This is a genomic window from Nocardioides sp. WG-D5 (assembly GCF_054031175.1).
The window spans coordinates 839,638-895,696 of record NZ_CM132928.1 but is presented as its reverse complement, the minus strand read 5'-3'; the positions used below and the strand labels follow the sequence as shown (position 1 = coordinate 895,696).

Below are 56,059 nucleotides of genomic sequence, written 5' to 3'. Positions count from 1 at the left end.
AGCGCCACCCCGATGAGCGAGGCGACGGTGATCGGGTTGGTCAGCGGGCGGCGCAGGACCGCCCAGAAGGAGAGCCTCGTGGCGCTCGCGTCGGCGTCGAGGATCACCAGCGCCAGCGGCTGGAGCACGAGCATCTGCAGCAGGAGCGTCGGCGCGACCAGGACCGGGTCGCCCAGGACGTACGACGCGATCGGGAGGCCGAGGTTGCCGGCGTTGGCGTAGCAGCCGCACAGCGTCGCGACCACCGTGGTGCCGAGGTCGCGGCGGCGCAGGCGCGCGACGGTGACGACGAGAGTCGCCGAGACCAGTACGGCGCCGGCGACCGCGACCAGGTTGCCGGAGAAGACGAAGCCGAGGTCGCTGTCGTCCATCACCGTGATCAGCAGGGCCGGGCTGGCGACGTAGAACGCGAGCGTCGAGAGCGTGCGCTGGCCCTGCTGGTCGAGGATCTTGAGCTGGGCGAGCAGCGCGCCGAGCGCGATGAGGACGGTGATCGTGGCGAAGCCGGTGAAGACTCCCGCCATCTACTGCTCGCGCCGCAGGTCGAGGAGCCCGCGGGCGGCGTGCTCGGTGACGATGCGCTCGGCCTCGACCGCGTCGCGGGCACGGAGGGCGAGCACGAGGGCGCGGTGCTCGGCGTAGCGGTCCGCGCCGAACTCGTCGCCGGCGAGCAGGTGCGCCCGGGAGATCTCCCGCTGGCGCGACCGGCTCAGCGAGCGGGACTGCTCCAGGAGGCGTACGAGAACCGGGTTGTGGGCCGCGGCGTTGACCTGCTCGTTGAACCGGCCGAGCACGTCGAGGAAGCGGTCGGCGTGCTTCTCGACCGGCTTGCCGTCGCGGTGGCGCGCCCGGATGAGGATCACCAGGTCGTCGGCCTCGTCGAGCAGCCGGTCGAGCTCGTCGAGCTCGTCGTCGGTGGCGTGCCTGGCGGCGAACCGGGCGGCCAGACCGCGCAGCGCGACCTCCACCTCGGCCAGGTCGTGGCTGGCGTCCTCCTCGATCCGGGCCACCAGGGTCGTACGCGGCCCCACCCGCTCCACGAGACCGTCGAGCTCGAGCCGCCGGATCGCCTCCCGGACCGGGGTCGGGCTGACACCCAGTCTCTCGGCCATGCCGCGCTCGGTCACCTTGGCCCCGGGTTCGAGCTCGCCGGAGCCGATCTGGCTGCGTAGGGCCTGGTAGACGCGCTCGGCCACGGTGGTGGCCTCCGGCGTGGTCTCGGGGGAGGAGATCGACATGGCCACGATACTAGGCCACTTTTCCAACAGTGCCACCTCTTGACTATTTTGCTGTAGCAAAACTACTGTGAGCGCCGCCACATGTCACAGAAGCCATGGGAGAGTCATGCAGAGATCACGGAGGTCCGTCTCGTGAGCACCACCATCCCCACCGCACCACCCCGGCAGCTCGGGCCTCGCCGGATCACCCTCCTCGTCGCGCTGGCGGTCTTCGCCCAGGAGTCGATGTGGAACTTCTACGACAGCCAGGTGCCGCCGCTGCTGCGCGAGCACCTGGCCAGCGCCGCCCTGGTCGGCTTCATCATGGGCATGGACAACCTGCTCGGCATCTTCATCCAGCCGTGGATGGCCAACCGGTCCGACCGGACGCGCACACGCTGGGGCCGGCGGATGCCCTACCTCGCCGTCGGGATGCCGCTCGCGGCGCTGCTGTTCGTGATCCTGCCGCACACCGCGGACGCGCTGCCGCTGCTGATCGTGGTCATCGTCGCGTTCGCGCTGGTCTCGAACTCGTTCAAGCCCATCGGAGAGGCCCTGGTGCCTGACTTCATCGCACCGGAACGACGCAGCCGCGCCAACGCCGCGGTCAAGATCGCCTCCAGCCTCACCGTGATCGTCGCCGCCGTGGTCAGCATCCTCCTGGTCGACGACCACCCCGCGCTCGCCTTCGCCGTCATCGCCCTGATCACCCTCGTCTCGGTCACCGTGCTGTGCCTCTCGATCCGCGACAGCTCCTCCCCCGGCTACCGCGCGGCGGTGGCGGAGGACGCCGCCGAGGATGCCGCGGAGGAGTCGACGGCGGTCGGGCAGGCGCGCATCCGCGACACCATCCGGGAGATCGTGCGCGACCCCGACCGCAGCCGGCTGCTGCTGATCGTCGCGATCCTGATCTTCGGCAGCGCCTGGGCAGGATCGCGGGCGCTGGTCACGCCCTACGGCATGGAGACCCTCGGGCTCTCCCGCGGCGAGGCCGGCGGGATCACGCTGCCGAGCGGGATCGCGTTCCTGCTCGCGGCCTACCCGACCGCGCTGCTCGCCGAGCGCTTCGGACGGCTGCGCACCATGATCGCCGGCATGGCGGTCTTCGCCGCCGGCATGCTCCTCGGCACCCTCGTGCAGACCCCGACCGGCACGGTCGTGGCCTTCTGCATCGGCGCCGCCGGTGCCTCGGCGTTCCTGGTCAACGCCGTCGTCGTGCTGTGGAACCTGGCACCCTCGGCACGGGTCTTCGGGACGTACGCGGCGCTCTATGCGGTGGGCTGGCAGGCCGGTGCCTTCCTCGGGCCGGCGCTGATCGGCGGGGCCGTGGACGTCCTGGGCTGGCCGACGATGCTGCTCGACATCGCCGTCGTCGCCGCGGTCGCGGTCGTGATCGTGGTGCGGATCGACCGCCTCCAGCGGCGCAGCGACGCCGGGAAGGTGGTGTGAGCCCGTGGCCCGGATCCTGATCACGACCGACTACCTGCGGCCCGGCGACGAGGTCGACGAGCTCCTCCGCTCCCACGGCCACGAGACCCGCTACCCGTCCGGCGACCTCGTCGCGGAGCTGGCCGAGGTCGACGGCGCCCTGGTCGGCCACGACCCCCTCACCGCCGAGGTGCTCGCCTCCGCCGACCGTCTGAGAGCGGTCGTACGCACCGGGGTCGGCTACGACGCGATCGATGTCGAGGCGGCCGCGCGTGCCGGGATCACGGTCAGCAACCTGCCCGGGATCAATGCCAACGCGGTCGCGGAGTACACGATGGGCCTGCTTCTCGCCTCCGCCCGCAGGCTGGTCGAGAGCGCGGCCGGCGTTGCCGCCGGCGGCTGGCCGCGCGGGGACGGCCGCGAGCTGCGCGGCTCGACGCTGGGGCTGATCGGCTACGGCGCGGCCGCCCGTGCGGTGGTCCCGCTGGCCAGGGCGTTCGGGATGCGCGTGCTGTGCACGACCGGGGTGCCCGACGCCGAGCGCTCCGACGGGGATGTCGCGTTCGTGGAGCTGCCCGCGCTGCTGGCCGAGGCCGACTTCGTGTCGGTCCACACCGCACTCACCCCACGGACCCGCGGGCTGCTCGACGCCGCCGCGTTCGCACTGATGAAGCCCGGCGCGGTGCTCGTGAACACCGCCCGCGGCGCGATCGTCGACGAGGACGCGCTCGCTGCCGCCGTACGGGAGGGCCGGATCGCCGGCGCCGCGCTCGACGTGGTCGCCGAGGAGCCGCTCCCGGCCGGTAGCCCGCTGCGCGGAGTGCCCGGGATCGTCGTCCACTCCCACCTGGCCGGGCAGACCGCCGAGGCCCGCCGGGCCGCCGGCATCGAGGGAGCCCGCGAGCTCCTCGACGCGCTGGCCGGCCGCCCGCAACACGCTGTCAACGCCCACCTGATCGAGAAGAGAGACAACAGATGACCAGCGACAACGCTGACTCCGTCAGCATCCTGGTGCCCAGCGGGATGCTCGGTGCCGGGTTCCCGGAGGAGACGATCGCGCGCGGGATCGACCTGGGCGCCGACGTGATCGCCGTCGACGGCGGCTCCACCGACTCCGGTCCCTACTACCTGGGCGCCTCGAAGCCGAAGACCACCGCCGCGGCGGTCGCCCGCGACCTGCGGATCCTGCTCCGTGCCGCCGCCGGGGCCGGCATCCCGCTCGTCGTCGGCTCCTGCGGCACCAGCGGCACCGACGACGGCGTCGACTGGGTCGCAGGGATCGTCGCCGACCTGCTCGCCGAGGAGGGCCTGTCGATGAAGGTCGCCCGGATCTACAGCGAGCAGCGCGCGGCCGACCTGAAGGAGCCGCTCGAGGCCGGCCGGATCCACCCGCTCCCACCGCTGGGCGACCTCGACGTCGCGACCCTCGAGGACTGCACCCACATCGTCGCGATGATGGGCCACGAGCCGATCGCCGAAGCCCTCGCCGCCGGTGCTCAGGTGGTCCTGGCCGGGCGGGCGACCGACACGGCCAACGCGGCTGCGTACGCGCTGCTGAAGGGGATGCCCGCCGGACCGAGCTGGCACGCGGCCAAGATCGTCGAGTGCGGCGGTCAGTGCACGACCAACCCGCGCGCGGGCGGGGTCTTCGCGACCGTCGACCGCACCGGGTTCACCATCGAGCCGCTCGACGAGAGCGCCGCCTGCACGCCGATCTCGGTGGCCGCCCACATGCTGTACGAGACGGCGAACCCGTATCTGATGAGAGAGCCGGACGGCACGCTGGACGTGCGTGACGCCGTCTACGCCGCGCTCGACGACCGCCGGGTGCGGGTCGAGGGCTCGCGGTTCCACCACGCCGAGCAGCACACGAACAAGCTCGAGGGCGCCCGGATCACCGGCTACGAGACGATGTCCTTCACGGCGATCCGCGACCCGCTGATCCTGAAGGACATCGAGGGCTGGGCCTCGTTGATGCATCTTGTCTTCACCGAGCGCGTCGAGCAGACCCTCGGCCTGACCAGGGACGACTACGACTACGACCTGCGTCTCTACGGCTACGACGCCGTCCTCGGTGATCTCGACCCGTCCACCGAGCCGCCGCGCGAGGTCGGCGTGATGCTGCTCGTCCGCGCCGCCGACCAGGCGCTGGCCACCGCGGTCGCCAAGGTCGCCAACCCGTTGATGCTGCACCTGCCGGCCCAGGACATGGACTACCTGCCCAGCCTGGCGTTCCCGGGATCGCCCGCCGAGGTCGAGCGGGGTGCTGCGTACGAGTTCGTGCTCAACCACGCCGTCGACAGCATCACCCCGACCGCGATGTTCCGCACCGAGTTCAGCACCCAGATCGGAGAGAAGAACGATGCCTGAGACCACCCTGGGGGACCTCGCGATCGAGGTCCGTTCCAAGAACGCCGGGCCGTTCTGGATCACGATGGAGCTGTTCATGCGTGACGCCGACGGCTACCGGATCGCGGCCGACGAGACCTTCCTCCACGAGGGTGTCGTCGCCGATCTCTACCGGGTCGACCCGGGATCGGTCCAGATCTTCCGGATCCCGTCGCTCAACGTCGTCAAGATCTCCTACCCGCGTCCGGTCTCGCAGGGATCGCTGCGCGACCGAGACGTCCACGCGGGGCAGCACCATGTGCCGCTGGCCCAGCTCGTGGTCCCGTGATCTAGAGATCGACGTGGTCCCAGATCGCCTGCGCCCACCGCTCATAGCCCGCCGGTGAGGCGTGGAACCCGTCGGCCGCGAAGAAGGACGGCTCGGCGGGACCCAGGTCGGCCGAGCTGACCCACTGCACCGACGTACGCCCGGCGCAGACCAGCCGCGCCGCCACGTCGAGCGCCTTCCCGCGCTCGGCGAGGTAGCGCCGCAGGGTGCGGGGGAGCGATGGGAACGCGCCGAACTCCGGGATCCCGGGGAGCACGGTGTGGGCGGCGTGCTCCTGGAGGGTCTCGACGATCGCCGTCAGGTCTCGCGTCCAGGCCTCGACCGAGCGGCGCGCGAGGATGTCGTTGACGCCCACCAGGAGCACCGCGAGGTCCCACTCGCCGGTCACCTTCGTCAGGATGCCGTGCCGGATCCGCTCGCTCGTCGCGCCGTACTTTCCCAGCGCCCGCCACTCGACCGGACGCTCGGTCCGCTTCGCGATCGCACGCGCCATCGACCCGGCGAAGGCGAGGTCGTGCGTGGGCGCGCCGCGGCCCGACGCGGACGAGTCGCCGATCACCAGCAGACGCAGCCGGCCGGCTCCGTCCTCGGCCTCCGGGCCGGGCACGAAACCCTTCGTCGGGCCCTCCGGACGGGGCTCCTTGCCGATGGTCCGGTGGACGTATGCGGCCTGTGCGGCGACCAGTGGGAGCAGCAGTGGATTCATCGTCTCTCCCTCGGCGATTTGTCGTGACGTACGTGCTCTTCCGTCGTTCTACAGCGCGTGCTCCGGCGGGTCTCCGACGTTGGCTGAACGGTGGGCGAATCTCCCCGGAAGGTTTGACACAGAGGGTCCTCATCCCGGTCACCGTTGGGGTACAAGACAGGGGAATCGAAGACACGTGACCCGACTCACCGCGTGCCAGCCCTAGCATCACGCCCAGCTGTGAGCGCTCGACCACAACCCTCCCTCCACTCGAAGGAATGCGACGCCATGTCCGACTTCATCAGCGGCATCTTCAACCGTCACAAGAACGAGCAGCCAAAGGCCGGGGAGGGGGAGTCGACCGCCGTCTCCGCTCCCGCCTACGGCGAGAACCTGGCCGCCCCCGAGGCCAGCGCGTACGTCACCGAGCCCCCTGCGCCGCCGGTTGCCGAGCCGTCCCTCGAGCCGGCCGTCGAGCCGGTTGCCGAGCCGATTGCCGAGACCGTCATCGAGCCCCTCGTCGAGGCCCCCTCGGTCGACCCGCTCTCCGACCCCGAGCACGTTGTCACCGACACCGAGGAGACCCCGGCCGCCGAGGTGGCCGAGCTCGTGGTGGAGGAGGTCGAGGTCGGCAGCGACATCGTGGGTGAGGTCGCCGAGACCGAGCCCGTCGAGGCTCCTGTTGACGAGGTTTCGGCCGAGGTGGTCGAGACCGAGGGCACGTACGAGGCGCCGCTCGAGGGCGTCGACGCCGAAGCCCGTGTCGCCGAGACCGTCGAGGAGGTCGAGGAGGCCGAGGAGACCGCTGTGGAGGACGCCGCTGTCGACGAGGCGCCGGTCGAGACCGATCCCGTTGCGGACGTTGCCGACGCCGACGTTGCCGACACCGACGTTGCCGACGCCGAGGTGACGGAGACCGCGGACGAGGTCGACGCCGAGGACGCTGTCGTCGAGGGTGCGACCGAGGACGTCGTCGAGGCGGCCGAGGTCGAGGTCGACGCCGAGGACACGTTCGAGCCCGCTGACGCGATCGAGGCCGACGATGCCGAGGAGACCGTCGCCGAGCCGGAGGGTGAGGCGCTCGCCGAGGAGGTCGCTGTCGAGGAGCCGACCGAGGTCGAGGACGTCGTGGTGACCGCGGACGAGGGTGAGGCGTCCGAGGTCGAGGTCGTGGAGTCCGTCGAGTCGGCCGACGAGACCGGATCGGTCGAGCCGGATGCCGAGGCGACCGAGGAGACCGTCGGTGAGGCGGAGGACGAGCTGACCGATGCCGAGGCAGAGGAGGCGTTCGAGTCGGCCGATCCGGCCGAGTCGGTGGACGTCGACGCCGAGCCGGCCGACGAGGTGGTGGACGAGGCTGAGGAGGTCACCGACGTGACCGAGTCGGTCGAGGGCGACGAGGAGATCGCTGTCGACGAGGTCGCCGTCGACGAGGTCGCCGTCGACGAGGTCGCTGCCGAGGAGGCGCCGGTGGAGACCGAGGACGTCGTCCCGGCTCCCGAGGCCGACGAGACCGCCGAGGTCGAGGATGCCGACGTGACTGCCGAGGCCGCGGAGGAGGCTGTTGACGAGCCTGCCGCTGTGGTCGAGGAGGCCGAGGTGACCGAGGAGGCCGTCCAGCCGACCGACATCGACGAGGAGGCATCCGAGGAGACCGAGGCCGAGGCCGCTGAGGTGGTCGTCGACGAGGCGCCCGCCGATGAGGTCACCGACGCCGTGGCCGAGGATACCGAGCCTGTCGAGGAGCCTGCCGCGTCCGAGGAGGTCGTGACCGAGGCCCCGGCCCCCGGGTTCGCGCCTGAGCCGGTCGTCGAGCCGGAGCCGACCGCCGACTCGACCCTGACCGGTGTGCTGCGCGCCGCCCGTGCCGCCCGCGAGGAGCGCGGCAGGTCGACGGTGAGCGAGGGCCTCGTCGAGCGCCTGGTCCACCACATCGTCGCCAAGGTCGAGGGTGTGCACGCGATCGACGACGAGGGCACCGTGGTCGACATCGTCGACGACGTCGCGACCATCACCGTCTCCTACGTGATCGCGTACGGCACGCCGGTGAAGGCCAACGCCGTCACCATCCGCACCCGGGTCATCGAGGCGGTCGAGGACTACTTCGACATCGACGTCGAGGCCGTGGACGTCAACGTGAGCGACTTCCACATCGCCTGACCCCGCCGACGGCGTCTCGGTCCGGGTGAGCGATCACCCGGACCGGGGCGCCGTCCGCTGTCGCTGCTGAGCGCGCCTGCGGGCGTCGGCCCCGTCGAGGGCTGCACCGATCGCGCGCATCTGCTCGTCCTCGCGCCCGCCCGTCGTGGCGAGCGGGATCTCGGCGATGAACCGCCGCTCGATCGCCGGGATCCGGGCGGCCACGACGTCAGGGTCCGTCGCCGCCGTCCCGTACAGCCGCGGCCCGTCGAGGGCGAAGACGTCCAGCATCACGAGCCCGCCGTCGCCCCTGCGCATCACGTTGGTCGGGTTGAAGTCGAGGGGTCCTGGCCACGGCTGCTCCCGCCTCATCCGCTCGTGGATCCGGAGCGCCACCGCGAGGAGCTCGCCGCCGGGCTCCTGGATCGTGCGTACGAACGTCGTCGCCTCGTCCTCCGCAACGGGTTCGAGGAGCTCGAGGATCTGCAGGTCCCCACCACCGGTGAGCTTGCGATGGCCGAATAGCGCCGGCACCTGACCGGTCGGAGCCGCCTCGCGGTAGAAGGCCGTGTTGTACGCGCCTGCCGGATCGAACGGGCTGATCCGGGCCGCTGCGCGTCCATCCGGCGAGCTCAGTGCGATGGCCCAGTCACCTGCTCCGCACCGTCTCCATCCGGCCGCGAGGAGCGTGGCTTCCGCGTCCTTGTGGTCGGCGTCCGGGTGGATCAGCGCCAGGATCTCCTCACCTGAACCGGTCTCTGTGGTCATCGCCGACGACTCTAGTGACCTGCGTCATTCGGCCGCCGTCGATTTTCCCGGGACCCCTCGCCGCGAGCCATGAGAGAATGTCCCCAGGCCTCGAAGCGCACCGCGCTTCGAGGCTTTCGCGTATGACCACTCTCCACACCGACCTCGACGACATCCCGAACCCTGTCACCGCTCGCCTCGCTCGGCCCGAGGATCATCTCGCCCTCCGCCATCTCTGGCTGCTGTTCCGCCACGACATGTCGGGGTTCAGCTCGACCCTCCCGTTCGCCGACGGCACCTTCCGCACCGAGCGCCTCGACGCCGCCCTCCGCTCCGAACCCGGCTGGCGCGCCTGGATCCTCACCGCCGGAGTCCACCCGATCGGGTTCGCGCTCGTTCGTGATGCCGACCAGCCCGTACGCGTCCTGAACAGCTTCTTCGTCGTCGCCGGTGCTCGCCGTGGTGGGCTCGGGCTCCAGTTCGCTCGGGCTGTCGTCTCTGATGCGCCGGGGGAGTGGAAGGTCGCCTATCAGGAGCGGAATCGTGCTGCTGCGCGGTTCTGGGAGCGGGTCACCGCGGGGTGTGATCGGTCGTGGTCTGAGACCGTGGCGGTTGGGGGTGTGGTCGATACGTGGATCTCGTTCTCTGTGGGGTCTACTTGCACCGGTGGTCGAGCTTGTCGAGACCACGCTTGAGGAAACCTCGCTTGACGACTGTTCTTCGTTTCAGGGTTCGCCGCCGACCCGGTCTCTAGTGTTTCTCGATCGCGCGCCGCGTCAAGGACGCCCTTCGGGCGCCGCTTCGCGGTGGCCTTCGGCCATCCTTGACTCGACACCCGATCGAGAAAGATTTCGCCTGTATCGGGGCGGCGGCGAGAGTGTGGCGCAGCACTCGCGCGACTTGTTCGCGGACTCCGTAACTGGCCTTTGACCAGCAGAAATGAGTGGCTATATGGTGATCGATCGCATATAATAAAGCACATGTACGAGACGATCGACCGCCTCCTCGACGGGCCACCTCCCGGTGCGTCCGAGCGAGAGCTGGTCGACTGGATCGCACGCCTCGAAGAGGTCAAGTGCACCGCGGAGGCGGTCCAAGCAGAAGCGTCGGTACGTCTCGAGGAAGCCGCTCGGGCACGCCAGCTCCAAGCGGGAGTTCCTGCCCGCAAGCTGGGCGAAGGAGTGGCCTCCCAGATCGCGCTCGCGCGACGAGTCTCACCCGATCGGGGTGCGAAGCTGCTCGGGCTGGCGAAGATCCTCCTCACCGAGATGCCCCACACCTTCGCCCTGATGAAGAACGGGTCGTTCTCGCAGTGGCAGGCCACCATCCTGGCCCGCGAGACCGCCTGCCTCTCACGCGAGGACCGCCGGGTCATCGATCACGAGCTCTGCGCCACCAGACCCGACGGTGAACTGGCGAAGGCAGCGGCGATGGGTCTACGGCAGCTCGAGAACGCTGCCAAGAAGCTTGCGATCACCCTCGACCAAGCATCCATAGTCGCCCGAGCCGCCAACGCGACCACGGACCGCCGCGTCAGCCTGCGGCCGGCACCCGACACTATGACCTGGCTCGGTGCACTGCTCGCGGTCAAGGACGGAGTCGCTGTGTTCGCGGCCTTGGACCAGGCCGCGAACGCCGCCCGTGCCGCCGGAGACGAACGCACCCGGGGTCAGGTCATGGCCGACACGCTGGTCGACCGCATTACCGGCCGCAGCACTGCTGAGGCGAAGCCGCGGATCGAGGTCAAGATCGTGATGACCGCCGACTCGCTCGCGAGCACCAGCGATCAGCCGGCCATGGTGGAGGGCTACGGCCCCGTCCCCGCAGCCTGGGCCCGCGAGGCACTGGCCGACGCCGAGGTGTTCGTCCGGCGCCTGTTCACCGACCCCGCCGGCCAACTGGTCGCGATGGAATCCCGCTCGAGGAAGGCACCCGAGGGACTCGCGGAGTTCATCACCACCCGCGACGGAGGGGCCTGCCGGACCGTCGGCTGCGATGCCCCCATCCGCAACATCGACCACGTCCAACGCCACGCGGACGGCGGCAGCACCAGCGCCCAGAACCTCCAAGGGCTCTGCGAACGCTGCAATCAAGCGAAGGAAGCGATCGGCTGGCAGGCCAGACCAGGGCCCGACGGCAGCATCACCACCATCACACCCACCGGCCACACCTACACCAGCCCACCACCCGACACCTGGGCACAAGACCCACCACCCCTGTCCCGGGTCGAGCTCAGCCTGCGCGACGTACTGCTCGACCACGCCCTCGCCGCATGACGCACGGTCGAGCTAGGTGTTCTGGCCGGGGAGGTTGGGTACGCGGTCGATTGGTGACTTGCCTTTGAGGCTGGTGTGGCCGCGGTGGTGATTGTAGTGATGCAGCCATGCGGGGTATGTGGCTGCTCGGTCGGCTTCTGAGGTGTAGGTCGTGGCGTAGGCCCACTCTTCGAGCAGTGTCCGGTTGAACCGTTCGACCTTGCCGTTGGTCTGTGGTCGATACGGCCGCGTGCGTCGGTGCTTGACCCGCCGGCCGAGCGTTTTGGCCCAGAGCCGGCTGCGGTAGCAGGAACCGTTGTCGGTGAGCACGGCCTTGACGGTGATGCCGTGGGCGGCGAAGAACCTCTTGGCGCGCTTCCAGAACGCTGCTGCGGTCTCCTTACGCTCGTCACTGAGGATCTCGGAGTAGGCCAGCCGGGAATGGTCGTCGACGGCGTGGTGCAGATAGACGTAGCCGCGCGAGGACGCGGCACCGGCTCGGCCTGCCCGGTCGCGGGCCGCGTGAGTTGCTCGCGCCTGTGCCGAGTCCCGACCGAAGACCCTCCACCCACCGCCGTCGGGGATCTTGCCGAGCTTCTTGACGTCGACGTGGATCAGGTCGCCGGGTGCTGGGTGTTCGTAGCGGTGCTTGTCTCGTGAGGAGGTCTTGATCCGGGCGCCGGTGGCCGGGTCGGTCCACTTCAGTCGCGGGCAGCCGTTGCGTCGAAGGACCTGGTGAACGGTGGAGGGGTTCTGGCCGAGGTGGTAGGCGATCCGGGCTGGTCCCCAGCGCCGCGTCACCCGCAGCTTCACGATCCGTCGCTCGGTCCGCTGCGGCAGCCGGTTCGGGCAGCGGTGCGGACGCGAGGATCGGTCGACCATCCCGGCCTTGCCGAGCTCGCGATAGCGCTGGGCCCAGCGCCGCGCGGTCGTGACACCGACGGAGAACCGCTCAGCGGCCCTGGCGTAGGACCAGCCCTTGTCGACGACGAGTTTGGCTAGGCGCAGACGTCCCGCTGGTGTGAGGGTGGCGTTAGCGTGGGACACGAAGACCTCCGTGGTGGATGTGGGTGCGTGGTAGCTCCACACCTCACCCGGAGGTCTTCGTCATCGTCCAGTCGGCCCGCCGTACCTAACGTCCGTGGTCAGAACAGCTAGGACGCGTACGCGATCTGTTCCTGGATCTCGAAGCGGAGGCCGTCGGCGGCGGCGATGTAGACGTCCTGGTCGACGAGGTTGCCGTGCATGCGCATCAGGCCGCGGGGGCTGGAGTAGCTGTGGCGCTCGGCGAGGTGCAGCGCGGGCTCGACCTCGAGGGAGCCGCAGGCGTCGCCGACCTGACGCAGGAACATCAGCGACTCGTAGCAGGACTCGCCGACCGCGTTGAGGGAGGGCGCGTACTCGCCGAAGCGGCGGTAGTAGCGCTCGGCCAGACCGGCCGACTCGGGGGTGGTGAGGCCGTCGAAGTAGGCAGCGGCGGCGAAGACGTTGGCGTTGGCGCCGGCACCGCCGGCGAGCAGGGTGTTCTCCTCGATCGCCGGGCTCAGCCGGGTCAGCGAGGAGCTCAGCCCGGCGGCGGCGAACTGGCGGTTGAAGTGCACCGCGTCCTGCCCCATCAGCAGCATGATCACGCCGTCCTGCTCGCCGCCCTCGAGCCTACGCAGCACGCCGGCGAAGTCGCGCGTCCCCAGCGGGACGTACGTCTCGCTCACGACCTGCGAGGGCGAACCGTGCAACGCCGCACGTGCCGTCGAGCCGGTGACCCGCGGGAAGACGTAGTCGTTGCCGACCACCGCCCAGCGGGAGACGCCATGGTTGGCGCGCATCCAGGCGGCGGCGGGGAGCAGCTGGTTGACCGGGCGCTCGCCGATCATGAAGACACCAGGAGTCTCGTCGCCGCCCTCGTGCATGGCCGCGAAGGCATACAGGACCCTGCCGCCGACGCGGGCGGTGATCGCCTGACGTACGGCTGAGATGTGCCAGCCGGCGATGGCGTCGACTCGGCCGAGCTCGACCAGCCGGGCCACCTCGGCGGCGACCTCCTCGGGGGCCCGCCCGGCGTCGACCGCGACCAGCTCGACCGGTCGCCCGGCGATGCCGCCTCCGGTGTTGAGGTCGTCGGCGGCCAGCTCGCCGCAGGCCAGACAGCCGGGCCCGTAGATGCCGGTCGGGCCCTGCATCGGCACCACGAATGCGATCGAGACCGCCCCCGGAGGACGGGGTGCGAGGCCCAGGAGGGCATGGGAGGACGGGGTGAACGACGGTGGGGTCATCGACACCTGCTCCCGAACGGAATGTTGCCCTGATGACTCACCATTGAGCCGTTGGATGGTTAGGGTACGGCAGACAGCGATCGTGGGGAGGACTCATGAAGGTTGCCGAGACGGCCGGCACGGATCTGGCCGTGCTGCTCGCCCGGGCGCAGCGCCGGATCGAGCGCGCGCTCGCCGAGGTGTACGCCGACTTCGACCTCACCGCGGAGCAGTGGCGCATCCTCAGCGTGCTGCTCGACGAGCCCGGCCAGACGATGACGCGGCTCGCCGACGGCGCCGCGCTCCCGGCCGGCACGCTGACCCGTCACGTCGACCGCCTCGCCGAGCGCGGCCTGGTGCTGCGCAAGGTCCACGCCGAGGACAAGCGTCGCGCGGTCGTCGCGCTTTCGCCGGTGGGCGCCTCGGTCGCCCGCGAGATCCGGGCCCGGCAGCAGACCGAGCCCGTCGTCGACGTCGTCCGCGACCTCAGGGCCCTCCTCGACCGACTCGTCTGACCTCTGCCGACTTTCGGCGTTTCCATCTGGAAACAAATCCTCGCCGGGCCTGACACATCGGCGAAACAAGCCGTCCCTAGATTCCTTCCATTCGAGAGCAATTGTCCGATGGAAGGACCCCCAACCCGTGCGTACGAAATTCTCGAGCCGCGTCCTCGCGGCCAGCTCGGTGCTCGCCCTGGGCATGACCGCGACCGCGTGCGGCGGCGCGAAGACCGGTGACTCCGCGAGCAGCGAGAGCTGCGTCGACACCAGCGGTGACACCGTCAAGATCGGCTTCCTCAACTCCCTGTCCGGCACGATGGCGATCAGCGAGACGACCGTCTTCAAGTCCCTGTCCATGGCGGCCGAGGAGATCAACGCCGACGGCGGCGTGCTCGGCAAGAAGCTCGAGATCGTCAGCGAGGACGGGCAGTCCGAGCCGACCGTCTTCGCCGAGAAGGCGACCAAGCTGATCCAAGACGACTGCGTCGCGGCCGTCTTCGGCGGCTGGACCTCGAGCTCGCGCAAGGCGATGTTGCCGGTCTTCGAGGGCAACGACGCGCTGCTCTTCTACCCGGTCCAGTACGAGGGCCTGGAGTCCTCGCACAACATCTTCTACACCGGCGCGACGACGAACCAGCAGATCATCCCCGCCCTCGACTTCCTCAAGGAGGAGAAGAAGATCGAGTCGATCTTCCTGGTCGGCTCCGACTACGTCTTCCCGCGCACGGCCAACAAGATCATCAAGCAGTACGCAGCCGCCAACGGCATCGAGGTCCTCGGTGAGGAGTACCAGCCCCTGGGCTCGACCGACTTCGGCACGGTCGTCGACAAGGTCAAGGCCGCCGGCGCGGACGCGGTCTTCAACACCCTCAACGGCGACTCCAACGTGGCCTTCTTCAAGGAGTACAAGGGCAAGGGCCTGACCGCCTCGGCCATGCCGGTGCTCTCGGTCTCGATCGCCGAGGAGGAGGTCCCGGGCGTCGGCGTGGGCAACCTCGAGGGGCAGTACACGGCCTGGAACTACTACCAGACCATCGACAGCCCGGCCAACGAGAAGTTCGTCACCGACTTCAAGGCGGCCAACGGCGCCAAGGCGGTCACCTCCGACCCGATGGAGGCGGCCTACACCTCGCTCCACCTGTGGAAGGGCATGGTCGAGAAGGCCGACTCGTTCGCCGTCGAGGACGTCATCGACGCCTCCGACGGCGTCACCTACGACGCGCCCGAGGGCACCGTCGAGGTCAACGGCGAGAACCACCACATCGCCAAGACCGCGCTCATCGGGCAGGTCAACTCCGAGGGCCTGATCGACACGGTCTGGTCGAGCGACAAGCCGATCGAGCCGGACCCCTACCTGAAGTCCTACGACTGGTGGAAGAACTAGCCCGTTGGACGCGCTGCTCGCCCAGGTCTTCACCGGCGTCTCCGCCGGTGCGGTCCTGCTCCTCATCGCCCTCGGGCTCACCCTGACCTTCGGTCAGATGGGCGTGATCAACATGGCCCACGGCGAGTTCATCATGGCCGGCGCGTACACCGCCTATGTCGTCTCGACGATCGTCGCCAGCACCGAGCTGAGCCTGCTGATCGCGCTCCCCGCGGGGTTCGTGATCGGCGGCCTGCTCGGGCTGGCGCTCGAGGCGAGCGTGCTGCGGTGGATGTACGCCCGTCCGCTGGACACGCTGCTGGTCACCTACGGCGTCGGGCTCGTCCTGCAGCAGGTCGCGCGCGACATCTTCGGGGCTCCGGCCAAGGAGGTGCCCGCGCCGGGCTGGCTCGACGGGTCGATCCCGATCCTCGGCTACGACTTCCCGCTGACCAGGCTCTTCATCCTCGTCCTCGCCGCGGTCTGCGTGGCGGCGCTGCTGGCCGTGCTCCGGTTCACCGCGCTCGGGCGGCAGATCCGGGCGACGGTCGGCAACCGCGACCTCGCCGAGACGATCGGCATCTCCACCCGGCGCACCGACCAGGCCACCTTCTTCATCGGCTCCGGCCTCGCCGGCGTGGCCGGGGTGGCGCTCACGCTGCTCGGCTCGACCGGCCCCAACCTCGGCACGTCCTACATCGTGCAGGCGTTCCTGGTCGTCGTGGTCGGTGGCATCGGCCACCTCAAGGGCACCATCGCGGCGGCTCTCGGCATCGGTCTGCTGCAGGCGTTCCTCGCCCACGCGCTGACCGGGTCGGTCGCGCAGGTGATCGTCTTCCTCGCGATCGTCGCCTTCCTGCAGCTGCGCCCGCAGGGCATCCTCTCGGTCCGCACCAGGAGCCTGGCATGAAAAGGATCTATCCGTACGTCGGCTGGCTGCTGCTCGCGGTCGCCCTGCTCGTCCTCGCCCCGGCGGTGCTCTCGGACTTCCGGCTCGGTCTGCTGGCCAAGTACTGCTGCTACGCCATCGCCGCGGTCGGCATCGGCCTGGCCTGGGGCCGCGGCGGGATGCTGGTGCTCGGCCAGGGGCTCTACTTCGGCATCGGCGCCTACGCGATGGCGATGCACCTCAAGCTCGCCGACGCCGGTCCGGGCGGGGTGCCGGACTTCATGGCGCTCTACGGCGACGCCACGGTGCCGGGCTGGTGGGAGCCGCTGCGCAGCGGCGCTCTCGCGCTCGTCGTCATCCTGGTCCTGCCGGCACTGGTGGCGGGCCTGCTGGGCCTGGCTGTGTTCAAGCGGCGGATCAAGGGGGCGTACTTCGCCATCCTGTCGCAGGCGCTGGCGGCAGCCTTCGCGATCCTGCTCGTCGGCCAGGTGAAGACCACCGGCGGCGCCAACGGGCTCAACAACTTCCAGGGTTTCTTCGGGTACGCCCTGTTCGACCCCGCCAACAAGCGGATGCTCTACTTCATCGCCGCCGGGATCCTGCTGGTCTCGATCCTGGCGATGGCCTGGCTCTACCGCACCCGCTTCGGTGAGCTGCTGGTCGCGGTGCGCGACGGCGAGGAGCGGGTCCGCTTCCTCGGCACCGACCCGGCGAACGTCAAGCTCGCTGCGTACGTCATCGCGGCCGTCCTGGCCTCGATCGGCGGCGCGCTCTTCGTGCCGATCGCCGGGATCGTCTCGCCCGACGACGTCGGCGTGGTCGCCTCGATCGGGCTGCTCGCCGGGGTCGCGCTCGGTGGCCGGGCCTCGCTGCTCGGCCCCGCTGTCGGCGCGCTCCTGGTCGGGTACGCCGAGACCTCGCTCTCCGAGGCCTTCCCCGGGTCGTGGTCCTACTTCCAGGGGGCGCTGTTCGTGCTGGTCATCCTGCTGTTGCCGGGTGGGCTGGCGCAGCTGTTGGGGCTGGTGAAGGGCCTGGTCTCGCGCCGCTCGGAGGCCGAGAGGTCCGAAGAAGCGAATACGCGGGTGGGGGAGGAGGTGGCGGCATGACCGTGGAGACGTTGCAGGTGAGTGACCTGAGGGTCGAGTTCGACGGGTTCGTCGCGATCGACGGGGTGTCCCTGACCCTCGAGCCCGGCCGGCTGCACTTCCTGATCGGCCCCAACGGTGCCGGGAAGACGACGCTTGTGGACGCCCTGACCGGCCTGGCGAGCGGAAGTGGTGAGGCGCGCTATCGCACACGCGACTTGCTCACGCTGGCATCGCACCGGATCACCCGCCTCGGGGTGGGACGTACGTTCCAGACCGCGACGGTCTTCGAGGAGCTGAGCGTGCTGCAGAACCTCGACATCGCCGCCGGCGTCCATCGGGCGCGGTGGCGGCTGATGCTGCCGCGGCGGGGCATGCCCGAGCAGGTGGCCGAAGTGCTGGAGACGGTGGGGCTCACCGAGCTCGCGGACCGTCCGGCCGGGGTGCTCTCGCACGGACAGAAGCAGTGGCTGGAGATCGGCATGCTGCTGGTGCAGGACTCCTCGGTGATGCTGCTCGACGAGCCCGTCGCCGGGATGTCGGCCGAGGAGCGCGAGGAGACCGGAGAGCTGTTGCGCCGGATCAGCCCGGGGCGCACCGTCGTGGTCATCGAGCACGACATGGACTTCGTCCGCCGGTTCGCCGACGTCGTCACCGTCCTGCACGCCGGGAAGGTGATCGCCGAGGGCACCGCCGCCGAGATCCGCGAGGACGCCGAGGTGCAGCGGGTCTACCTGGGAGACACCGTCGCCGCCGTGACCGAGGCGAGCGCCCCGACGAGCACCGAGACGAAGACGGGGGAGGACGCCTGATGCTGAGGATCGAGTCGGTCACCGGCGGCTACGGTCGCACCACGGTGCTCCACGAGGTCAGCCTCGAGGTCCCGTCCGGCGCCGCGGTGGCGCTGATGGGACACAACGGCGCCGGCAAGACGACGCTGCTCAAGGCCGCGGCCGGGCTGGTCCGGCCCAAGAGCGGCCGGGTGCTGCTCGACGGCGAGGACGTCACCGCGCTGCGGCCGAGCGCTCGGGTGAAGCGCGGTCTCGGCTACGTCCCGCAGGGGCAGCAGAGCTTCGGCGACATGACCGCGCTGGAGAACCTCCAGCTGGTCGGCGACCGGGCCGGGATCAGCGAGATGCTCGACCTGTTCCCGGCCCTGAAGGACCTGCTCGGGCGACGCGCCGGGCTGCTGTCGGGCGGTCAGCGCCAGCAGCTCTCGATCGCGCGTACGCTGCTGACCAGGCCGAGGCTGCTCATCCTCGACGAGCCGACCGAGGGCATCCAGCCCAACGTGGTCGCCGAGATCGAGCGGGTGATCTCCGAGCTCACCGGACGCGGTGACCTCAGCGTGCTGCTGGTCGAGCAGCATGTCGGGTTCGCGCTGCGTACGGCCTCTGCCTACTACATCCTCGAGTCCGGCCGGATCACCGCGAGCGGTGACGGCGGGTCCGGGGCCCACGAGCACGTCCGATCCCAGTTGGCCGTCTAGAGAGTCGAGAGTTGGCGCCATGCATCTGACCCCGTCCGACACCGAGAAGCTGCTGCTGTCCGTGGCCGGGATGGTCGCGCGCGACCGGCTCGCCCGCGGGGTGCTCCTCAATTACCCCGAGTCGGTCGCGCTGTTGTCCACCTGGGTGATCGAGCGGGCCCGGGAGGGCGCCCTGGTCTCCGACCTGATGACCCAGGGCCGCGCCGTGCTGACCCGCGAGCAGGTCATGCCCGACGTGGTCGACATGCTCGTCGAGGTGCAGGTCGAGGCCACCTTCCCCGACGGCCGCAAGCTCGTCACCATCCACCAGCCCATCGCCTGAAGCGGGAGATGTCCATGCAGTCCAGCGGCCCCGGAGCCGTACGCGTCGCCGACGGCACCATCCGGCTCAACACCGACCGGAGCGAGTCGGAGCGGCGTACGTTGGTCGTCCTCAACACCGGCGACCGGCCGGTCCAGATCGGGTCCCACATCCACCTCGCCGAGGTGAACTCGGCGCTCTCCTTCGACCGTGAGGCAGCCGAGGGCTTCCGCCTCGACATCCCCGCGGGCACCTCGCGCCGGTTCGAGCCGGGTGCGTCCCGGGAGGTCGCGATCGTGGCGTTCAAGGGTGCCCGCGTCGTACCCGGCATCCAGATCAAGCACAGCCAGATCGAGGAGGCGTGATGGTGGAGATCAGCAGGACCGAGTACGCCGCGCTCTACGGCCCCACGACCGGCGACCAGGTGCGCCTGGGTGACACCGACCTGTGGATCGAGGTCGAGGACGACCTGACCGTGGGCGGTGAGGAGTCGGTCTTCGGCGGCGGCAAGTCGATCCGCGAGTCGATGAACCAGTCCACGGTCTCCTCGGCAGACGGTGCACTCGACACGGTGATCACCAACGCCCTGGTGCTCGACCACTGGGGCATCGTCCGCGCCGATGTGGGGATCCGCGCGGGCCGGATCGTCGCCCTGGGGCGCTCCGGCAACCCCGACATCGCCGACGGCGTCCACCCCGACCTGATCATCGGGCCGGGCACCGACGTGGTCAGTGGTGAGGGGAAGATCCTCACCGCCGGGGCCATCGACGTCCACGTACATCTCCTCTCCCGGTCCCAGATCGTCGAGGCGATCTCGACCGGGACCACCACCATCGGCGGCGGCGGCACCGGACCCTCGGAGGGCTCCAAGGCCACCACGGTCACCGGGGGGCCGTGGCACCTGGCGACCGTCCACCGCGCGCTCGACGACCTTCCGGTCAACCTCCTGCTGATGGGCAAGGGCAACACCGTCTCCGCCGCCGGGCTGGCCGAGCAGGCGCTGGCCGGCGCCGCCGCCTACAAGGTCCACGAGGACTGGGGCTCGACCCCGGCCGCGATCGACGCCGCGCTGCGGGCCGCCGACGAGCACGGCCTGCAGGTCACGCTCCACTCGGACTCGCTCAACGAGGCGGGCTACCTGGAGTCGACCGTCGCCGCGATCGCCGGCCGCTCGATCCACGCCTTCCACGCCGAGGGCGCCGGGGGAGGGCACGCGCCCGACATCCTGTCGGTCGCCTCGCTGCCGCACGTCATCCCCGGCTCGACCAACCCGACCCTGCCGCACACCGTCAACACCGTCGCCGAGCACCTCGACATGCTGATGGTCTGCCACCACCTCAACCCGCGGGTACCCGAGGATCTCGCCTTCGCCGAGTCCCGGATCCGGGCGACGACGATCGCCGCCGAGGACGTGCTCCACGACCTCGGTGCGTTGTCCATCACCTCCTCCGACGCCCAAGCGATGGGCCGGATCGGCGACGTCATCTGCCGCACCTGGCAGGTCGCCCACGCGATGAAGGCCCGCCTCGGCCCGCTGGGCGGTCCGGCCGACAACGTGAGAGCGAAGAGGTACGTCGCGAAATACACGATCAACCCCGCCATCGCCCACGGGATCGCCGCCGAGGTCGGCTCCGTCGAGCCCGGCAAGATGGCCGACCTGGTCCTGTGGGACCCGCGGTTCTTCGGCATCCGGCCCGAGGTCGTCATGAAGGCCGGCGCCCTGATCTGGGGTGCTCTCGGCGACCCGAACGCCTCGATCCCGACCCCGCAGCCGGTGCTCATGCGGCCGGCGCTGGTCGGGCCGGGGGCTGATCACGCGGTCTCGTTCGTCGCTCCGTCGGCGCTGGATGCCGGGCTCGCGGACCGCCTCGGCCTGCGCCGCCGCCTCGTCGGGATCGAGCCGACCCGGGAGATCGGGAAGGCACAGATGATCAACAACGACGCGACCCCGGACATCCGGGTCGAGCCCGAGACGTTCCGCATCCAAGTCGACGGCGAGCTGATCGAGCCCGCCCCCGCGACCGAGCTGCCGCTGACGCAGCTCTACTCGATGTTCTGAGCGCGATGTCCGAGAACCTGCTCATGATGCTGCTGGCCGACGCCCGCCTCCCGGTCGCCGGCCACACCCAGTCGGGCCAGCTGGAGGCGGCCGTACGCTCCGGCCTCACCGCCGAGCAGGTGCCGGTCTTCATGCGGTCGCGACTGGCCAGCGTCGTACGGGTCGAGGCCGGCACGGCGGTGGTGGGACTGCACCGGCTGCGCGCCGGGCTGCCGCTGGAGCCGGTCCTGGACGCGTGGGCGGCACGCACCCCGGCGGCGCCGATGCGGGACACCTCGCGCACCCTCGGCCGGGCACTGCTGCGCCTGGTCAGGCGGCTGTTCCCGGACTCGCCGCACGTCGCGGAGGTGGCCGCCCTCGAGCGGCCGTGCCGTCCGCTCGTCCTGGCCGCGGCGGCCGCCACCGGTGGCCTCGCGCCGGCGTCGCTGGGCCGGCTGGTGGCGTACGACGACCTGCAGACCGTCGCCTCGGCAGCCCTCAAGCTGCTGCCCCTCGACCCGCTCGACGCCACCTCATGGGTGCACGACCTGCTCCCCGAGGCGGAGCGGCTCGCCACCGAGGTCGCCCCGCTCACCGACCCTCATCAGATCCCGGCGCCCAGTGCGCCCCAGCTCGACCTGTGGGCTCTGGCCCACGCCGACACGACCAGGAGGTTGTTCAGTGCCTGAAACTGTGACGAAGGATGGGACGACGGACGGCAGGGGACTGCGCATCGGAGTGTGCGGCCCCGTCGGGACCGGCAAGAGCTCGCTGATCGCGCTGCTGTGCCGCGAGCTCTCCGCCGACCTGGAGATCGGCGTGGTCACCAACGACATCTACACCGACGAGGACGCCCGCTTCCTCCGCTCCGCGGGGGTGCTCGACCCGGCCCGCATCAAGGCGGTCGAGACCGGCGCCTGCCCGCACACCGCCATCCGCGACGACGTCACCGCCAACCTGATCGCCGTCGAGGAACTCGAGGAGGAGTTCGCGCCGCTCGACGTGGTCCTGGTCGAGTCGGGCGGTGACAACCTCACCGCGACCTTCTCCCCGGCGCTGGTCGACACCCAGATCTTCCTGATCGACGTCGCCGGCGGAGGCGACGTCGCCCGCAAGGGCGGTCCCGGCATCGAGCGCGCCGACCTGCTGGTGGTCAACAAGACCGACCTGGCCCCGTACGTCGGTGTCGACCCGGACGCGATGGTCTCCGACGCGGGGTCGGTTCGCGAGGGCCGTCCGGTCATCGCACTCTCCCGCACCGACCGGGCCTCCGTCGAGGCGCTGATCGGCTGGGTCAGGTCCGAGCTGGCCCGGCACCGCGGTGGGTCCCTCGTCCCCGCCGACCCCGGGCCGATGGCGCCGCACTTCCACGCGGACGGCACCAGCCACGCCCACGATCACGACGCCGAGCATGTCCACGACCATCAGCACGCCTGAGCTGGCCAGCGGCTCCCTGACCCGGGTGCGGGTCGGGGCGGTCGACGGCGGCCGGGTGCGGGTGCAGACCGACGTCGCCGGCCCGGCGACCGCGCCGGCGCTGCGCCCGATGCTGCTCGCCAGCGACGCCCGCTCCGCGCGGATCTCGCTGGTCCCCGACGGCGCGATGCTGCTGGCCGGCGACCACGTCACGATCGACGTCGAGGTGGGGGAGGGCGCGAGCCTGACCCTGGTCGAGCCGGCCGGGACGGTGGCGTACGACATGGACGGGGGGCGGGCGTCCTGGTCGGTCCGGATCGCCCTGGCGGCGGGCGCCACCCTGGTCTGGGCGGGCGAGCCGTTCGTCGTCTCCGCCGGCGCCGACGTCACCCGTGACACCCGGGTCACCCTCGCGCCGGGCGCCCGGCTCGCACTCCGCGAGACCCTGGTCCTCGGCCGGCACGGCGAACGCCCCGGCCGGGCGAGCACCACCTGGTCGGCGTACGGGCACGACGGCCGCCCCGTCCTGGTCGAGTCGCTCGACCTGGACGCGAGCTCTCTCGCCCCCGGCCTCCTCGGCCCGCACCGGGTGCTCGGGTCGGTCACGGCGCTCGGGCAGGAGATCGCACCCGACGCCTTCCCGGACGGCCGGCTCGACCTCGAGCACGGAGGGACGCTGTGGCGTCACCTGGCGAGCGAGGCCCACGAGATCCCGCGCGAGCCCTGGGAATGCGCCACGACTGGTTGAGGTTTCAACGGGCGTGACTGACATCGAGTTCGGCCTGGACACCTTCGGCGGGGTCACCCGCGACGCCGAGGGCAAGCCGCAGCATCACGCGCAGGTGATCCGCAACATCGTCGAAGAGGGCGTGCTCGCCGACCAGGTCGGGCTCGACTTCTTCGGGGTGGGGGAGCACCACCGCCGTGACTTCGCCGCCTCCAGCCCGGAGATGGTGCTCGCCGCGGTCGCCTCGCGCACCGAGCGACTGCGTCTCGGCTCCGCGGTGACCGTGCTGAGCTCGGACGACCCGGTGCGGGTCTTCGAGCGGTTCGCGACCCTCGACGCGGTCTCGAACGGCCGCGCGGAGATCGTCGCCGGACGGGGCTCGTTCACCGAGTCGTTCCCGCTGTTCGGCTTCGACCTTGCCGACTACGAGGAGCTCTTCGAGGAGCGCCTCGAGCTGCTCGCCGCGCTCCTGAAGGAGGAGAAGGTCACCTGGGAGGGCCGCACCCGCGCGGCGCTCACCGACCAGGAGGTCTTCCCGCGCACCGAGAACGGGCTCACCGCCTGGGTCGGCGTCGGCGGCAGCCCGGAGTCGGTCGTACGCACCGCCCGCCACGGCTTCGGCCTCTTCCTGGCGATCATCGGCGGTCCGGCCGACCGGTTCGCGCCCTACATCGACCTCTTCGAGCGCGCCCAGGACGAGTTCGGCGTGCCGCGGAAGCGCGTCGCCGTCCACTCGCCCGGGTTCGTCGCCGAGACCGACGAGCTTGCCCGCGAGACGGTCTACGAGGGCTGGCTGGCGATGCGTACCCAGATCGGCCGCGAGCGCGGCTGGCCTGCGCCGAGGCCCGGCGACTTCGAGCGCGAGATCGAGGGCGGGTCCCTCTACGTCGGCTCGCCCGACACGGTCGCCCGGAAGCTGGCCGGCACCATCAAGGTGCTCGGCGTCGACCGGTTCGACCTGAAGTACGACCAGGGCCAGGTGCGCCACGAGGACCTGATGAGCTCGATCGAGCTCTACGGCACCCAGGTCGTGCCGCTCGTCAAGGACATGCTGGGCTGATCAGCCCGATCGATCAGCCCAGCCAGCTCGAGATCGGGTGGATCGCGAAGTAGACGGCGAACATGACCGCGACCAGCCACATCAGCGGGTGGACGGTCCTCGCCCTGCCGCGGACGACCTTGATGAGCACGTAGGCGAGGAAGCCGGCGCCGATCCCGACCGAGATCGAGTAGGTGAACGGCATCAGCGCGATCGTCAGGAACGCCGGGATGGCGATGTCCGGGTCGGCCCAGTTGATGTCCTTGACCTGCTGCATCATCAGGAAGCCGACCAGCACCAGGGCGGGCACCGCCGCCTCCGAGGGGATCACGGTCACCAGCGGAGCCAGGAACGTGGTGAGCAGGAACAGCACGCCGGTCACGACCGCGGCCAGCCCGGTCCGCGCACCCTCGCCGACGCCCGAGGCGGACTCGACGTAGGAGGTGTTGGAGGAGACACCACCGGCACCACCGGCCGCGGCGGCCAGCGAGTCGACGACCAGGATCGAGCGCGTACGCGGCGGGGTGCCGTCCTCGCGCAGCAGCCCGGCCTCGGCGCCGATCGCGGTCATCGTGCCCATGGTGTCGAAGAAGTCGGCGAGCATGAGCGTGAAGATCAGCAGCACCGCGGTCACGATGCCGACGTTCTGGAACGAGCCGAGCAGGTTGAACTCGCCCAGCGTCGCGAACGAGGGCCAGTCGACGATCCTGTCCGGGAGGGCCGGTACGTTGAGCGCCCAGCCGGTCGGGTTCTCGGCGCCGCCGGCGCCGAGGTCTGCGATCGCCTCGACGATGATCGCCAGCACCGTGGTCACCGCGATCGAGATCAGGATCGAGCCGCGCACCTTGCGCACCCACAGGGTGATGACCAGGACGAGGCCGATCACGAAGACCAGCACCGGCCAGCCCGCGAGCTGCCCGGTCGGGCCCAGTTGCACCGGCACGGTGGTGTTCGCGGCGTCGGGGATGCGGCGTACGAAACCGGCGTCGACGAAGCCGATCACCGCGATGAACAGACCGATACCGACCGAGATCGCGGTCTTGAGCTCACGCGGCACGGCATGGAAGACCGCCTCCCGGAACCCGGTGAGCACCAGCACGAGGATCACCAGACCCTCGAGCACCACCAGTCCCATCGCGTCGGCCCAGGTCATCTGCCCGGCGATCGAGAACGCCACGAACGCGTTGAGTCCGAGCCCGGTCGCCAGCGCCAGCGGATAGTTGGCGACGAGGCCCATCAGGATCGTCATCACGCCCGCCACCAGCGCGGTCCCGGCCGCGATCGCGGCCAGGTTGTCGCCGCTCGTGCCACCGAGGAGGTCGCCGTTCATGTCGTCCGCGAACCCGAGGATCAGCGGGTTGAGGGCGACGATGTAGGCCATCGTGAAGAAGGTGACCACGCCACCCCGGACCTCGCGCCCGACGGTCGAGCCACGCGCGCTGATCTGGAAGAACCGGTCAAGAGCGTTGGTACGTGACGGGGTCGATGTGCTCACGCCCCGCATCTTCGCAGATGGAGACGGTTGTTCGACGCAGTCCCCGCGGTGCGCGGAGATCACACGTCGGTCGAGCGTGCTCACCGGCCAGCGCGCGACGCCTGCTTTCGCGACTGACCGCCCGGCGGGCAGGTCATCGAGATGACAGGAGAGCTCCGCGCCGGCTGAGCGGGCTGCTCAGCCGGCGCGGGATCTGTACGAGGTCGGTGCGCGTTACAGCGGGCGGTCGAACATCTTTCGGTTGGCGAAGTTCGTGAAGCCGGCGCGTTCGAATGCCTTGACCATGGCGATGTTGTCGGTGTCGCAGTCGCCGCGGAGCTCGGTGACGCCGGTGGCGGCCAGCAGTTGGGTGCCGCGGGCAACGACGCTGGTCGCGTAGCCGTGGCCACGGCCGACGGGCGCAACCGCGACCAAGCCGATGACGGCCGAGTTCGGAGCAAGCGCCGGCATGCTGATCGCGACGGGGACGTCTTGCGCGTCGTACCCGATCTCGAACCAGCCCAGCTCGTGCTGAAGCTCCATCATCTCGGCGACCATGCGCTCGGCGGCGCCGCGGAGTCCGTGCTCGGCGATCTCGGCCAGGAAGATCGAGTCCTTGGTGTCGGTGAAGGTGTCGGCGAGCAGCTCGATGAAGGGATCCGTGCCCAGCTCGGCCATCGACCGCCAGCGCAGGCGTTCGTCCTGCACGGGCACCGGATCCCCGGCGGTCCATTCGAACCGGCAGCCGTCGCGCGTGAGCATGAACCCGGCGGTGGTCAGCACCTTCTCGCGCAGTGCCGGGTCCCGCTGGTACTGCGGAGCCTGCGCGGGCGAGTCCAGGACGTGCCCCTGCGACTCGGCCCCGAGGGAGCGTGCCACCTCGGCGGCCTCAGCCAGCAGTGCCACTCCGGTGTCGAGATCCCTGGGTTCCAGCAGCACGATGTCCATCGGCACCGTCCGTCCGGGGATCGTCCACAGGACGACGTTTCCGATCAGGCGACCATCGGCCTCGGCGACCAGACACCATTCCGGTCGGGTGCAGCCCCTGTCCAGCAGACTGGTCAAGTAGGCCGAGGTTGCGTCGTTGCGTTCATCGTCGTTCGGATGAATGGTCAGAGCAGGCAGTTCGTCGGGACGCGCAAGGCGGATCATCGTCCCGGTCGTCGTCCCGGTCGTCGTCTTGGGGGGCGTCATGGTCAGAGTCCTTCGTCAGTCAGGGTGGGTAGTGGTGCGTAGCGGAGAACGGCCGGCGCCGACGTACTCACGCCCGGGTCTTCGCAGAAGGCGACGGGGGTCGGACGGGACACGTCCTGGTTCTCCGCCTCTCCGGCAGGAGCCGGTATCGGCGTCCTCGTCATCGCGTTGATCGCCGCGATCCCCATCAGTGGCCCCCACGGCGGCCAGATCATGTCATCCATGACGAACCCGCAGACGTCGGTCGTCAGGGCTGCCGACCCACGACGACAGGGCCTCAGCCAGACCCGCCTCAGAGGTGCCGGCGGGTTCGTCGATCGTGGCGGCCCAGGCGACGTGGCCGTCCGGGCGGATCAGAAGAGCGTCGGCCGGGCGATCGTCCGTCTTGGCGGTGCGGATGTCGAGGTGAGGCTCCCAGGGACGGGCGGTCTCCCGAAGGTCCGCGCGCTCGGCGAGGTCGAGCAGCACCGGGCGTGCGGTGTGCAGCAGCTCGGCGACGCTGGTGGCGCCGTCGTCGGTGTGCAGCATGAGGTCGGGCACGAACGTGCCGGTCAGAGGGTGGTCGTTGGGGTTGGGCAGCGGGTAGCGGATGTCGGCGCCGGCGATGAGGGCTCCCATGCGTCGCACCGGCTGTTCATCGGTGAGAAGCTCCTGGAATACGGCCCGCAGCGCTTCCGCGGCGGGGTCGTGCCCGCGCCGCAGCGCCACCTGTGCCTGCGTGTGCAGCATGGTGCGGGCACCGGCGAGATGGCGTTCCTCGTGATAGGTGTCCAGCAGGTCGGCGGACGCCCTGCCCTGAACCTCGGCGGCCAGCTTCCAGGCGAGGTTGACCGCGTCGAGCATGCCGGCATTGATGGCGACGCCGGTGGCAGGGAACAGATGGGCCGCATCACCGGCGAGCAGGATCCGACCGACGCGGTAGCGTTCGGCCTGCCTGGCCTTGAACGTGAAGCGCGAGAGCCGATGCGCCTGTGCCACCGGAAGGTCCGCGCCGAGCACGCGGCGGATGCTGTTCTGCATCTCGGTCACCGACAGCGGAACGTCATCGTCGTACTCGGTGGCCTCGTCCTCGATCGTGTAGACCGACAGCACCTCCGACGTGGGTGACGCCGCCATCCCGAACAGACCGCGGTCCGTTCTGGTGAAACCCCCGCGGATGGTTCCGAATCCGGGCAGCTCGAGGTCGCCGCCCTCGAGCCGGGTCACCGAGTCGGGCACGGTGATCTGGGCCAGCCGGTTGACCTCGGGATAGACGGTGCCGGGGAACGGGATGCCGGCCATGTCGCGAACCCGGCTGCGGGCGCCGTCGCAGCCCACCAGATAGCGGCCGCTCACCCGGTAGGTGCCGTCGGGTCCGCTGACCTCCGCGGTCACCGCGTCGGCGTCCTGGCTCACCGCCAACACCTGATGTCCGCGCCGGATGTCGACGCCCAGCTCGTCGGCCCGTTCGCCGAGGACCCGCTCGAGCTTCTGCTGGGGCAGCGGCAGGGCGTGCATCGGGGACTCCGGCAGCTGGGTGAGATCGACATGGACGCCGCCGAACGGGAACCGAGGAGGCGGAAGCGGGTCGGTGCAGGCCGCTTCGAACCGCTCCAGGAGGCCGCGGTAGCGCAGCAGCTCCAGGATCTGTCCACCGAGACCGCCCGCCTTGGGGGTATCCCGGGGTCGCGGCTGCCGCTCCAGCACCAGCGGCCGAACCCCGGCCAGACGCAGCTCGGCAGCCAGCATCAGGCCGGTCGGGCCAGCGCCCACGATGATCACGTCGGTATCCATCAATTCACTCCCGTCAGTTCGAAGTCTGCTCGTCGCAGAACGCTGCGTTGACGAGCTTCGGCAGTGCCGCGAGGAACGGCCCGGACACGGATCCTGCGGCGTCATCCACATAGTTCAGCGAGGCGGTCAGGGTCTTGCTGCCGTCGGGCGTGCTGTACATGAGCGTCCCGTAGCCTTGCACGCTGCCGTTGTGGTGGACGACAGCGACGCCGCAGCTGGGCGGGGGGAAGGGGACCGGCGGCGTGCTGCTGTCCTGCATGAACAGACCCAGGCCGTAGCCGACTCCCGGGTACGGGGTGCGCATCTGGTCCAGCAAGGGGCCGGGAACGAGCTTGCCGTTCATCAGCGCGGAGATGAACCGCTGGAGATCCCGGGTGGTCGAGATCATGTCGCCGCCGGCCGAGACCCAGGACGGGTTCTGGCGGGTGACGTCGACGGTCTTCTCCTGGCCGGCGTCCTCGTACCGGTAGTAGGCGTGGGCGTGCGGCCCGGAGATCTCCGGCGTGGTGCCCGGCACCGTGGTGCCCGACATCCCGAGCGGTCGCAGGATCCGGCGTCTCGTCTCCTCGGCGGCGGAGTGGCCGGTGACCTTCTCGATCAGCAGCCTGGCCAGGATGTAGTTGGTGTTGGAGTAGCTCCAGCTCGTCCCCGGTGTGAACTTCAACGGCTTGGACAACGCGAACCGGACCAGGTCCTCCGGCAAATAGGTGCGGAACCGGTTGTCTACCCATTCCTTGCCTGACCAGGTGATCCCGGGCACGTACGCCTCGCTGGCGTCGGTGTCGCCGGTGTGGTTGAACACCCCGCTGGTGTGCTGCAGCAACATCCGCACCGTGATCCGCCGGTCCAGCGGGAACTGGGTCAGGTAGTCGGCGGCCGGGGTGTCCAGCCCGATCCTGCCTTCGGCCACCAGTTGCAGCACCACGGTCGCGGTGAGGGTCTTGGTGACGCTGCCGACCCGGAACCGCCCGTTCGTGGGCGGCTTCGCGGACGCTCCCCGTTTGCGTGTCCCGGCGCTGCCGGCCCACCCGCCCCGTTCGTCGTGGACGCGCACCTGGATCCCGGTGAAGCCGGAGTTGACGAAGGCCTGCATGGCCTCCCGCAACTCCGGACGATCCGGCCTGGTGGCAGCGCTGCCGGTTGCGGGTGCGGCTGCTGTGGCCAGCAGCGTGGCCGCCAGCGTCGTGACCGCCACACGCCGGAGTCCCGGTGTCGTGCGGAGCCTGTTGTTCTTCATCTTCCTGGCCTCTCTCTGTGGGGGTGTTCGCCGGGTCATCTCGTGACCAGTGGCAGTGAGATCGAGGTGCCGGCGAGGTCGATGGTGACCGTGGCGCCGGTGCCGGGTTCGGCGTCGGTGACGTCGTCGTTGGTTCCGGTCAGGATCAGGCCCAGCCGGTGCCCTGCCTTGAACTCGTAGTCCTGGGGCAGCATCTTCCAGGTGATCTGGTAGGCCTTGCCCGGCGTCAGCGGTGTCGGGTCGCTCAGAGACGCCCGGTTCTGTGCGTCCATGAACCCCCGGGTGACGACCTGGAAGTCGGAGTCGATCGTGCGGTCGGCCATCCGCCGGTAGCAGCTGCTGTCCTCGGCCGTGCTCGCGCCGACACAGTCCTCGCCGTCGGCCCACTGGAGGCCCTGCCACTGGGGGTCGGCGCCGTTGATCCGCGTGTCCTGGCCGTAGTCGACGAGCAGGACACCCAGGTTGGCGGTCGGCTCGTCCAGGGTGACCCGCAGGCTCACCGACGGCGTTCCGGACAGCCGCGTCGCGCGCTGCAGCGGTGAGGTGAGGTAGGCGAGCCGGTGGGGGTCGGTGCCGGAGGGATCGGCGGCCACGGCGGCCTCGGTCTGCAGGGTGTCGACGTAGCTGCCGGTGCCGGTCGACGGCGTCCGGCCCAGGGAACCGTCCCGTCGCGGTCGCAGGGTCACGGTCCGCGTCGGCGCCGGCCAGTCGGCCTGGGTGATCCAGCGGTCCGGGCCGAGCTGCACGTCGGCGCGAGGCCGGCGCAGGATGTCGTTGGGGACGCCCATCAGCTCGTGGTCGAACCACTGGTGCAGGGTCTCGACCCACGCGTCCCGGCGGGCCCAGAACGGGTCGAGGTGTCCGTACTGAGTGACCCACACCTTGCGCTGCACGGTGCGAGGCAGCTTGGTCCACCACGTGGAGAACTCGTCGGCCGGCACGTTTCGGTCCTGCATGCCGTACACGCCGAAGACGCTGGCGCGTACGTTGCGTACGTTCGACACCGGCCCGGTCCGGTAGTCGAGCTCGTGCCAGTAGGCGTTGTAGTTGCCGGTCGCGTCATCCGAGCCGGCCCTCATGCGCTGGTGCGCCGCGGCGCACTTCTCGTCCGGGTCGACGTCGACCCACGTGGCCATGAACTCCTGCCCGCCCGTGACGTCGGTGAGGGTGCCGTTCGCTCGCCACATCTCGTACCAGCTGCTCGGGCCGGCGAGCGGCACGATCGTCTCCAGCCCCGGCACGCCGGTCCCGGCGACGCCGATGGCGAGCGATCCCTCGTAGGAGTGGCCGATCATCCCGGTACGACCGGTGGTCCAGGTGGCCTCCACCGGCTTGCCGTCGTCGTCGTACGCGGTCGCCCGGCCGTTCAGCCAGTCGATGACGGCCTTGCCACCGAGCACGTCGGACGGACCGCCGGAGGTCGGGCAGCCGTCGGAGAGCCTGGTGCCGATCATGTCGACCGACACGTACGCGTACCCGCGGGGCACGAAGTAGTTGTCATAGAACAGCGGGAACTTCGTCGGGTTCCCGTCCGCGTCGTAGGTCTTGTGGTCCAGATGGAAGCCGACACCCGGTTCGTCGTAGTACGGGCTCTCGTGCATGATCACCGGGACCTTCAGCCCGGAGCTCGTCTCCTTCGGCCGGATGATGTCCACCCGGACGAGGTCCTTCTCCCCGTCGCCGTCGCTGTCGACGGGCGACTGCACCCGGACGTGCTCGCGGATGGCGTCCTGATAGGAGAAGACGGGCTGGGTGGTCCCGCCGGAGACCTCGATCGTCGGCGTCGCGGAGGCGACGGGAGCGCCGCCGACCACGAGCGTGGTCGCGAGCGTGATGGTGGCGAGGATTGCCCTCGATCGCGATGTGGACATGACCACGAAGGTAGAAGCCGGCCCGGGGCCACCGAATCGGTCACGACGACTTAACTCGACTTCTGCACGACTGCAGCGAGCTCTCCGCGGGAGGAGACGCCCAGCTTGGGGTAGGCGCGGTAGAGGTGGTGGCCGACCGTGCGCGGGCTGAGGAACATCTGGGCTGCGATGTCTCGGTTGGACAATCCCTGTGCGGCGAGCGTCACGACCTGCAGCTCCTGCGGCGTGAGCAGGGCCAGCACGCCCGGATCTCGCCGGGTCGTCGTGGCGGCACCGCCCGCGACCAGCTCGCTGTGGGCGCGGTCGGCCCACGGGCGGGCGCCGATGTCGTCGAAGGTCTCCAGCGCCGCGGCGAGCTGTTCGCGCGCCTCGGCCTTCCGGCGGGTGCGGCGGAGCCATTCCCCGTACAGCAGCCGGGTACGGGCGTGCTCGAATCCGCGGCTGTCGCGCTCGTGAATCGTCAGCGCGCGGTGGAAGGCGTCGTCGCCGGGGGTCAGGAGGGCACGGCAGCGGTGCACGACTGCCTCGATCGCCGGTTCGGGCGCCCGCCGGGCCAAGGGCTCGAAGCGGGCCAGTGCCTCAGCGGCCAGGTCGTGGTCACCCAGCCGTACCGCGGCCTCCACGAGGTCGGGCAGGCTGCGTTCGACGGGCAGCAGATGCTGTGCGTTGTCGTGATAGAGGGTCATCAGCTGGTCGAGCGCCTCCTGCGCTCTGCCGTACCCCAGCTCCAGCATGCCCAGCGCCCACGTCGCCCGGTGCGCCCCTCCGGCATGCTCGAGTGCCTGGCTGGCAAGCCGACGGCAGTTGTCCTCGTCGCCCCGGATGGCCAGCAGGTAGGCCTGGGTGCCGGCGGCGACGCTGGCCCAGTGGTCCTGCCCGGTGGTCTCGGCGATGTCGAGTGCCTCGGCGGCCGTGGCCATCGCGTCGCGGTACCGACCGAGGAAGGTCTGGGCGGCCGTCGCGTAGTAGAGGGCGGAGGGCAGCACCCCCACCCGCCCCTGTGCGCGGGCCTCGGCGGAGACCAGCGTGGCCAGCTCCAGCGCCTGCTGGTCCAAGCCACCCATGAGCGCGACGCCGCTGGTGATGAGCAGGTCCCTGACCTCGTCGGCGCGGGACTCCGCGGCGCGGGCGATCACCTTGGGGAGATCCGGCGGGCGCTCGGTGGCCCTGTCGAGCGTCAGTGCGGTCAGCCATCGCTGCAGTGTCAGCACCGGCCAGGCGGGATCGTCCTCGGGCAGTCGGAGCCGGTCGAGCTGGGCGGAGTCGGCCGTGGCGAGCCTGCTGTCGTTGGCGAACCAGGTCGTCTGCAGGACCTCCACCATGACGGCGACCGCCTCGCGCGGATCGTCCTCGGCGCGGCGGGCGGCTTCGGCCAGCAGGAGTGCATGTGCCTCGTGCAGGTCGCCGCGGCTCACCGCCGCGGTGGCCAGCACCCGGACCAGCGTCAGATGGGTGCTCGGAAGCTGTACGCGGGGGAGGGCCCGTTCGGCCAGGGTCTGGGCTCGCGTGAGCTGACCGGCCTCCATCGCCGCCTCGGCCGCGCCGGCCAGCAGCAGCGTGCGCTGGTCGGCGTCCTCGGCCAGCTGCGAGGCGCGCTCGTAGGCGGCCGCCGCGGCGGCGTAGCCCTTGCGGGTCAGGGCGAGCGCCGCGGTTCGGGCCAGCTCCGCGGCGACGTGGGCGTCGGGACTCGTGGCTGCGGAGGCCAAGTGCCAGGCGCGCCGATCGGGTTCCGCCACGGCCGTCGCGAGCGCCCGGTGTGCCCGTAGCCGCTGGTCGAGCGGTGCGCCCTGGTAGACGGCGGCGCGCACCAGCGGGTGGCGGAAGGTGAGATGCTGCCCGGTCACGCGGATCAGCCCGGCCTGTTCGGCCGGGGCCAGGTGCTCGACATCCGCACCGAGGTCCGTCGCGGCGCGGAGAACGACCGCGAGGTCGCCGGTGTCGTCCGCCGCGGCGACCAGCAGCAACGCCCTCGTCGGGCCGGACAGTCGGAGCGCCTGAGCGTGGAAGGCCAGCTGCAGACGGCTGGTGAGCGGCAGCACGCCGGTCGTGTCGGCGGTGCGCAGAGCGGCCGGGAGCTCCATCAGTGCGAGCGGATTGCCGCCCGCCTCGGCCAGGACGCGCCCCCGCACCTCGGGCGCCAGATCGCCGTCATGCTCGTCGACCAGAGCAGCCGCCGCCTCGACCGAGAGCCCGGTCAGGTGCAGGTCGGGCAGGCCGGGCGCGGGGAAGGGCACGTCACCGGTGCGGACACCGAACAGCATGACCACGTCCTCGGCCCCGAGCCGGCGAGCGGCGAACAACAGCGCCTCGGCAGAGGGCCGGTCCAGCCACTGTGCGTCGTCGATGATGCAGAGCACCGGAGTCCGTTCGGCGATGCAGGACAGCAGGGTCAGGACGGCCAGGCCCACCAGCATCCGGTCGGCCGGTGGGCCCGCGGCCAGCCCGAACGCGCCCTCGAGCGCCTGCCGCTGGGGTTCGGGCAAGGCGGGCAGGTGCTCGGCCAGGACGGGGTGGAACAGCAGGTGGAGGCTGCTGAAGGGGAGCTCGGCCTCCGACTCGATGCCGAGCCCGCGCAGCACCGGCATGTCGCTGCGGGAGGCGATCTCGTCCAGCAGCGCGGTCTTGCCGATGCCCGGCTCGCCGCGGATCACGAGCGCGCCACTCACACCGTCGCGGGCGGAGTCCAGCAATCGGGTGACGGCCTCGATCTCGGACTCTCTCCCGTGCAGCACGGGCGTCAGGTTAGACCCAGACGACTGATAGCCGTGGCCGAATCGAGTCGGCAATCAGGTCGTCCTTCCTGATTCGTCCGGCACCGTGCCGATCTAGCGTGATGTCATGTCGAGCATCGAAGGAACCACCGCGCCTCACCCCGTCCACATCCACGCGCCGTCCTGGATGTCTGCCGAGCAGGCACTGTCCTGGCACGCGGTCCTGGCCGCGTCGCTGGCGCATGATCTGCCCGGCCAACCGCCACCGACGCCGAAGCAGGTGCATGCCCAGCTCACCACGGCCGGGTTGGACAGTCGCCGGCTGTTCTGGTTGGCGACCGAGGCGGACGGCACGGTCGTGGGTGTCGCGGCCCTGCGGCTGTTCACCCGCCCCGGGCAGGAGCATCTGGCCGAGCTGGAGCTGCACGTGCACCCTGAGTGGCGCCGCCGAGGGGTCGGCTCGCAGTTGCTGGCGCAGGTGGTCTTCGCTGCCCGGGTGGAGGGCCGCCGCAGCCTGATCACCAGCGTCGCCGACATCGAGCCGGGCACCGCCTTCTGCGCCGCGAGGAGCTTCCGCCGCGTCCTGACCCTGCGGCACCTGCTGCTGGACCTGTCCGAGGTGGACGACAGTGCGGCGGACGACAACCCGGCCGGCTACCGGCTCGTGTCCTGGGAAGGGACCGTGCCCGACGACCTGGCGGGCACGTTCGCCACCGCCAAGAACGCGATGAACGACATGCCCACCGGCGAGATGAGCTACGGCGAGCAGCGCTGGGACGCCGACCGGGTCCGCGCCATGGCCCGGGTGCTGGCTGATCGCGGCGACACCCTGCTCACGGTCGCCGCCCTCGACGGCGACGTCATGGCCGGGTTCACCGAGGTCGTCATCCGGGCGGGCGAGGAACAGCTGGCGCTGCAGTACGACACCGTGGTGGTGCCCGAGCACCGCGGACACGGGCTGGGCCTGTGGTTGAAGGCCGCCATGGTCCGGCGGCTGCGCGAGGATCACCCCGGCATCGGCGCGATCGAGACCGACAACGCCGACGACAACACCCACATGCTCGCCGTCAACGAGAGGCTCGGCTTCCGTGAGCACCGCCGAGCTCACGAGTACGAGCTGGACGTGTCCGGCTGAGAACGACGGGGGACGACGGGAGAACGACGTCGCTGACCGGTCTATCCGCCGGTGGTGCGGTAGACCGGCAGGTCGGCCTCGGCGGTGCCCCAGGCCCGGTTGGGCTGGGCGCCGACGTCGATGCGTACGGTGCCGCCGCGGTTCATCACCGACTCGGGAAGCCACGACCGGGTGCGGGGGGCGCCGTCGAGGGTGACCGACTGGACGTAGACGTTCTCGGCGCTGGCCTGCGGTGACTCGATGACGATGTCGACACCGTTGCCGCGGTGGATGGTGACCCGCTCGAAGACCGGGCTGGAGATCAGCATCTCGGCGCGGGCGGGGTCCTGCGGGTAGATGCCCATCGTCGAGAAGACGTACCACGCCGACATGGTGCCGAGGTCGTCGTTGCCGGGCAGGCCGCGCGGTCCGGTCCCATAGGCCAGCGATGCCATCGCGCGGACCGTCTCCTGGGTCTTCCAGGGCGCGCCGAGGGCGTTGTACATCCACGGCACGTGGATGCCGGGCTCGTTGGTCGGGTCGTAGCGCAGCGCGTCGCCGCCGGTGTACTGCCAGGAGCCGTCGGCCTTGTGGAAGAACGCGTCCAGCCGCTGGATCGCCCGCTCGCGTCCGCCGACGGCCTCGGCCAGGCGGGCGACGTCGTGCGGCACCATCCACGTGTACGTCGCGCTGCTCCCTTGCGCGAAGCCGGTCTGTGTCGACGGGGTGAAGCCGGCGACCCAGCTCCCGTCGGCGTTGCGGGCCTGCTGGTAGCCGGCAGTCCCGGTGGCGGGATCGGTGGCCGCGGGGTTGAAGGTGTGCTGCCACCAGCCGGCCCGTTCCATCAGCGCGTCGGTCTCGGCCGAGGAGGCGCCGAGGCGGCGGCCCCAGTCGGCGAGCGAGTAGTCGGCGACGGCGTCCTCGAGGGTCTCCGCGGCGCCACCCCAGCAGCGGCAGGTGTCCTGAGGCGCGTACCCCTTGGCGAGGTAGTCGGCCAGGTTCGGCCGCTGGCCGATGCACTGCCCGGGACAGCCATAGCTGGACAGGCCGTCGGGGTGCGGCACCGTCGCCTGGCGGACGAGCGACTCGTAGGCGCCGGCGACGTCGAAGTTGCGGACGCCCAGGGCGTAGAACCCGGCCAGGGTCGGGGCAGAGGGGTCGCCGGTCATCACGTGGGTCCAGCCGCTCAGGTGGACCCAGCGGTCCCAGACGCCGCCGTGCTGGCGGGAGTAGGCGTGCAGCGAGCGGGCGAGGTCGCCGGCCACGCGCGGCTCCAGGAGGGCCAGCAGCTGCGTGTGGGCGCGGTACTGGTCCCAGCCGGAGAAGTTGCCGTACTGCGCCTGCTGGCCGCGCTCGATCCGGTGCACCTCCTGGTCGCTGCCCCAGTAGGTGCCGGCCACGTCGGAGATCACGTTGGGCTGCAGGTAGGAGTGGTAGAGCCCGGTGTAGAACGCGGTCCGCTCCGCCGTGGTGCCGCCGGCGACCTCGATCGAGGAGAGCGCCCTGCGCCACTCCGCACGAGCGTCCGAGGCGACCGTCGAGACGGTGTCGCGCCGGCCGATCTCGGCGTCGAGGTTGGCCTCGGCCGCCGCCTGGCTGGTGTAGGAGATCCCGATCCGCATCCGCACGCTCCGGTCTCGGCTGGGGTCGAAGGAGACATAGCCGCCCGAGCCCTGTCCCTGCCGGGCCGCGCCGGTCTCGTAGCCCTCGCCTCCGCGCGCCTCGGTGCTGCCCGGCTGGAGCTCGCCGTTGACCCAGGTGCCGTGGCCGGAGAAGGCGCGGTCGAACTGCGCGGTGAAGTAGAGGCGGTAGTAGGAGCGCTTGTTGCTCCCGCCGCCGTTGCCGCGTCGGCCGCAGAACGCGCCGGTGAGCACCGAGCCGCTCACCGTCCGCCTCGCCTCGTCGATCCGCGTCACCGCGGTCTCGCTGCCGTTGAGCGAGTTGGAGGTGCGGAAGAGGAGGTTTGCCGGCTTGTCGGCCGGGAAGGTCAGGTCGCTGACCGCCGCCCGGGTCGTCACCGCGGTGTCGACCTCGGCCCCGTTGGCCAGTCCCAGCCGGTAGTGCCCCGGCTCGGCCAGCTCGTCGGCGTGGCTGAAGCTCGAGGCGTACGTCGCATCCGTCACGTCCGCGGTCGGCGACCCGGTCATCTCACCGGTGTGCGGGAAGATCGGCACGTCACCGGCGGCGCCCGGGTGACAGCCGGCGCCGTTGACGTGGGTCAGCGAGAAGCCGCGCAGCCGGGTGGTGTCGTAGGAGTAGCCGTTCGACGCGGCGGTGTTGGTCTGGTCGCCTGCGGTCGAGGTCGGGCTGAAGGAGATCATCCCGAAGGGACGTACCGCTCCGGGGTAGGTGTTGCCGCCGTTCGCCGATCCGATCAGCGGGTCGACGAGCGCCACCGGGTCACCGGTGGGCGGGGCGGCGGCCTGAGCCGCCGAGAGCGCGGTGAGTGCGCTGCCGAACAGCGCGAGGGACAGGGCACATGTCGCGAGAACCCGCATGGCGGAGAACGATTCCAGAGGAATGTCCTCCGCCGTGCGGGTTCAGGTGAGGGACGGGTGAACTCAGGCGGTCCACTCGGGATAGTCGGTGTAGCCGGCCTCGCCGCCGCCGTAGAAGGTCGACAGGTCGGGCTCGTTGAGCGGCAGGCTCTGCTCCAGGCGCCGGGGCAGGTCCGGGTTCGCGATGAAGGTGCGTCCGAAGGCGGCCGCGTCGATCAGGTCGGCCTCGAGCAGGCGGGCGGCCTTCTCCGGGGTGTAGGCGCCGGCGGCCACGATCGGGCCGGGGTGGGCGGCGCGCAGCTGCTTGCGGTAGTCGTCGGTCAGCTCCGGGCCGCCGGCCCAGTCGGGCTCGGACAGGTGCAGGAACGCGATGCCGCGCTTGCTGATCTCGGCCGCGAGGTAGAGGCCCATCTCGGCACCCTCGGGGTCCTCGAGACCGTTGAAGGAGCCGATCGGGGAGATCCGGATGGCGACGTGCTCGGCGTCCCATTCGGCGATGACCGCGTCGAGCACCTCGAGCGTGAGCCGGGCGCGATTCTCCAGGGAGCCGCCGTAGGAGTCGGTGCGCTCGTTGCTGCTCGCGCTGGCGAACTGGTGGAGCAGGTAGCCGTGGGCGGCGTGGATCTCGACGAGGTCGAAGCCGGCCTCACGGGCGTTGCGCGTGGCGCGACGGTAGTCGTCGAGCAGATCCGCGATCTCGGAGGTCTCCAGGCCACGTGGCGTGGGGCAGTTGACCCGGGTCGGGGTGCCGTCCTCGCCGCGTACGGTCGTGCGGTTGCGGTAGGGGAGCGCGGAGGCGCTGACCGGGAGGTCGCCGTCGTGGAACGACTCGTGGGAGACCCGGCCGGTGTGCCACAGCTGCGCCGCGATCCGGCCGCCCGCCTCGTGGACGGTGTCGGTGACGTGCCGCCAGCCCTCGACCTGCTCGACCGAGTAGATGCCCGGGGTGTCCATGTAGCCCTTGCCCTGCGGCGAGATCTGCGTGCCCTCGGAGACGATCAGCCCCGCCGAGGAACGCTGGCGGTAGTAGTCGGCCATCAACGGGTTGGGTACGTCGCCCGGTCGGCTGGCGCGCATCCGGGTCAGCGGCGCCATCAGGACGCGGTTGGGGAGGGTCGTCGAACCCAGGCTCAGCGGCGAGAACAGTGAGGTCATGTGGCGCTGAACTGAGCGCTCGCTCATATTGTTCCCGAATCCGACGCCGGAGTGACTGAGCCGGCGATCACCAGGGCCCCCATGACGCCCGCCTTGTCGCCGAGCTCGCTCGGGACGACGTCGAGCGCGGCGGCGGTGTCGGGCTGGGTGAAGCGGTCGATGGAGTCCTTGATCCCGAGGACGAACGACTCCGAGTGGCGCATCGTGTCGCCCACCACGATCAGGGCCGGGTTGAGGTGGTTGCAGAGGTCGGCGAGCACCCGGCCGACGGCACGGCCGGCGTCGTCGAGGATCCGGTTGACCCGGATGTCGCCCTCCTGGGCGAGCTCGAGCAGCCGCTCGACGCTGAGTGTCTCGTCGTAGGCCGGCTGCAGCAGCTCGACCAGCCGGGCGCCGCCGAACGCCTTCTCCAGGCAGCCACGGTTGCCGCACCGACAGATCGGGCCGTTGTCCTCGAAACGTACGTGGCCGATCTCGCCGGCGATCCCGGTGATGCCCCGGTAGAGCTTGCCGGCGAGCACCAGCCCGGCGCCGATGCCGCTGGAGGCCTTGACGTAGATGACGTCGTCGACGTCGCGCGCGGCGCCGTACTCGATCTCGGCGAGGGCGCCGAGGTTGGCGTCGTTCTCGATCTGGACGGGCAGGCCGATGCGGCGGGCGAGCTCCTCGCCCGGGGCCAGGTCCATCCAGTTGCCCAGGATGGGGGAGACGACGATGCCGCTGTGCGGGTCGACGGGGCCGGGGATGCCCATCCCGACGCCGAGGACCCGGTCGTTCCTCGGGTCGACGCCGGCCTCGGCCAGGCAGTCGCGCACGAGGGCCGCGGCACGATCGATGGTCTCGACGGCGGAGTTGTCGACGTCGAGCCGGATCTCCCGCTCGACCAGCGGTTTCGTGGCGAGGTCGGCGACCGCGACGCGGACGTGGCGATGGCCGATGTCGACGCCGACGAGGGTGCCGGGGGCGCCGCTGATGGTGAGCAGCGAGGGCGGGCGGCCGCCGCCACGGGCCAGGCCGGGGCCGGTGGTCTCGACGATCTGCTCGGAGGCGAGCAGCTCTTGGACGATGCTCGACACGGTGCTGCGGGAGAGCCCGGTGCGCTGGGCGAGCTCGGCGCGGCTGACCGGCGCCGACCGTCCCAGGAGGTCCAGAACCTGGGATCGATTGGTGGCGCGCAGCCGCGACTCCGGAGAGGTCATGCCGTGACTGTAGGTGATTATGTCGATTTGCGACAGATCTCAGGTTGAAAACGTCCTGCGTTATGCGTTGACTCGACAGAATGGAGAGGCGTACGTTGTCCCGGCACGCGACCGCGAGTAACCCAGATCACACCGACGTGGCGGTCGCGCAACCGGAGGACAAAGATGAACGCAACGCGTAAGGCCCTGGCCGCCGGCCTGGCCGCCCTGAGCCTGCTGGCGGTCTCCGCTTGCGGGAGCGACAGCGAGAGCGGCAGCACCGACGAGGTGGAGGTCTTCACCTGGTGGGCCGAGGGTAGTGAGAAGGCCGGGCTCGACGCCCTGGTCAAGGTGTTCGACGAGCAGAACCCCGACCTGAAGTTCGTCAACGGGGCCGTCGCCGGTGGCGCCGGCAGCGACGCGAAGAACGTGCTTCAGTCCCGCCTGCAGAACGGTGAGCCCCCGGCCACCTTCCAGGCGCACGCGGGTGCCGAGCTGACCGACTACATCAACGCCGGCCAGATCGAGGACCTCAGCGACCTCTACGAGGAGAAGGGCTGGAGCGAGCAGTTCCCCGAGGGCCTCCTCGAGCGGCTGACCCAGGACGGCGGCATCTACTCCGTCCCCTCGAACATCCACCGCGCCAACGTGATGTGGGCCAACCCGGCAGTCCTCGAGAAGGCCGGCATCGAGGCCAACAAGACCTACGACTCGCTCGACGCCTGGATCGCCGACCTGAAGAAGATCAAGGCCAAGGGCATCATCCCGCTCTCGATCGCGACCGACTGGACCCAGGTCCACCTGCTCGAGACCGTGCTCCTCGCCGATCTGGGCGCCGAGGCGTACAACGGACTCTGGGACGGCACGACCGACTGGGGCGGCAGCGAGGTCGAGGCCGCGCTCGAGGACTACAGCACGCTCCTCTCGCTGACCAACACCGACCGCCAGGGTCTCGACTGGCCGGACGCGACCCAGCTGGTGATCGACGGCCAGGCCGCGTACAACGTGATGGGCGACTGGGCCGAGGCAGCCTTCCAGGAGCAGAAGAAGACGCTCAACACCGACTACACCGCGGTCCCGGTCCCCGGCACCGACGGCGTCTTCGACTTCCTCGCCGACTCGTTCACGATGCCCGTCGACGGCCCCAACCCCGCCGGCACCGAGGCCTGGCTCGAGACCATCGCGAGCGACGAGGGCCAGGTCGCCTTCAACAAGGCGAAGGGCTCGATCCCGGCCAGCACCACGGCCGACACCGCCGACTTCGGTGAGTACCAGCAGACCGCGATCAAGTCGTGGGGTGAGGACGAGATCGTCTCCTCGCTCGCCCACGGTGCCGCGACCTCGGTCAACTGGCTGACCGACGTCACCGCCGCCGTCGCGAAGTTCGGCAGCAACAACGATGTCGCCGAGCTCCAGGAGGGCCTCGTCGAGGCCGCCGAGGACAACAAGCCCGAGTAAGCGATTCATCATCTGGGCCGAGGGACTGCGGCTGCCCCCATGGGTCGCAGCCCCTCGGCCGCCCTTTGTGAAAGGACGGACACATGTCCTCCACAGTGCCCAGCGCCGTCAGGCGACCCAGACGGGCAAGGGGCCGCATCGGCGGCCACGGGTGGGTCGCCCCGGTACTCCTGATCCTGCCGACCGTCATCGTCATCGGCGTCTTCGTCTACGGCCTCATCGGGTCCAACATCCACACCTCCCTGCAGGACCGCCACCACATCGGTCCGTCCCAGGGGTTCGCGGGTCTGGACAACTACCGCGACCTGTTCACCGACGACGACTTCATCTACTCCCTGCGCAACCTGCTGCTCTACACCGCGACGTTCCTCGTCGGCACCCTGTGCCTGGGGTTCCTGTGGGCATGGCTGCTGGAGCGCAAGGCCCGCGGCGAGTCGCTGTTCCGGGCCATCTACCTGTTCCCGATGGCGGTCTCGTTCGTCGCCTCCGGTGTGGTGTGGCGCTGGCTGCTCAACAACGCCGAGGGTGACCGCGCCTCCGGCCTGAACCGGCTCTTCGGGTCCCTCCACCTCGACTTTCTGCAGAACCCGTGGTGGACCGACGAGCGGTGGGGCATCCTGGCGATCGCCGTCCCCGCCATCTGGCAGCTGAGCGGCTACGTGATGGCCCTCTTCCTGGCCGGCTTCCGCGGGATCCCCGAGGAGCTGCGCGAGGCGGCCCGGATGGACGGCGCCTCGGAGTGGCAGCTCTACCGCCACGTCATCTTCCCGCAGCTGAGCCCGGTCGCGCTCTCCGCGATCATCATCATCGGCCACATGTCGCTGAAGGTCTTCGACCTGATCATGGCGATCGCGGGCCAGACGAACTACACGACCCAGGTGCCCGCCACCCAGATGTGGATCGAGTTCACCCGTGGCGACTACGCCAAGTCGGCCGCCATCGGGACGATCCTGCTCGTCATCGTGGCCATCCTGATCGTCCCCTACCTCGTCTCCACCTACCGTCAGGAGCGTCGCCGATGACCACCGATGCCATCCCGGCAGCCGTCGCGACCAGGATCCCGGGCGAGCGCTCGCGCGGTGTCTGGCGCACCGTCAAGTACGTCCTGCTGATCCTCTTCGCGCTGGTCATCCTGCTCCCGGCGTACGTCCTGTTCGTGACCAGCTTCAAGGGGCTCGGCGACGCGACGCCCGCCAACGCCTGGAAGCTTCCCGAGTCCTGGGAGACGGCCGGCTGGGCGCGCGCCTGGGAGCAGCTCGGGCCGGCGCTGGGGCGCACTTTCGCCATGGTCATCCCGGCCTCGATCATCTCCTCGGTGCTCGGCTCGATGAACGGGTTCGTGCTCTCCAAGTGGCGGTTCCCGGGCGCCGACGTGGTCTTCACGCTGATCCTGTTCGGGATGTTCATCCCCTACCAGGCCGTGATGGTGCCGCTGGTCCAGCTGATGAGCAACCTCGGCGTCCCGAACGGCGTGCCGAGCCTGATCGTGCTGCACGTGGTCTACGGCCTGCCGATCACCACGCTGATCTTCCGCAACTACTACGCCGGGGTCCCGGTCGAGCTCGTCGAGGCCGCCCGGGTCGACGGTGCCGGCATGCTCCGGACGTACGCCTCGATCATCCTGCCGATCTCGGCACCGGCGTTCGTGGTGGTGCTGATGTGGCAGTTCACCTCGGCCTGGAACGACTACCTGTTCGCGCTGTTCTTCTCGACCTCGCGCAACGGGCCGGTCACGATCGCGCTCAACTTCCTGGCGAGCGGTCAGCTGCAGGACTACTCCGCCAGCATGGCGGGCGCGCTGATCGCATCCGTCCCGACGCTGATCATCTACATCCTGCTGGGCCGCTACTTCGTCGGCGGGCTGATGGCGGGGTCGGTCAAGGGATGATCGACCGATGATCGACCCGGATGCCGAGTGCCGCCGGCTGGCCGGGTTCGCCCGGGCGTCGGCGGCCTCGCCCGCCGGGTTCTGGTGGCTGGACGAGTCCGGCCGCCCGGACCCGGCCGAGCCGGTGCACACCTGGATCACCGCCCGGATGACCCACGTCTTCGCGCTCGCCCACCTGCGAGGGGATCTCCCGGGCGGCACGGCGGTCGAGCTCGCCGAGCACGGCGTCCGCGCGTTGAACGGAGCCCTGCGCGACGACGAGTTCGGCGGCTGGTACGCCTCGGTGTCCGGGGAGGGAGAGCCGGTCGGCACCCTCAAGGAGGCCTACGCCCACGCCTTCGTCGTCCTGGCAGCGAGCAGCGGCGTCGCGGCCGGTGTGCCCGGGGCGGACGCGCTGCTCGACGAGGCACTGGGCGTGCTGCAGCAGCACTTCCTCGACGGCTCCGGCCGGGTGGTCGACAGCCTCGAGCGTGATCTTCGCTCGGGGGAGGCGTATCGCGGGGCCAACTCCAGCATGCACACGGTGGAGGCGCTGCTGGCCGCCGGTGACGTCACCGGCGACGCCGCCTGGCACCGGCGGGCGCTGGCGATCGCCGAGCACCTGATCCACGGTGTCGCCCGCGCGCACGGCTATGACCTGCCCGAGCACTTCGACATGGACTGGTCGCCGCTGCTCGACTACAACGCGGACCGTCCCGGTGACCCGTTCCGTCCCTACGGCTGCACGCCCGGCCATCTGCTGGAGTGGTCGCGGCTGCTGCTGCACCTCGACGCGACCGTGGCGGACGCGCCGGCATGGCTGGCCGAGGACGCCCGGGCGCTCTTCGAGCGCGCGATCGAGGTCGGCTGGTCCGCCGACGGCGAGACCGGCTTCGTCTACACCACCTCGTGGGACGGCACCCCGGTCACCCGGCTGCGGCTGCACTGGGTGGCCGCGGAGGCGCTGGCCACGGCCGGCGCGCTGCACACCCGCACGAGCGAGGCGGTCCACGACGAGTGGCGTCAGCGGTTCGAGGACTACATCGAGACCCACCTGATCGACCGCGAGCTCGGCAGCTGGCACCACGAGCTGGACGAGCACAACCGTCCCTCGCACGTGATCTGGCACGGCAAGCCCGACGTCTACCACGCCTACCAGGCGCTGCTGCTCGCCCGGATGCCGCTGGCGCCGGTGCTGTCGGTGCAGCTGCGCGACGCGGCTCAGGCCGCTTGGAACGAGCGCCGGGAGAGCCCGAGCCCGTAGCCGTCCAGGGTCGTGGTGACGGGAGCCGTCGGGTCCGTGGCCGCACCCAGGGTGACGAAGAGCGGGGTGAAGTGCTCGACGGTCGGGTGGGCGTACGGCATCCCGGGGGCGGCGGTGCGGAACCGGGCCAGCTCGGCGACGTCGCCGCGGTCCAGGGCCTCGGCGGCCCAGGTGTCGAAGTCGGCGGACCAGCCGGCGGGCTTGTTCTCGGTCATCATCTCGCGGGTGATGAACGGGAGCCCGTGGGTCATGTGGCCCGAGCCGACCACGAGCACGCCCTCCTCGCGCAGCGGGCGCAGACGCTCGCCGAGGGCGAGCAGCTTGTCCGGGTCCTCGGTGGGCAGCGAGAGCTGCACGACCGGGATGTCGGCGGCCGGGTACATGATCTTCAGCGGCACCCAGGCGCCGTGGTCGAGGCCGCGGCGGGTGTGCTGGTGAGCGGTCTCGGTGTCGGGCATCAGCGCCGCGGTGGTGCGGGCGAGCTCGCTCGCGTCCGGGGTGTCGTAGCGCAGCGAGTGGTAGATCGGGTCGAAGCCGCCGAAGTCGTAGACCAGGTCGTCGGGGCGGGTCGCGCTGATCGAGAGCGGCGCCGACTCCCAGTGCGCGGAGATCACCAGGATGGCCTTCGGCCGCGGCAGCGAGCGCGCCCAGGTGTGCAGCGGGTCGATCCACTCGGGGCTCTGCAGCGGCAGCGGACCGCCGCCGTGGGAGAGGTAGAGGCTCGGCAGCGGCCCGTCCGCCGGGGTCCAGACGCGATGCGGGTCGGCCGCCTCGCGAGCCTCGACGGCGCGCAGGTGCTGGGCGAACGGATGCGTCTGGGGGAGGCGGGCGTCCGCGGCGGCGGTCGTGCTCTGGGGCGCGGTGGTCATGGCGGTCTCCTGCGGCTCAGGCCAATAGTTGTTGCTTGAACTAACTCTAGGCGACCGGTGTTTGTTCCGTGCAACTTTCTGCGGCAGACTCCGTGGGCGTGGAGGGCAACTGGCTGTCGCCGGCGGAGCGGGCGGCATGGGTGCGCCTGATCGCCGTTCTCGAGCTGCTCCCGGGTGCTCTCGACTCCCAGCTGCGCCGCGACGCCGGCCTGACCCACTTCGACTACGGCGTGCTGGCCATGCTGTCGGAGGCGCCCGATCGGACGCTGCGGATGACCGAGCTGGCCGGCTACACCAACGCGACGCTGCCGCGACTCTCGAATGTCGTCAAGCGCCTGGCCGACCGTGGCCTCATCGAGCGACTCGCCTGCCCGGGCGATCGCCGGGCGACCAACGTACGTCTCACCGAGGCCGGCCACGAGAAGATGGTCGCCTCGGCCCCCGGCCACGTCGACGCCGTGCGGGAGTACGTCTTCGACTCGCTGAGTCCCGAGCAGGTCGACCAGCTCTCCGAGATCGCCGGCACCATGCTCGAGCGGCTCGATCCGACCGGCGTGAAGAGGCCGCCCCTCGAGGAGACGGCGCCCGAGTAGTCAGGCCTCGTGCGGCCGGTGCACCGACACCTCGCCGTCGAGCTCGAGCGCGATCACGGTGCACAGCGGGTCGAGGTCGTCGTCGGTGGTGAAGACGTACTCCCAGCCGGGGACCTCGTGGAGCCCGCCGATGCGCTGATGGTCGAGCTCGGCGCCGGTCCCGAGGACGTACGCCTTCAGGACCCGGTTGCGCAGGCCACGGACCACGACGTAGTCGTTGGGCCGGTCGAAGACGTAGAGGAAGAGGGTCCGGCCGTCCGCGGAGACGGCGGTCGGACCGTAGAAGTGGCCGTGCGGGAGACCGCGGCGGATCCCGCGGACCGCGGGGGAGTGGCGGGCGATCCAGTCGCCGAGCGCCTCGAGACGCTCGGTCTGCTCGGGCGTGATCGTGCCGTCCTCGCGCGGGCCGACGTCGAGGAGCAGGTTGCCGCCACCGCCGATCGTCTCGACGAAGGTGCGCACGATCTGGCGCGGCGACTTGTGGTTGTCGTCCTGCGGCTGCCAGCCCCAGGAGTCATTGATCGTCAGGCACAGCTCCCAGGGACCCTCCGGCGGCTCGACCGGGACGCCCTGCTCCGGCGTCACGTAGTCGCCGTGGCCGAGCATCCGGCCGTTGACGACCATCTCGGGCGCGAGCTCGCGCAGCTCGGCCCGCAGCTCGCGCATCCGCCACTGCCGCTCGTCGCGCTCCCACTCGCCGTCGAACCAGAGCAGGTCCGGTGCGAATCGGGTCACCAGCTCCCGGATCTGGGTGCGGTGGAACTCCAGGTAGCGCTCCCAGCGCTCGGGCTCCTCCGCGCCCGGGCGCGGGACCGCGTAGGGATTGTCCTGGACCGAGGGGTGCTGCACGGCCGGGCGCACGGTCGCGTAGTCCGGGTGCGTCCAGTCGAGGTGGGAGAAGTAGATGCCGACCTTGAGCCCCCGGCGGCGTACGGCCTCGACGAACTCGGCGACCAGGTCGCGGCCGGCCGGCGCCCGGCGGACCACGGAGAGGTCGTTGGCGTCGGTGTCGTAGAGCGCGACCCCGTCGTGGTGCTTGGCGGTGAGCACGGCGTAGGTCGCCCCGGCCCGCGCGAAGAGCTCCGCCCAGGCGTCGGCGTCGAACTCGGCGGCGGTGAAGCGCTCGATCTGGGCCATGTAGTCGGCGTAGGGGACCCGGCCGTCGTAGAACGACCAGGACTCGGCGACGCCGTCGACGCTGTAGATGCCCCAGTGGACGAAGATCCCCAGCTGCGCCTCGGGGAACCAGGAGGCGATCGGCATGCCCGCTACCCCTGGTCTTCGGCGATGTGTCCGGCGACAGCAGCGCGGGTGTGCTCGAGGGCGCGCTCGCGCAGCGTGGTGCCGCCGCCGGTGACGATGCCGATGCTGAAGCCGTCCCACATCGCCCGCAGTCGCTCGGAGACGGCTTCGCGGTCGGGCACCTCCGGGAGCGCGGCGGCGAAGAGCCGGACCAGGTCGGCGTGCCATTCGTCGTCCATGGCCCGCTGCGCCGCGGCGAGCTCAGCGTCGTACGGCGCCCGTGCCCACAGCTCGAGCCAGAGGAGCCAGCGCGGGTCGCGCTCGTCGAGGGCGAGGTAGACGTCGACGAAGGACAGCAGCGCCTCGACGCCTCCTGAGCGGTCCTTCTCGACCTTCTCCAGGATCGGGGCTCGCTGGGCGGCGTACTCGTTCTCGCTCCAGCGCAGGGTCTCGAGGAGCAGGCCGTTGCGGGTGCCGAAGTAGTAGAGGAGATGGCCGCCGCTGGTCCCGAGCCGGGCGGCGAGCGAGGCCATCGTCACCTTGGCGAGCCCCTCCTCGGCCACCATCTCCAGCGTTGTCGCGAGCACCTGCTCGCGCGGTCGTTCCAGGCGTCTGTTGGAGCGTGTGCGCGTCACCTCGACAGTGTCTCCTCGTGCTCGCTGGGTGAAATCTTCGGTCCCACCCCTTGACTCTAGCGGTGATCTGGGTCACTTTGAATGCCGTTCAAAGTTTTGTACAGCGTTCAAAACTCGCTGTACCCTCATCCCAAGGAGACCCGCGATGATCGAATCCATGCAGATGAGCCCGGAAGAGGTGACGCCGGCGCACGAGCGACGCCGGCTCGCGCGGGTGCTCGGACCCGGTGCCGCGGTTCTACTGGTGCTCTCGTGCATCACGCCCGCCTCGAGCCTGTTCATCATCGTCCCGGAGCTGTTCGCGACCCAGGGGAGCGGCGCGGTGCTCGCCGTCGTGGCCGGCTTCGCGGTCTCGGTCGCGATCGCCGCCTGCTACGCCGAGCTGGGCACCCGGACCGCCAGCTCCGGCGGTGAGTACGCGATGGTCACCCAGACCCTCGGCAAGTCGATGGGCTGGCTGACGTTCTCCCTGGCAGGCGTGCTGCTCTGGCTCATCCCGCCGATCTTCGCCCTCGGCACCGCCGACTACCTCGCCGACCTGGTGGAGCTGCCGCGGGCCGCGACCGGCGCGATCGTGATGCTCCTCTCGACCGCCACCGCGATCCTCAACATCAAGGCCAACGCGATCGTCACCGGCACCTTCCTCGCGCTCGAGATGATCGCCGCCGTCGTCGTGGTCGTCCTGGGGCTCGGCCACGTCCAGCGCGGACCCGGCGAGCTGGTGAGCCCGCACGTCATCGGCGAGAACGGCCTGGAGCCGTTCACCCTGGCGATCCTGATCTCCGGCCTCGCGGTGAGCACGTTCCTGGTCAGCGGCTTCGGCACCACCGTCTACCTCGCCGAGGAGATCGTCGACCCGCGCCGCAACGTCGCCCGCGTGGTCTTCTGGACCCTCGGCCTGGGCGGCCTCGTCATCCTGGCCCCGACCGTGACCACGGTCCTCGCGGTCGACGACCTCAGCGACCTCGCCTCCGGCAACTTCTCCCAGTGGGTCGCCGCCTGGGGCGGCGAGCGCGTCGCGGTCGCCGTCAACGTCGCGATCGCCATCGCGATCCTCAACGCCGTCATCGTGATGGTGCTGCAGAACGCCCGCGTCGTCTACGCCTCCGCCCGTGACCGCTCCTGGCCGACGCCGGTCAACGCCGTGCTCACCAAGCTGCACCCCCGCTACGCCACCCCGTGGCTGGCCACCCTCGTCATCGGCATCCCCGGCGCGATCCTGGCCGGTGCCGTCGAGATCGAGGCGCTGCTCGGTGTCACCTCGGTGGTCATCTCCACGATGTACGTCGTCGTCGCCATCGCCGCGCTCCGCGCCCGTCGTCAGCGCCCGGCCGCCGAGGGCTGGCGGATGCCGCTGTGGCCGCTCCCGCCGCTGGTCGTGATCGGCGCGATCGGCTACGCGCTGGCCGGCTCCGCGCGGACCGACATCCTGATCACGGTGGGCGTCGTGGTCGCCGCCCTCGCGTACTACTACGTCTACCTCGCCCGCCGACCGGGCGAGCGGTTCCTCGTCGTCGACCCGACCGAGGACTGAGCACCACCGACGAAGCCACCACCGAATCCAGAGAATCGAACGAGAGAGAAGAACGCCATGGCTCGCTACGGAACCCAGTTCGGCCCCGACATCACCTTCCTCGGTGTCGACCGGTGTGACTGGGCCGACCCCGCGACGTACGAGGGTGCCGACGTGGTCATCCTCGGTGCCCCCTTCGACGGAGGTACGTCGCACCGGTCGGGCACCCGGTTCGGCCCGCAGTTCATCCGGCAGACGTGCTACCTGGCCCACGACGGGTCACGGCCCTCGCTGGCGATGCGGGTCGACGCGCTGAAGGACCTCCGGGTGCTGGACGCGGGTGACGTGGAGATGTTCTCCGGCGACGCGGAGCGCTCGGTGCGCGATCTGCAGGAGGCCGTCCACGCCGTGACGAGCAACGGCGCCATCCCGCTCGTGCTGGGCGGCGACCACACGATCGCGTGGCCCGACGCCGCCGGCGTCGCCCAGCACCTCGGCCAGGGGCGGGTCTCGATGATCCACTTCGACGCCCACGCCGACACCGGGGACATCGAGTTCGGATCGCTGATCGGCCACGGCCAGCCGATGCGCCGGCTCATCGAGTCCGGTGCGCTGCGCGGCGACCGGTTCCTGCAGATGGGTCTGCGCGGCTACTGGCCCGAGCCCGAGACGCTGGACTGGATGGCCGAGCAGGGCATGCGGTCCTACGAGATGACCGAGATCGTGCACCGCGGCCTGGAGGAGTGCCTCACCGAGGCCTTCACCATCGCCACCGACGAGTGCGACGGCGTCTTCCTCTCCGTCGACATCGACGTCTGCGACCCCGGGCACGCCCCGGGCACCGGCACCCCGGAGCCGGGCGGCCTGACCGCCCGTCAGCTGCTCGACTCGGTCCGCCGGATCGCCTACGAGCTGCCCGTGGTCGGCATCGACGTGGTCGAGGTCTCCCCGCCCTACGACCACGCCGACATCACCTCGTTCCTCGCCAACCGGGTCGTCCTCGAGGCGCTCTCGGGCATCGCTCGGCGCAAGCGCGACCAGGCCGACGGGACCCGCTGGGACCCGAGCCTCCCGCTGCTGGCCCAGCGCCCGGACCGGCGACCCACCCCTACCGACGATCAGGAGAACTGACATGACCACCCACGACGTGATCGTGGTCGGCGCCGGCGTGACCGGCCTGACCGCGGCCTGGCGACTGGCCCAGGCGGGCCAGGACGTCCTCGTCCTGGAGGCGCGCGACCGCGTCGGCGGCCGGCTGCGCACCGAGGCGCACGGCGCCCCCGGCGCCGAGGCCGACTTCGAGATCGGCGGCCAGTGGGTCTCGCCGGACCAGGACGCCCTGCTCGGGATCCTCGACGAGCTCGAGCTGCCGACCTACCCGCGCTTCCGCGAGGGCGAGTCCCTCTACGTCGACAACACCGGCGTCACCCACCGATTCGGCGACGAGCTCCCGGTCGGAGAGTCCACCTCGGCCGCGATCGCGCAGCTGACGAAGACGCTCGACGCGCTGGCCGCCGCGATGGACCCGGCCCGGCCGTGGGAGCTCGACGACGCCGACCACCTCGACAGCGTCTCCTTCCGCGCCTGGCTCGAGCAGCAGTGCGACGACCCGGTCGCCGTCGACAACATCGCCCTCTACATCGGGCCGGCGATGCTGACGAAGCCCGCGCACTCGTTCTCCGCGCTCCAGGCGGTGCAGATGGCCGCCAGCGCGGGGTCGTTCAGCAACCTCGTCGACGCCGACGTGATCCTCGACCGCCGGGTCGTCGGCGGTCTGCAGCGGGTGCCGCTGGCGCTCGCCTCCCGTCTCGGTGACCGCGTCCGGCTCGGTCAGGACGTCACCCTGGTCGAGTGGGACGAGGACGGTGTCGTCGTGCACGTCGGCACCGAGATCCACGCCGCGCGCCGGCTCGTCCTCGCGGTCCCGCCGACGCTGGTCAAGCGGATCCGGTTCAGCCCCGAGCTCCCGGCCGAGTACCGGATCGCCCGCGAGCACCAGTCGTTCGGGCTGGTCATCAAGGTGCAGGCGCAGTACGCCACGCCCTTCTGGCGCGCCGACGGGCTCAGCGGCACCGGCTTCGGGCCCTGGCAGCTGGTCCACGAGGTCTACGACAACACCCCCGAGGGCGAGCCGCGCGGCACGCTGGTCGGCTTCGTCTCCGACGAGCGCGCGGACGCGGTCGGACGGCTCTCCGACTCCGAGCGACGGGGTCGGGTGCTCGAGTCGCTGGCGGCGTACTTCGGGGACGCGGCGCTCGAGCCGCTCACCTACGTCGAGAGCGACTGGCAGCACCAGGAGCTGACCGGCGGTGCGTACGGGACGAGCTTCGACCTCGGCGGGCTGACCCGCTGGGGTGCGGTGCTGCGCGAGCCGCTCGGACCGATCGAGTTCGGCAGCAGCGACGTCGCCGGACACGGCTTCCAGCACGTCGACGGTGCGGTCCGTGTGGGCGACGAGATCGCGCACCGCATCCTCGCGGATGCAACGTGATCGCAGCGGGCTGAGGCCTAGCGTCACACCGGGCGCGCTCATCGTGGGGGTGAGCGCGCCAACCTCGAGAAAGGTCCACCAGTCGTATGCGCCTCCTCCTCATGGGCCCGCCGGGTGCCGGCAAGGGCACCCAGGCCGCCGTCATCTCCGAGCGCTTCGCCGTGCCGGCGATCTCCACCGGCGACATCTTCCGGGCGAACGTCGCCCAGCAGACCGCGTTGGGTGTGGCGGCGCAGACCTACATGGATGCGGGTGAGTACGTCCCGGACGAGATCACCAACGCCATGGTCGCCGACCGCCTCGCCGAGGGTGACTGCGCCGACGGGTTCCTCCTCGACGGCTACCCGCGCACACCGCAGCAGGTGGCCGAGCTCGACGGGATCCAGGCGCTGGCCGACGTCGGGCTCGACGCGGTGGTGGTCCTCGAGGCGGACACCGACGAGCTGGTGAGCCGGCTGATGGCGCGGGCCCGGGAGCAGGGCCGCGCCGACGACACCGAGTCGGTCATCCGCCGCCGGCTCGAGGTGTACGCCGCCGAGACCGGTCCGCTCGCCGCGGGCTATGCGGCGCGCGACCTGCTCGCGCGAGTGGACGGCCTGGGTCCGGTCGACGAGGTCACCGAGCGGATCCTGACCGTGCTGACCTCGGTGGCCGCTCAGCGGACGGCGACCTCGGCTCCGTAGCGCTCGACGCAGAAGGCCGAGAGCCGCTCGGCAAGGCCGGCGAGCGCCTCGGCGGCGTGGTGCTGGGGGTCCCAGGCTGCGTACAGCCTGATCCGCACCCGCCCCGCCGGCGCCTCGATGTGCAGAGGCACCAGCCCGAAGCGCGGGTCGTCGGAGACGACCGCGATCCCGCGGCCCGAGGCCGCGAGCGCCTGAGCGACCTGGGCGTTGGACACCTCGAGGACGTCGCCGTAGCCCACGGCGGCGTCCTCGACCGCTGCGTCCAGGAGCGGCCGCGGCCGCAGGTCCTCGGTGAGCAGCACGAGCGGCCGCGTCACCAGGTCGCGTACGTCCACGGACCCCCGCTCCGCCCACGGGTCGTCGGCCCGGACATAGGCCCACACCGGCAGCACGGCGAGCGCGCGCGAGGCCAGCGACCGGGCCGGCGGCCGGGTGACGATCGCCAGGTCGGCGCCGGCGCGGACAGCCGCGACCGCGCCCCGCGGATCGAGCTCGCGGACCATCGCGACCGGGTCCTCGGGCCCGAGCGTCGCCAGGAACGGCGCGAGCACGTCGGTGAGCGTGGTCGACGGCACCGCGAGATGCAGCTCGTCGAGCCTCCCCGAGGCGAGCACTCCGACGGCTCGCTCGAGGTCGTCCGCGTGCGCGAGCAGGTCGCGGGCGCGGGGGAGGAGGTCCTCGGCCGTGCGGGTGAGCCGCAGCCGTCGTCCCTCCCGGGCGAACAGCGGCACGCCCAGGCCGGCCTCGAGCTGGCGCAGCTGTCGCGACAGCACCGGCTGGGTCACGTGCAGCACCTCGGCGGCGCGGGTCGCGGAGCCCGCGTCGGCGGTGGCGACGAAGTAGCGCAGCAGGCGCAGATCCATGCTCACGAGGCATGATTGTAGTAGTCAAAAGGTCTTGGACGACATGTGTCGCGAAGGCTCATGCTGAACCCATGACCGAGCTCTCCACCCTCGAACAGTCCCGCCTCCTGCGTACGCCCCTCCCCGGCCCGCGCTCCCAGGAGCTCATGGCCCGCAAGGTCGCGGCCGTGAGCCAGGGCGTGGCCACGACCATGCCCGTCTTCGCCGCCCGTGCGGCCGGCGGGATCGTCGAGGACGTCGACGGCAACCGCTTCATCGACCTCGGCTCCGGCATCGCGGTGACCACCGTCGGCTCCAGCGCCACGCGCGTGGTCGAGGCAGTCTCCGAGCAGGTCGCCGCCTTCACCCACACCTGCTTCATGGTCACGCCCTACGAGGGCTACGTGGCCGTCGCCGAGCAGCTCGCCCGGCTCACCCCCGGTGACCACGAGAAGCGCACCGCGCTGTTCAACTCCGGCTCCGAGGCCGTCGAGAACGCGGTCAAGATCGCCCGCTCGTTCACCGGCAAGGACGCGGTCGTCGTCTTCGACCACGCCTACCACGGCCGCACCAACCTCACCATGGCGATGACCGCGAAGAACATGCCCTACAAGCACGGCTTCGGGCCGTTCGCCGGCGAGGTCTACCGGGCCCCGATGTCCTACCCGTTCCGCGACGCCGCCGAGATCGACGGCAAGCTGGCCGCGGCCCGGGCGACCTCCCTGATCGAGACGCAGGTCGGCGCCGAGAACCTCGCCGCCGTCGTGATCGAGCCGGTCCAGGGCGAGGGCGGCTTCATCGTCCCGGCGCCCGGCTTCCTCGCCGCGCTGGCGGAGTGGTGCCGCGCCAACGACGTGATCTTCGTGGCCGACGAGGTGCAGTCCGGCTTCGGCCGCACCGGCACCTGGTTCGCCGTCGAGCACGACGGCGTCGTCCCCGACCTCGTGGTCAGCGCCAAGGGCATCGCCGGCGGCCTACCGCTCTCCGCGGTGACCGGCCGTGCCGACGTCATGGACGCCGTCCACCCCGGCGGCCTCGGCGGAACCTACGGCGGGAACCCGCTCGCCTGCGCCGCCGCGCTGGCCGTGATCGAGACCATCGAGGCCGAGGACCTGCTCACCCGGGCCCGCCAGATCGAGGAGCGCCTCCTCGGGCGGCTCCGTGACCTGCAGAAGAGCGACCCGCGCATCGGCGACGTACGCGGCCGGGGCGCGATGATCGCCGCCGAGTTCGTCGACCCGGCCACCGGCGACCCGGACGGCGCGGTCGCCAAGGCCGTCGCCGCCTACGCCCACCGCCAGGGCGTCATCACCCTGACCTGCGGCACGTGGGGCAACGTCATCCGCTTCCTGCCGCCGCTGAGCATCTCCGACGAGCTGCTCGACGAGGCCCTGGACGTACTCACGACCGCACTGGAGGAGACCAAGTGACCACGAGCACCGAGCCTGTGACGACCGGCTACCTCGACGCCCTCGAGCCCGGCAGCGGCGTGCTGGTCGGCGGCCGGTGGCGTCCGGGCGCCGCCGGCGTCTTCGCGGTCGAGAACCCCGCGACCCGCGAGCACGTCGCCGACGTCGCCGACGGCACTCCCGAGGACGCGACCGCGGCCGTCGACGCGGCCGCCGCGGCGCTCCCGGCGTGGTCGGCGCTGCCGCCGCGCACCCGCAGCGACCTGCTCGGCCGGGTACGCGACCTGATGCTGCGCGACGCCGACCAGCTGGCCGCCCTGATCGCGCTCGAGAACGGCAAGTCCCTCACCGACGCCCGTGGTGAGGTGGGCTACGCCGCCGAGTTCTTCCGCTGGTACGCCGAGGAGGCCGTGCGCCCGCACGGCGACTTCGGTCCGTCGCCTGCCGGCGGCACCCGCACCATCGTGACCCACAAGCCGGTGGGCGTGGCCGCCCTGGTGACCCCGTGGAACTTCCCGGCCGCGATGGCCACCCGCAAGATCGCCCCGGCCCTGGCGGCCGGCTGCACGGTCGTGCTCAAGCCGGCCTCCGAGACGCCCCTGACGGCGCTCGCGATCGCCCGGCTGATGGCCGAGGCGGGGGTGCCCGACGGCGTCGTCAACGTCGTCCCCGGCCTGGACGCCGCCGGCATCGTCAGCACCTGGCTCGCCGACCCCCGGGTGCGCAAGATCTCCTTCACCG

General features: G+C 70.8%; 51 protein-coding genes (2 of these 51 running past the window's edge). 32 read left to right on the top strand and 19 right to left on the bottom strand.

Annotation, left to right across the window (positions count from 1 at the left end):
* Both ACWZJV_RS04370 and ACWZJV_RS04365 read right to left on the bottom strand, forming a co-directional pair.
* Positions 1–524, bottom strand: partial view of an AEC family transporter gene (locus ACWZJV_RS04370; RefSeq protein ID WP_008357748.1) — the 5' portion only. 397 nt of this gene lie to the left of the window's left edge; the window shows 524 of its 921 coding nt (coding positions 1–524); its start codon is at positions 522–524; the stop codon falls past the left edge of the window.
* Positions 525–1,238 (bottom strand): GntR family transcriptional regulator, encoded by a 714-nt coding sequence (locus tag ACWZJV_RS04365; RefSeq protein ID WP_008357746.1) that lies wholly within the window; start codon positions 1,236–1,238, stop codon positions 525–527.
* Positions 1,239–1,370: 132 nt separating this feature from the next.
* On the opposite strand from ACWZJV_RS04365, the gene ACWZJV_RS04360 reads away from it, so the two are divergent.
* Genes ACWZJV_RS04360 through ACWZJV_RS04345 form a run of 4 tightly spaced genes read left to right on the top strand, consistent with a single transcriptional unit; the run spans position 1,371 to position 5,322 of the window.
* The gene (locus tag ACWZJV_RS04360; protein ID WP_457180354.1) at positions 1,371–2,666 is read left to right on the top strand and encodes an MFS transporter; all 1,296 of its coding nucleotides are present in this window, start codon (positions 1,371–1,373) and stop codon (positions 2,664–2,666) included.
* A gap of 4 nt (positions 2,667–2,670) precedes the next feature.
* Positions 2,671–3,624 (top strand): phosphoglycerate dehydrogenase, encoded by a 954-nt coding sequence (locus tag ACWZJV_RS04355; protein ID WP_457180353.1) that lies wholly within the window; start codon positions 2,671–2,673, stop codon positions 3,622–3,624.
* Positions 3,621–5,015: an acyclic terpene utilization AtuA family protein gene (locus ACWZJV_RS04350; RefSeq protein WP_457180352.1), complete on the top strand. Its 1,395-nt coding sequence runs from the start codon at positions 3,621–3,623 to the stop codon at positions 5,013–5,015. The genes ACWZJV_RS04355 and ACWZJV_RS04350 overlap by 4 nt, the downstream gene beginning before the upstream one ends.
* On the top strand, positions 5,008–5,322 hold the full coding sequence (locus ACWZJV_RS04345; RefSeq protein ID WP_008357739.1) for a DUF4387 domain-containing protein: 315 nt from the start codon (positions 5,008–5,010) through the stop codon (positions 5,320–5,322). The genes ACWZJV_RS04350 and ACWZJV_RS04345 overlap by 8 nt, the downstream gene beginning before the upstream one ends.
* Position 5,323: 1 nt before the next feature.
* Here ACWZJV_RS04345 and ACWZJV_RS04340 read toward each other — a convergent pair whose 3' ends face one another.
* Positions 5,324–6,028, bottom strand: coding sequence for an SGNH/GDSL hydrolase family protein (locus tag ACWZJV_RS04340; protein ID WP_457180351.1), 705 nt, complete (start codon positions 6,026–6,028; stop codon positions 5,324–5,326).
* Between the two features lie 267 nt (positions 6,029–6,295).
* Here ACWZJV_RS04340 and ACWZJV_RS04335 point away from each other — a divergent pair, with 267 nt between their 5' ends.
* On the top strand, positions 6,296–8,167 hold the full coding sequence (locus ACWZJV_RS04335; RefSeq protein WP_457180350.1) for a hypothetical protein: 1,872 nt from the start codon (positions 6,296–6,298) through the stop codon (positions 8,165–8,167).
* 33 nt (positions 8,168–8,200) lie between these two features.
* Here the strand turns inward: ACWZJV_RS04335 and ACWZJV_RS04330 are convergent, their stop codons facing one another.
* Complete coding sequence (locus ACWZJV_RS04330; protein WP_457180349.1) at positions 8,201–8,914, bottom strand: hypothetical protein; 714 nt, start codon at positions 8,912–8,914, stop codon at positions 8,201–8,203.
* 122 nt (positions 8,915–9,036) lie between these two features.
* Between ACWZJV_RS04330 and ACWZJV_RS04325 the strand changes: the two genes are divergently transcribed.
* Both ACWZJV_RS04325 and ACWZJV_RS04320 read left to right on the top strand, forming a co-directional pair.
* On the top strand, positions 9,037–9,588 hold the full coding sequence (locus ACWZJV_RS04325; protein WP_457180348.1) for a GNAT family N-acetyltransferase: 552 nt from the start codon (positions 9,037–9,039) through the stop codon (positions 9,586–9,588).
* Between the two features lie 285 nt (positions 9,589–9,873).
* Complete coding sequence (locus ACWZJV_RS04320; protein ID WP_457180347.1) at positions 9,874–11,169, top strand: HNH endonuclease; 1,296 nt, start codon at positions 9,874–9,876, stop codon at positions 11,167–11,169.
* A 12-nt stretch (positions 11,170–11,181) separates the two neighbouring features.
* On the opposite strand, the gene ACWZJV_RS04315 is transcribed toward ACWZJV_RS04320, so the two are convergent.
* Together ACWZJV_RS04315 and ACWZJV_RS04310 are read right to left on the bottom strand one after the other, a co-directional pair.
* On the bottom strand, positions 11,182–12,195 hold the full coding sequence (locus tag ACWZJV_RS04315) for an IS481 family transposase (protein WP_457176814.1): 1,014 nt from the start codon (positions 12,193–12,195) through the stop codon (positions 11,182–11,184).
* Between the two features lie 107 nt (positions 12,196–12,302).
* Complete coding sequence (locus tag ACWZJV_RS04310; RefSeq protein WP_457180346.1) at positions 12,303–13,421, bottom strand: substrate-binding domain-containing protein; 1,119 nt, start codon at positions 13,419–13,421, stop codon at positions 12,303–12,305.
* Between the two features lie 95 nt (positions 13,422–13,516).
* Between ACWZJV_RS04310 and ACWZJV_RS04305 the strand changes: the two genes are divergently transcribed.
* From ACWZJV_RS04305 to ACWZJV_RS04245, 13 genes are all read left to right on the top strand, one after another.
* Positions 13,517–13,915: a MarR family winged helix-turn-helix transcriptional regulator gene (locus tag ACWZJV_RS04305; protein ID WP_457180345.1), complete on the top strand. Its 399-nt coding sequence runs from the start codon at positions 13,517–13,519 to the stop codon at positions 13,913–13,915.
* Between the two features lie 127 nt (positions 13,916–14,042).
* Positions 14,043–15,284, top strand: coding sequence for an urea ABC transporter substrate-binding protein (gene urtA / locus ACWZJV_RS04300; protein ID WP_008357725.1), 1,242 nt, complete (start codon positions 14,043–14,045; stop codon positions 15,282–15,284).
* A gap of 4 nt (positions 15,285–15,288) precedes the next feature.
* Positions 15,289–16,173, top strand: a complete 885-nt coding sequence (gene urtB, locus ACWZJV_RS04295) for an urea ABC transporter permease subunit UrtB (RefSeq protein WP_008357723.1) — start codon at positions 15,289–15,291, stop codon at positions 16,171–16,173.
* Positions 16,170–17,258, top strand: a complete 1,089-nt coding sequence (urtC, locus tag ACWZJV_RS04290) for an urea ABC transporter permease subunit UrtC (protein ID WP_457180344.1) — start codon at positions 16,170–16,172, stop codon at positions 17,256–17,258. Before urtB ends, urtC begins: the two co-directional genes overlap by 4 nt.
* A complete protein-coding gene (gene urtD, locus ACWZJV_RS04285) occupies positions 17,255–18,049 on the top strand; it encodes an urea ABC transporter ATP-binding protein UrtD (protein WP_457180343.1) in 795 nt (264 codons plus the stop codon). The genes urtC and urtD overlap by 4 nt, the downstream gene beginning before the upstream one ends.
* Positions 18,049–18,726 (top strand): ATP-binding cassette domain-containing protein, encoded by a 678-nt coding sequence (locus ACWZJV_RS04280; RefSeq protein ID WP_457180342.1) that lies wholly within the window; start codon positions 18,049–18,051, stop codon positions 18,724–18,726. The genes urtD and ACWZJV_RS04280 overlap by 1 nt, the downstream gene beginning before the upstream one ends.
* A gap of 19 nt (positions 18,727–18,745) precedes the next feature.
* Positions 18,746–19,048, top strand: coding sequence for an urease subunit gamma (locus ACWZJV_RS04275; RefSeq protein ID WP_008357715.1), 303 nt, complete (start codon positions 18,746–18,748; stop codon positions 19,046–19,048).
* A gap of 8 nt (positions 19,049–19,056) precedes the next feature.
* Complete coding sequence (gene ureB / locus ACWZJV_RS04270; protein ID WP_231380232.1) at positions 19,057–19,392, top strand: urease subunit beta; 336 nt, start codon at positions 19,057–19,059, stop codon at positions 19,390–19,392.
* A complete protein-coding gene (locus ACWZJV_RS04265) occupies positions 19,392–21,086 on the top strand; it encodes an urease subunit alpha (protein ID WP_457180341.1) in 1,695 nt (564 codons plus the stop codon). Before ureB ends, ACWZJV_RS04265 begins: the two co-directional genes overlap by 1 nt.
* A gap of 5 nt (positions 21,087–21,091) precedes the next feature.
* Positions 21,092–21,754 carry an urease accessory UreF family protein gene (locus ACWZJV_RS04260; RefSeq protein WP_457180340.1) on the top strand — a complete coding sequence of 221 codons (663 nt, stop codon included), beginning with the start codon at positions 21,092–21,094 and terminating at the stop codon, positions 21,752–21,754.
* Positions 21,747–22,502, top strand: a complete 756-nt coding sequence (gene ureG / locus ACWZJV_RS04255; RefSeq protein ID WP_457180339.1) for an urease accessory protein UreG — start codon at positions 21,747–21,749, stop codon at positions 22,500–22,502. The genes ACWZJV_RS04260 and ureG overlap by 8 nt, the downstream gene beginning before the upstream one ends.
* Entirely contained in the window at positions 22,477–23,229 is a 753-nt protein-coding gene (locus tag ACWZJV_RS04250; RefSeq protein ID WP_457180338.1) for an urease accessory protein UreD, read from the top strand. Before ureG ends, ACWZJV_RS04250 begins: the two co-directional genes overlap by 26 nt.
* Before the next feature lie 13 nt (positions 23,230–23,242).
* On the top strand, positions 23,243–24,268 hold the full coding sequence (locus ACWZJV_RS04245) for an Atu2307/SP_0267 family LLM class monooxygenase (RefSeq protein WP_457180337.1): 1,026 nt from the start codon (positions 23,243–23,245) through the stop codon (positions 24,266–24,268).
* Between the two features lie 13 nt (positions 24,269–24,281).
* Here ACWZJV_RS04245 and ACWZJV_RS04240 read toward each other — a convergent pair whose 3' ends face one another.
* The 6 genes from ACWZJV_RS04240 to ACWZJV_RS04215 form a co-directional block, all read right to left on the bottom strand.
* Complete coding sequence (locus ACWZJV_RS04240) at positions 24,282–25,751, bottom strand: NCS2 family permease (RefSeq protein ID WP_457180336.1); 1,470 nt, start codon at positions 25,749–25,751, stop codon at positions 24,282–24,284.
* Positions 25,752–25,955: 204 nt separating this feature from the next.
* On the bottom strand, positions 25,956–26,873 hold the full coding sequence (locus ACWZJV_RS04235) for a GNAT family N-acetyltransferase (RefSeq protein ID WP_457180335.1): 918 nt from the start codon (positions 26,871–26,873) through the stop codon (positions 25,956–25,958).
* Between the two features lie 258 nt (positions 26,874–27,131).
* Positions 27,132–28,688, bottom strand: coding sequence for an FAD-dependent monooxygenase (locus ACWZJV_RS04230; RefSeq protein WP_457180334.1), 1,557 nt, complete (start codon positions 28,686–28,688; stop codon positions 27,132–27,134).
* Between the two features lie 13 nt (positions 28,689–28,701).
* Positions 28,702–29,925, bottom strand: coding sequence for a serine hydrolase domain-containing protein (locus ACWZJV_RS04225; RefSeq protein WP_457180333.1), 1,224 nt, complete (start codon positions 29,923–29,925; stop codon positions 28,702–28,704).
* Between the two features lie 35 nt (positions 29,926–29,960).
* Complete coding sequence (locus ACWZJV_RS04220; protein ID WP_457180332.1) at positions 29,961–31,796, bottom strand: CocE/NonD family hydrolase; 1,836 nt, start codon at positions 31,794–31,796, stop codon at positions 29,961–29,963.
* A gap of 50 nt (positions 31,797–31,846) precedes the next feature.
* Entirely contained in the window at positions 31,847–34,528 is a 2,682-nt protein-coding gene (locus ACWZJV_RS04215) for a helix-turn-helix transcriptional regulator (RefSeq protein ID WP_457180331.1), read from the bottom strand.
* 106 nt (positions 34,529–34,634) lie between these two features.
* On the opposite strand from ACWZJV_RS04215, the gene ACWZJV_RS04210 reads away from it, so the two are divergent.
* Positions 34,635–35,642 carry an N-acetyltransferase family protein gene (locus ACWZJV_RS04210; RefSeq protein WP_457180330.1) on the top strand — a complete coding sequence of 336 codons (1,008 nt, stop codon included), beginning with the start codon at positions 34,635–34,637 and terminating at the stop codon, positions 35,640–35,642.
* Positions 35,643–35,683: 41 nt separating this feature from the next.
* On the opposite strand, the gene ACWZJV_RS04205 is transcribed toward ACWZJV_RS04210, so the two are convergent.
* The 3 genes from ACWZJV_RS04205 to ACWZJV_RS04195 form a co-directional block, all read right to left on the bottom strand.
* Complete coding sequence (locus tag ACWZJV_RS04205; protein ID WP_457180329.1) at positions 35,684–38,119, bottom strand: GH92 family glycosyl hydrolase; 2,436 nt, start codon at positions 38,117–38,119, stop codon at positions 35,684–35,686.
* A 63-nt stretch (positions 38,120–38,182) separates the two neighbouring features.
* A complete protein-coding gene (gene nemA, locus ACWZJV_RS04200; protein WP_457180328.1) occupies positions 38,183–39,274 on the bottom strand; it encodes an N-ethylmaleimide reductase in 1,092 nt (363 codons plus the stop codon).
* A gap of 23 nt (positions 39,275–39,297) precedes the next feature.
* Positions 39,298–40,473, bottom strand: a complete 1,176-nt coding sequence (locus tag ACWZJV_RS04195) for an ROK family transcriptional regulator (protein ID WP_457180327.1) — start codon at positions 40,471–40,473, stop codon at positions 39,298–39,300.
* 165 nt (positions 40,474–40,638) lie between these two features.
* Between ACWZJV_RS04195 and ACWZJV_RS04190 the strand changes: the two genes are divergently transcribed.
* From ACWZJV_RS04190 to ACWZJV_RS04175, 4 genes are all read left to right on the top strand, one after another.
* Positions 40,639–41,910 (top strand): ABC transporter substrate-binding protein, encoded by a 1,272-nt coding sequence (locus ACWZJV_RS04190; RefSeq protein ID WP_457180326.1) that lies wholly within the window; start codon positions 40,639–40,641, stop codon positions 41,908–41,910.
* Between the two features lie 83 nt (positions 41,911–41,993).
* Positions 41,994–42,932 carry a carbohydrate ABC transporter permease gene (locus tag ACWZJV_RS04185; protein ID WP_008357682.1) on the top strand — a complete coding sequence of 313 codons (939 nt, stop codon included), beginning with the start codon at positions 41,994–41,996 and terminating at the stop codon, positions 42,930–42,932.
* Positions 42,929–43,798, top strand: a complete 870-nt coding sequence (locus tag ACWZJV_RS04180) for a carbohydrate ABC transporter permease (protein WP_008357680.1) — start codon at positions 42,929–42,931, stop codon at positions 43,796–43,798. The genes ACWZJV_RS04185 and ACWZJV_RS04180 overlap by 4 nt, the downstream gene beginning before the upstream one ends.
* 7 nt (positions 43,799–43,805) lie before the next feature.
* Positions 43,806–45,041 carry an AGE family epimerase/isomerase gene (locus tag ACWZJV_RS04175; protein ID WP_457180325.1) on the top strand — a complete coding sequence of 412 codons (1,236 nt, stop codon included), beginning with the start codon at positions 43,806–43,808 and terminating at the stop codon, positions 45,039–45,041.
* Here the strand turns inward: ACWZJV_RS04175 and ACWZJV_RS04170 are convergent.
* The gene (locus tag ACWZJV_RS04170) at positions 44,999–45,910 is read right to left on the bottom strand and encodes a dioxygenase family protein (protein WP_457180324.1); all 912 of its coding nucleotides are present in this window, start codon (positions 45,908–45,910) and stop codon (positions 44,999–45,001) included. The two genes, ACWZJV_RS04175 and ACWZJV_RS04170, sit on opposite strands and share 43 nt — an antisense overlap.
* A 98-nt stretch (positions 45,911–46,008) precedes the next feature.
* Between ACWZJV_RS04170 and ACWZJV_RS04165 the strand changes: the two genes are divergently transcribed.
* Positions 46,009–46,503: a MarR family transcriptional regulator gene (locus tag ACWZJV_RS04165; protein ID WP_040755167.1), complete on the top strand. Its 495-nt coding sequence runs from the start codon at positions 46,009–46,011 to the stop codon at positions 46,501–46,503.
* On the opposite strand, the gene ACWZJV_RS04160 is transcribed toward ACWZJV_RS04165, so the two are convergent.
* On the bottom strand, positions 46,504–47,766 hold the full coding sequence (locus tag ACWZJV_RS04160) for an alpha-L-fucosidase (RefSeq protein WP_457180323.1): 1,263 nt from the start codon (positions 47,764–47,766) through the stop codon (positions 46,504–46,506). It lies immediately after the preceding gene.
* A 5-nt stretch (positions 47,767–47,771) separates the two neighbouring features.
* Positions 47,772–48,380: a TetR/AcrR family transcriptional regulator gene (locus ACWZJV_RS04155; protein ID WP_008357670.1), complete on the bottom strand. Its 609-nt coding sequence runs from the start codon at positions 48,378–48,380 to the stop codon at positions 47,772–47,774.
* A gap of 145 nt (positions 48,381–48,525) precedes the next feature.
* On the opposite strand from ACWZJV_RS04155, the gene ACWZJV_RS04150 reads away from it, so the two are divergent.
* The 4 genes from ACWZJV_RS04150 (at position 48,526) to ACWZJV_RS04135 (ending at position 53,067) form a co-directional block, all read left to right on the top strand.
* Positions 48,526–49,914, top strand: coding sequence for an APC family permease (locus ACWZJV_RS04150; RefSeq protein WP_457180322.1), 1,389 nt, complete (start codon positions 48,526–48,528; stop codon positions 49,912–49,914).
* Positions 49,915–49,971: 57 nt separating this feature from the next.
* Entirely contained in the window at positions 49,972–51,024 is a 1,053-nt protein-coding gene (gene speB, locus ACWZJV_RS04145; protein ID WP_196873568.1) for an agmatinase, read from the top strand.
* A gap of 1 nt (position 51,025) precedes the next feature.
* Positions 51,026–52,384: a flavin monoamine oxidase family protein gene (locus ACWZJV_RS04140; protein ID WP_457180321.1), complete on the top strand. Its 1,359-nt coding sequence runs from the start codon at positions 51,026–51,028 to the stop codon at positions 52,382–52,384.
* A gap of 86 nt (positions 52,385–52,470) precedes the next feature.
* Entirely contained in the window at positions 52,471–53,067 is a 597-nt protein-coding gene (locus ACWZJV_RS04135) for an adenylate kinase (RefSeq protein ID WP_457180320.1), read from the top strand.
* On the opposite strand, the gene ACWZJV_RS04130 is transcribed toward ACWZJV_RS04135, so the two are convergent.
* Entirely contained in the window at positions 53,040–53,930 is an 891-nt protein-coding gene (locus tag ACWZJV_RS04130) for a LysR family transcriptional regulator (protein WP_457182016.1), read from the bottom strand. The genes ACWZJV_RS04135 and ACWZJV_RS04130 overlap by 28 nt on opposite strands.
* 71 nt (positions 53,931–54,001) lie before the next feature.
* Between ACWZJV_RS04130 and gabT the strand changes: the two genes are divergently transcribed.
* Together gabT and ACWZJV_RS04120 are read left to right on the top strand one after the other, a co-directional pair.
* Complete coding sequence (gene gabT / locus ACWZJV_RS04125; protein WP_457180319.1) at positions 54,002–55,339, top strand: 4-aminobutyrate--2-oxoglutarate transaminase; 1,338 nt, start codon at positions 54,002–54,004, stop codon at positions 55,337–55,339.
* Positions 55,336–56,059, top strand: the start of a protein-coding gene (locus tag ACWZJV_RS04120) for an NAD-dependent succinate-semialdehyde dehydrogenase (protein ID WP_457180318.1). 746 nt of this gene lie beyond the right edge of the window; 724 of the gene's 1,470 nt are visible here — the first part of the coding sequence; the start codon lies at positions 55,336–55,338; its stop codon lies beyond the right edge, outside the window. The genes gabT and ACWZJV_RS04120 overlap by 4 nt, the downstream gene beginning before the upstream one ends.

Bases quoted from the DNA above. Each gene is read 5' to 3' on its own strand.
- ACWZJV_RS04265 (WP_457180341.1), top strand. From the start codon at position 19,392: ATGGTGGAGATCAGCAGGACCGAGTACGCCGCGCTCTACGGCCCCACG.
- ACWZJV_RS04210 (WP_457180330.1), top strand. From the start codon at position 34,635: ATGTCGAGCATCGAAGGAACCACCGCGCCTCACCCCGTCCACATCCAC.
- ACWZJV_RS04280 (WP_457180342.1), top strand. From the start codon at position 18,049: ATGCTGAGGATCGAGTCGGTCACCGGCGGCTACGGTCGCACCACGGTG.
- ACWZJV_RS04175 (WP_457180325.1), top strand. From the start codon at position 43,806: ATGATCGACCCGGATGCCGAGTGCCGCCGGCTGGCCGGGTTCGCCCGG.
- ureB (WP_231380232.1), top strand. From the start codon at position 19,057: ATGTCCATGCAGTCCAGCGGCCCCGGAGCCGTACGCGTCGCCGACGGC.
- ACWZJV_RS04240 (WP_457180336.1), bottom strand. From the start codon at position 25,751: ATGCGGGGCGTGAGCACATCGACCCCGTCACGTACCAACGCTCTTGAC.
- ACWZJV_RS04230 (WP_457180334.1), bottom strand. From the start codon at position 28,688: ATGGATACCGACGTGATCATCGTGGGCGCTGGCCCGACCGGCCTGATG.
- ACWZJV_RS04320 (WP_457180347.1), top strand. From the start codon at position 9,874: ATGTACGAGACGATCGACCGCCTCCTCGACGGGCCACCTCCCGGTGCG.
- ACWZJV_RS04325 (WP_457180348.1), top strand. From the start codon at position 9,037: ATGACCACTCTCCACACCGACCTCGACGACATCCCGAACCCTGTCACC.
- ACWZJV_RS04275 (WP_008357715.1), top strand. From the start codon at position 18,746: ATGCATCTGACCCCGTCCGACACCGAGAAGCTGCTGCTGTCCGTGGCC.
- ACWZJV_RS04185 (WP_008357682.1), top strand. From the start codon at position 41,994: ATGTCCTCCACAGTGCCCAGCGCCGTCAGGCGACCCAGACGGGCAAGG.
- ACWZJV_RS04140 (WP_457180321.1), top strand. From the start codon at position 51,026: ATGACCACCCACGACGTGATCGTGGTCGGCGCCGGCGTGACCGGCCTG.
- ACWZJV_RS04225 (WP_457180333.1), bottom strand. From the start codon at position 29,925: ATGAAGAACAACAGGCTCCGCACGACACCGGGACTCCGGCGTGTGGCG.
- ACWZJV_RS04330 (WP_457180349.1), bottom strand. From the start codon at position 8,914: ATGACCACAGAGACCGGTTCAGGTGAGGAGATCCTGGCGCTGATCCAC.
- ACWZJV_RS04250 (WP_457180338.1), top strand. From the start codon at position 22,477: ATGTCCACGACCATCAGCACGCCTGAGCTGGCCAGCGGCTCCCTGACC.
- gabT (WP_457180319.1), top strand. From the start codon at position 54,002: ATGACCGAGCTCTCCACCCTCGAACAGTCCCGCCTCCTGCGTACGCCC.
- ACWZJV_RS04260 (WP_457180340.1), top strand. From the start codon at position 21,092: ATGTCCGAGAACCTGCTCATGATGCTGCTGGCCGACGCCCGCCTCCCG.
- speB (WP_196873568.1), top strand. From the start codon at position 49,972: ATGGCTCGCTACGGAACCCAGTTCGGCCCCGACATCACCTTCCTCGGT.
- nemA (WP_457180328.1), bottom strand. From the start codon at position 39,274: ATGACCTCACTGTTCTCGCCGCTGAGCCTGGGTTCGACGACCCTCCCC.
- ACWZJV_RS04335 (WP_457180350.1), top strand. From the start codon at position 6,296: ATGTCCGACTTCATCAGCGGCATCTTCAACCGTCACAAGAACGAGCAG.
- urtC (WP_457180344.1), top strand. From the start codon at position 16,170: ATGAAAAGGATCTATCCGTACGTCGGCTGGCTGCTGCTCGCGGTCGCC.
- ACWZJV_RS04190 (WP_457180326.1), top strand. From the start codon at position 40,639: ATGAACGCAACGCGTAAGGCCCTGGCCGCCGGCCTGGCCGCCCTGAGC.
- ACWZJV_RS04310 (WP_457180346.1), bottom strand. From the start codon at position 13,421: ATGACCCCACCGTCGTTCACCCCGTCCTCCCATGCCCTCCTGGGCCTC.
- ACWZJV_RS04345 (WP_008357739.1), top strand. From the start codon at position 5,008: ATGCCTGAGACCACCCTGGGGGACCTCGCGATCGAGGTCCGTTCCAAG.
- ACWZJV_RS04205 (WP_457180329.1), bottom strand. From the start codon at position 38,119: ATGCGGGTTCTCGCGACATGTGCCCTGTCCCTCGCGCTGTTCGGCAGC.
- ACWZJV_RS04160 (WP_457180323.1), bottom strand. From the start codon at position 47,766: ATGCCGATCGCCTCCTGGTTCCCCGAGGCGCAGCTGGGGATCTTCGTC.
- ACWZJV_RS04340 (WP_457180351.1), bottom strand. From the start codon at position 6,028: ATGAATCCACTGCTGCTCCCACTGGTCGCCGCACAGGCCGCATACGTC.
- ACWZJV_RS04350 (WP_457180352.1), top strand. From the start codon at position 3,621: ATGACCAGCGACAACGCTGACTCCGTCAGCATCCTGGTGCCCAGCGGG.
- ACWZJV_RS04180 (WP_008357680.1), top strand. From the start codon at position 42,929: ATGACCACCGATGCCATCCCGGCAGCCGTCGCGACCAGGATCCCGGGC.
- ACWZJV_RS04130 (WP_457182016.1), bottom strand. From the start codon at position 53,930: ATGGATCTGCGCCTGCTGCGCTACTTCGTCGCCACCGCCGACGCGGGC.
- ACWZJV_RS04235 (WP_457180335.1), bottom strand. From the start codon at position 26,873: ATGATCCGCCTTGCGCGTCCCGACGAACTGCCTGCTCTGACCATTCAT.
- ACWZJV_RS04195 (WP_457180327.1), bottom strand. From the start codon at position 40,473: ATGACCTCTCCGGAGTCGCGGCTGCGCGCCACCAATCGATCCCAGGTT.
- urtD (WP_457180343.1), top strand. From the start codon at position 17,255: ATGACCGTGGAGACGTTGCAGGTGAGTGACCTGAGGGTCGAGTTCGAC.
- ACWZJV_RS04135 (WP_457180320.1), top strand. From the start codon at position 52,471: ATGCGCCTCCTCCTCATGGGCCCGCCGGGTGCCGGCAAGGGCACCCAG.
- ACWZJV_RS04305 (WP_457180345.1), top strand. From the start codon at position 13,517: ATGAAGGTTGCCGAGACGGCCGGCACGGATCTGGCCGTGCTGCTCGCC.
- ACWZJV_RS04365 (WP_008357746.1), bottom strand. From the start codon at position 1,238: ATGTCGATCTCCTCCCCCGAGACCACGCCGGAGGCCACCACCGTGGCC.
- ACWZJV_RS04170 (WP_457180324.1), bottom strand. From the start codon at position 45,910: ATGACCACCGCGCCCCAGAGCACGACCGCCGCCGCGGACGCCCGCCTC.
- ACWZJV_RS04220 (WP_457180332.1), bottom strand. From the start codon at position 31,796: ATGTCCACATCGCGATCGAGGGCAATCCTCGCCACCATCACGCTCGCG.
- ACWZJV_RS04150 (WP_457180322.1), top strand. From the start codon at position 48,526: ATGATCGAATCCATGCAGATGAGCCCGGAAGAGGTGACGCCGGCGCAC.